Genomic DNA, 41,318 nt, shown 5'->3' with positions numbered 1-41,318 from the left:
CCTGGGCATCGCCGATGTACAGCGTCAGCAGCACGCGGCCCTGCTCGAAGGCGAGGCGGTGCACGCCGGGCAGCAGGCCCTGGAACTGGGCGGCCAGCTCTTCCGCCAGAAGGCGCAATCCTGGCTCGCGCGGCATGGCCTGGCGCATGGCGTCGGCACTGACGGGAAAGGCTTCGGCCGAGACGAAATGCAGCAGCCTCGGGCGCCGGGGATCGGCCTTCCAGGCTTCCCAGGCCACGAGGAAATTCAGCCCGAACCCGAAACCGGTCTCCAGGATGCGCCATTGCGGCGCATCGGCCCAGGCCGCCGGCAGACCGCAGCCGCCCAGAAAGACGTGGCGGGCCTGGTCCAGGCCGCCGAGTTCGCTGTGGTAGCGGTCGCCGAAGCGCGGGCTGTAGGGCGTGCCATCGGGCAGCCAGTCAATGGGTTCGGACATGGGCAAGGGGCAGAACTACTCCTCCCAGCGCTGCTGGTAGGAGAACACGGGCAGCCGCCACTTGAAGCGGATGGCCGCCAGGCGCAGCGTGAGTCCGCCGGCAAAGCAGACGACGGTGCTGAGGTTGGAGCCCACTTCCAGCGTGCGCAGCCCCAGGAACAGCAGGCACACGGCCAGCGACACGCTGGCGTACAGCTCGCGCCGGAACACGACCGGCACCTGGTTGCACAGCACGTCGCGCAGAATGCCGCCGCTGATGCCGGTCAGCATGCCCGACATCACCACCACCACGGGCGGGTAGCCCAGCTCCAGCGCCACGTTGCAGCCGATCAGCGAGAAGGCGATCAGCCCCATGGCGTCCAGCAGCAGAAAGACCTGCTTGAGATGGTGCATGTGGCGCGCCACGACGATGGTCAGCAGCCCGGCCGAGATGACCAGGTAGACATATTCAGGGTGCTGCGTCCAGCCGATGGGGTAGTGGCCCAGCACCATGTCGCGGATGGTGCCGCCGCCCAGCGCGGTGACGAAGGCGATCACGGCCACGCCGAAGATGTCCATGTTGCGCCGGCCCGCCGCCAGCGCGCCCGACATGGCTTCGGCCGTGATGGCCACGAGGTAGATCACCAGCATGACGGTGAACTGCGATGCCTGGAACGATTCCAGCAGGGAGACGGATGGAAGCACGGAAAACCTCGGGTGAAGACCGGCCCGCGCCGCAGGGTGTGCGGCCACTGCGCCGTCCAGCGCAAGAAGGCGGGCATTGTAGGCGGTCTCTGGGCGGCGGCCGTTTGCGGCACCGCAAATGAAACCGCCCCCGGCGCGGTGCGACGGGGGCGGTGAAAGGGCGCGAAGCGGCTCAGGCCGTAGGAGGCACGTAGCCGGCCGCCGCATCGGCGCCGCCGCCGAAGAAGTGGTTTTCCATCTGGCGGGCCAGGTACTGGCGGGCGCGTGCGTCGGCCAGGTTCAGGCGGTTTTCGTTGACCAGCATCGTCTGGTGCTTGAGCCAGTCGGCCCAGGCCTGCTTGCTCACGCCTTCAAAAATGCGCTTGCCCAGCTCGCCGGGGTAGGGCGGGAAGTCCAGGCCTTCAGCGTCAACGCCAAGCTTGATGCAGTGAACGGTACGTGCCATGGGGAATTGAGTCCTTGTCTTGTGGAGATTCAGATGTTTTGGGAATAACAAACTGAAATCTTATTGGTTTGAGTTTTAAGAGTTGGCTTTGAGAATGCTTTCCACGGCACCAGACCGTCGTCTCCACTCTCTACCGACACTCCAATGAAAATTCGCCGCCACTTTATCAAGTTTCCTGTCGCCGCCGGCCTGATCGCGGGCTTGACCCTGTCGGCTCTGCCGGCGTTGGCCCAGTCGGTGCAACTGCTCAATGTCTCCTACGATCCGACGCGCGAGCTGTACGTGGAATACAACCAGGCCTTCGCCAAGCACTGGAAGGCCAAGAGCGGCCAGGACGTGAGCGTCAAGCAGTCGCATGGCGGCTCGGGCAAGCAGGCGCGTTCCATCATCGACGGCATCGACGCCGACGTGGCCACGCTGGCGCTGGCCGGCGACATCGACGCCCTGGTCAAGAACGGCAACCTGCTCAAGGCCGACTGGCAAAAGCGCCTGCCGCACAACTCGGCGCCCTACAGCTCCACCATCGTCTTCCTGGTGAAGAAGGGCAATCCCAAGAACCTCAAGGACTGGGACGACCTGGTCAAGCCCGGCGTGCAGGTGATCACGCCCAACCCCAAGACCAGCGGCGGTGCGCGCTGGAACTACCTGGCCGCCTGGGAATTCGCCAAGCGCAAGTACGGCGGCGACGCACAGGCCAAGGACTTCATCGGCAAGCTGTTCAAGAACGTGCCCGTGTTGGACACCGGCGCGCGCGGCGCCACCATCACCTTCGTGCAGCGCGGCGTGGGCGATGTGCTGCTGGCCTGGGAGAACGAGGCCTTCCTGGCACTCAAGGAGTTCGGTCCCGACAAATTCCAGATCGTCGTGCCTTCGCTGTCCATCCTGGCCGAGCCTTCGGTGGCCGTGGTCGACAAGGTCGTGGACAAGAAGGGCACGCGCGCCGTGGCCGAGGAGTACCTGAAGTACCTGTACTCCGAGGAAGGCCAGCGCATCGCCGGCCGCAACTACTACCGTCCCACGGATGCCAAGGTCAAGGCCGAGTTCGCGGACAAGTTCCCCAAGCTGGAGCTGGTCACCATCGACCAGGCCTTCGGCGGCTGGGCCAAGGCCGACAAGGACCACTTTGCCGACGGCGGCAGCTTCGACCAGATCTACACCAAGAAGTGAGTGCGGCGCGCCGGCCCGGCCGGCGCCCACCCACTGAATTCACCCGCTTTCCCAGACACCTGCCAACCTCCCACGATCCGCCATGTCCATCTTCCTGACCTCCCGCCACTCTTTGCCGGCCGCGCGCCGCACGGCGCAGGCAGGCGTGCGGATGCACAAGGCAGGAGTGGCAGGCAAGGCAGGCGTGGTGGCATCCAGCTCTTTTCTTCGCTTCGAGACCGTGGCCTTCGCCAGCCGGCGATGTAGCACCTGACGACTCCGTGCGGTGCGCCTGCAGGCCTGGCCCTGCAGGCGGCCGCCCCTTGCTCCGCCTTCCCTTTTTTGTTTTCTGGCTGCATGCCGCGCGCATGCATGGGCAGCGCTTTGTCTGCGCCACGCACCACGCACCACGCACCACGCACCACTCTTCCAAGGATGTCCGTCATGGTCTCGTTCGATTCTTTCCCCCGACACACAGCCAACTGGCGCCGACGCCAACTGCTGGGCGCGGGCCTTGCCGCAGCGGTCGCCACGGTGGGCGGCCCGGCCCTGGCCCAGGACAAGGCGGGTGACCGCGTGCTGCGCGTGGGCCACCAAAAGGGCTGGCTGTCCATCCTGAAGAGCCGGGGCACGCTGGAAAAGCGGCTGGCGCCGCTGGGCGTGTCGGTGCGCTGGATCGAGTTCAACGCCGGCCCCGTGCAGTTGGAGGCGCTGAACGTGGGCTCCATCGACTTCGGCGATGTGGGCGAGGCCCCGCCCATCTTTGCGCAGGCCGCAGGCGCACCCCTGGTCTATGCGGGCGCCACCGTGCCGCGCCCCGGGCTGGAGGCGGTGATCGTGCCCAAGGACTCGCCCATCCGCAGCGTGCAGGACCTCAAGGGCAAGCGCGTGGCCTACAACAAGGGCTCGAACGTGCAGTACTTCCTGGTCAAGCTGCTGGAAAAGCACGGCCTGAAGTACGGCGATGTGCAGTCCGTCTTCCTGGCGCCGGCCGATGCGCGCGCCGCCTTCGAGCGCGGCTCCGTCGATGCCTGGCTGATCTGGGACCCCTTCCTGGCTGCCGCGCAAAAGACGCTGGACGCCCGTCTGCTGGCCGATGCCACGGGCGTGGTCAACAACCGCGCCTACTACTTCACCTCGCGCGATTTCGCCACGCGCAATGCCGATGTGCTGCGCATTGCCATCGAAGAGGTCGATGGGATTGACCGCTGGGCCTCGAAGAACCAGACGGCCGCTGCCGCCGAGCTGTCCAGCATCCTGGGCCTGGACAAGTCCATCACCGAGCTGTACCTGAGCCGCGCCCGCTTCGGCACCTCGTCCGTGACGCGCGAGATCCTGGCCGAGCAGCAGCAGATCGCCGACACCTTCTTCGAGCTCAAGCTCATCCCCCGCAAGCTCAACCTGCTGCATGCCGCGCCGGTGGACCTGATCGCGTCGCGCCCCTGAGCCCACTGCAAGGAGTCCGCACCATGAATGCCAATTCCAAGAAGCCCCGCCTGGACCGCGTGCGCCGCCAGGCCCTGCAACTGCTGGGCACCACCGCCTTCAGCTGGAGCCTGGCCGGCCAGTACGCACGCGCCGAGACGCCGGCCGCCGTGGCCGGGCCGGAGCAGTTGCGCATCGGCTACCAGAAGTCGGCCGTCAACCTGGTCATCCTCAAGCAGCAGGGCGTGCTGGAAAAGCGCTTTGCGGGCACCAAGGTCAGCTGGCTGGAGTTTCCGGCCGGCCCCCAGCTGCTGGAGGCCCTGGCCGCAGGCAGCCTGGATTTCGGCCTGACCGGCGATTCACCCCCGGTCTTTGCCCAGGCCGCGGGCCGCGACCTGCTGTACGTGGGCGCCGAGCCGCCCAAGCCCGAGAGCTCGGCCATCCTCGTGCCGTCGGACTCGCCGCTGCGCGCCCTGGCCGACCTCAAGGGCCGGCGCGTGGCGCTGCAAAAAGGCTCCAGCGCCCATTACCTGCTGGTGCGCGCGCTGGACAAGGCGGGCCTGGCCTGGAACGAGATCCAGCCCGTGTACCTGGCTCCGGCCGATGCGCGCGCCGCCTTCGAGCGCAAGAGCGTGGACGCCTGGGCCATCTGGGACCCGTTCTACGCGGCCACCGAGCTGGCGATTCGCCCGCGCGTGCTGGCCAATGGCGAAGGCCTGTCGGGCAACGCCTCGTTCTACCTGGCCGCGCGCGGCCTGGTGGAGCGCCATCCGCAGGTGCTGCGCGCGCTGTTCGACGAGCTCACGCGGGCCGATCGCCTGGCCCAGAGCGCGCGCCAGGAGGCCGTGGCCCTGGTGGCCGGCTTCAGCGGCCTGGATACGGCGGTGGTCAGCCGCTTCATTGCGCGCCGGCCCAGCTCCCCCGTGGGCCTGCTGGCTGCGCAGACCGTGGTGGACCAGCAGCGCGTGGCCGATGCATTTTTTCGGCTGGGCCTGATTCCGCGCCAGGTGCAGGTGGCCGACATCGTCTGGCGGCCCTCGGCGGCCGAGTACGCGCGGCTGGCCGAGCCTGCGGCGGCACGGCCTTCTTCCGCCCTTTGATTTCCTTCCTCGATTCCGTCCCCTGACTGGAGCAGCGCATGCAGGTTTTCTGGTTCATTCCCACCCACGGCGACAGCCGCTACCTCGGCACGGCCGAGGGCGCCCGCCCGCTCAGCCACGACTATGTCAAGCAGGTCGCCATCGCGGCCGACAGCCTGGGCTACGAGGGCGTGCTGATTCCCACGGGCCGCTCCTGCGAGGACCCCTGGGTCGTCGCCTCCAGCCTGATTCCGGTCACCAGGCGCCTGAAGTTCCTGGTCGCCGTGCGTCCCGGCCTGCATCAGCCCAGCCTGGCGGCGCGCATGGCGGCCTCGTTCGACCGCCTGTCGGGCGGGCGGCTGCTGATCAACCTGGTCACGGGCGGCGACCGCGCCGAGCTGGAGGGCGACGGCGTCTTCCTCGACCATGCGCAGCGCTACGAGCAATCGGCCGAGTTCATCCGCATCTGGCGCGAGATCCTTGAGCGCAGCCATGAGGGCGGCACGCTCGACTACGAAGGTGAACACCTCTCGGTCAAGGGCGCCAAGCTGCTGTTCCCGCCGCTGCAAAAGCCGTATCCGCCCGTGTACTTCGGCGGTTCATCCGAGGCCGCGCACGACCTGGCCGCCGAGCAGGTCGATGCCTACCTGACCTGGGGCGAGCCCCCGGCCGAGGTGGCCAAAAAGATTGCCGATGTGCGCGAGAAGGCGGCGCGCCATGGCCGCAGCGTGAAGTTCGGCATCCGCCTGCACGTCATCGTGCGCGAGACCGAGGACGAGGCCTGGGCCGATGCCGATCGCCTGATCAGCCGCCTCAAGGACGAGACCGTGGTCCAGGCCCAGGCCGCCTTCGCGCGCATGGACTCGGAAGGCCAGCGCCGCATGGCCGCCCTGCATGCCGGCGGCAGCCGCCGCACGCGGGCCGAGCTGGAGATCAGCCCCAACCTCTGGGCCGGCGTGGGCCTGGTGCGCGGCGGCGCGGGCACGGCCCTGGTGGGCGATGCGCAGACCGTGGCCGACCGCATCAAGGAGTACGCGGACCTGGGCATAGACACCTTCGTGCTGTCCGGCTATCCGCACCTGGAGGAGGCCTACCGCTTTGCCGAACTGGTCTTCCCGCTGCTGCCGCTGTCCGTGCGCGACAGGCTGGCTGGCGGCGTGGGCGGGCCGCTGGGCGAGACCGTTGCCAACCTGTACTCGCCGCGCGCGTCGCAAAGCTGAGGGAGTCACGCATGTCCGATGCACGTACCGTTACTGCGCTGCCGGCCTCCTCGGCCCCCCCGGCCGGCGATTCCTGGTCGCCGCTGCTGCGCTTTGCGGCCGGCGTGGGCCGCCGCCTGGTGCCCTGGCTGGTGCCGCTGGCGCTGATTGCCGTCTGGCAGGCCGCCTCGGCCTTCGGCTGGCTGTCCACGCGGGTGCTGCCCGCTCCGCTGGATGTGCTGCGCGCCGCGCAGGCGCTGGCCGAGTCGGGAGAGCTGCTCAAGCATGTACAGGTGAGCGCGGGCCGCGCGCTGGGCGGCCTGGCCATCGGCGGCGGGCTGGGCCTGGCGCTGGGCCTGCTCACGGGCTCGCTGCGCTGGGCGGAGACGCTGCTGGACTCCACCATCCAGATGGTGCGCAACATCCCCGCGCTGGCGCTGATTCCGCTGGTCATCCTGTGGTTCGGCATCGACGAGAGCGCCAAGCTGTTCCTGATCAGCGTCTCGGTGTTCTTTCCCATCTACCTGAACACCTTCCACGGCATACGCAATGTGGACCCCGCGCTGATCGAGATGGGGCGCAGCTACGGCCTCACGCGCTGGCAGCTGTACCGCGAGGTCATCCTGCCGGGCGCGCTGTCCTCCATCCTCGTCGGCCTGCGTTTTTCGCTGGGCCTGATGTGGGTGATCCTCATCGTGGCCGAGACCATCTCGGCGCAGTCGGGCATCGGCTACCTGACCATGAACGCCCGCGAGTTCCTGCAGACCGACGTGGTGCTGGTCGGCATCCTGCTGTACGCCCTGCTGGGCAAGCTGGCCGACTGGTTTGCGCGTGCGCTGGAGCACTGGTGGCTGCGCTGGCATCCGGGCTACCAGCCCAAGTGACACAAGGAGCACGACATGAGCCGATGGAACCGCATGAAGACCACGCTGGCACAGGCCGTGGAGCTGAACACCACCGCGCCGGCGATGGCCTGGGAGGCCTCGTTCGATGCCGATGGCCTGGACGTCAGCGACCGCCTGGCCCAGAACGACGATGCGCCGCAGTCCGCATCCCCCCAATCCGCACCACGCCGTGGCGTGCGCCTGCAGGCCGGCGGGCTGACCAAGCGCTACGGCCAGCGCGAGGTGCTGCACGAAGTGCAGCTGCAGGTGGAGCCTGGCGAATTCGTCGCCATCGTGGGCCGCAGCGGCTGCGGCAAGAGCACCTTGCTGCGCCTGGTCGCAGGCCTGGAGCAGGCCACGGCCGGCACCTTGCTGCTGGACGGCGAGCCCGCCCGCGCCGTGCAGGGCGCGCAGGGCGGCACGCGCATCATGTTCCAGGACGCGCGCCTGCTGCCCTGGCGGCGCGTGCTGGCCAATGTGACGCTGGGCCTGCCCGCCTCGGCCCAGGAGCGTGGCCGCGAAGTGCTGGCCCAGGTCGGCCTGGCCGACCGCGAGGGCGAATGGCCGGCGCGCCTGTCCGGGGGCCAGCGCCAGCGCGTGGCCCTGGCACGCGCCCTGGTGCATCGCCCGCAACTGCTGCTGCTGGACGAGCCGCTGGGCGCGCTCGATGCGCTCACCCGCATAGAGATGCACCGCCTGATCGAAGGCCTGTGGCAACGCCACGGCTTCACGGCCCTGCTGGTCACGCATGACGTGCAGGAGGCCGTGGCCCTGGCCGACCGCGTGGTGCTGATCGAGGACGGCCGCATTGCGCTGGATGAACGCATCGCCCTGCCACGGCCGCGCGTGCATGGCAGCGTGGCGCTGGCGGCCATCGAGCAACGCATTCTCGACCGCGTGCTGCAAAAGCCCGCCGCCGAGCCCGAATCCAACCCGCTGACCGACACCACGGCCTGGCCCGGCGTGCCGGCCCATGGCCTGCGCTGGGCGGTCTGACTTTTCGTTTTCCCCAACCTTCCTTTGATTCCTTTTGATCCCCAGGAGAAAAACATGTCCATTCAAGCCATCAACGTGCGCAACCAGTTCAAGGGCCAGGTGCGCGAAATCATCCGAGGCGACGTTGTCTCCGAAGTCGATGTGCAAACGCCCTGGGGCGTGGTCACTTCGGTGATCACCACGCGCTCGGTGGACGAGCTGGGCCTGGTCGTGGGCTCCGATGTGGTGGCCCTGGTCAAGTCCACCGAAGTGTCCATTGCCAAGCTCTGAGGCCAGGCACTGAAGGCACTGCCGATGCTCAACCGCCCCAGAGCATCGGCTTGTTGACCATGAGGTAGTAGGTCACGGCCATGGCGATGAAGGCCGGGTAGCCCAGCGCCTCCCAGCGCCGGGCATAGATGGCATACAGCGCGGGCAGGGCGGCCTGCGCTGCGTGCGCGCCGCGCGCCATGGCGGCCATGCGCACCTGCAGCCAGACCACGGGCAGCCAGCAGACGCCGGCCAGCAGGTACAGGCCCAGCGACAGTGCCAGCCACGGCGTGGTCAACGGCCAGCCCGCCATGTGGGCCAGGGCAATGCCGCTCACAGGCTGTATGACCACGCAGGGCGTGGTGAACCACCAGTCCGCACGCACCACCAGGCGGCTGACCACGGCCTGGGCAGCGACGCTGCCGCTGCGGTTGGCGAAGAACATGTAGAAGGCCGAGCCCAGGCCGGTGCCGACCAGCAGCACGCTGGACGCGATATGCAGCGTCTTGAGCAACAGATAGAGATTCATGCGGACTCCTTCGGCGTGACAGGTGCCGACATCAGGTGCAGCAGCATGGCTGCGATCGGCAGGTTCTTGAGCAGCGGCCCCAGCGGATGCAGCCACAGCGTGGGCTGCAGCACCGTGGCCAGCACGGTCATGGCGGCCATCAGCAAAAAAGCCGCCAGATAGCTCTCCCGGCCCGGCCGCAGCCACAGCGCCATGCCCACGGCCAGGTCGGCGAGCAGGCCGCTCCAGACCAGGAATGTCTGCCAGCGCGCATCGTGGATGCCGGCATCGGCCAGCACCTGCACGCTCAGGCCCCGGTGCTCGATGGCGCTGACCAGGGCCGTGCCCAGCCAGACGGCGATCAGGCTGAGGTGCATGGCGCGCTGTGAAGGGGGCACCTGGCGCAGGCGGTGTTCACCCATGGCGCAGCGTGGCCAGCAACTGGGCGGGAGCAATGCCGGGCCGGCCGAGCAGGGCTTGCAATCCGGCCGGATCGGTGACGTTGTCGCTGGCCAGCATGGCCAGTGTCTCGCTGCACCACGGTGAGGCGCTGACCCAGTCGCCAGCGCGTGCGCTGGCGCGGGTGAGCCAGCCGGGCAGCGTGCCCACGCGGGCGGGGGCGCGGCCCATCTGCGCGCGCAGGCTGGCAATCAGTGCGGCCAGCGGCAAGGGCAGGGGGCCACCGATCTCGATCATGCCCACGGGCTCGGGGCTCGTCACCAGGCCGGCCACGGCCTCGGCCAGGTCGCGCACGGCCACCGGCTGCACGCGGGCCTGCAGCACGGGGCGCGGCAGCAGCAGCGCTGGCAGGCGCGCCATGGACAGGAACATCTCGCTGCTGGCGCCGCCAGCGCCGAACACCACGCTGGGGCGGACCACGCAGCCCTGCAGATGGCCGGCTGCCGTGAGTGCCAGCAGATGCTCGTCAGCGGTGCGCTTGGTGGTGGCGTAGCGCGTGGCACTGCCTTCTATGCCCAGGGCAGAGATCTGCACCACGCGCCGCACGCCGGCCGCCGCGCAGGCATCGAACAGGGCGATGGGGGCCTGGGCGTGCATGGCATCGATGGGCCGGGAGGCGCTGTCGCGCAGCACGCCCACGGCATTGACCACGGCATCCACGCCCGCCAGGTGCGGCAGCCAGGCCTCGGGCGTGGTGGCCTTGGCGTAGTCGAGCGCAGGCAGGGAATGGCGGCTGCGCGCCACGGGATCATGGCCGGCCAGGGCCAGCAGGTTGACGATATGGCGGCCGATGAAGCCGTTGCCGCCGCAGACCAGAATGCGCATGGTGACCTCCAGTTTCTCTTGTGACGGAAATTTCAGGCTCGGCGCCCGCGCTTGACGCGGGTGTCAGCGGCCTCGGAGCGCACGAAGCGCTGCACGCTGGCGCCCAGGCGCAGCAGCTTGTCCAGCGTGGAGGGCGACAGGCGCAGCATCTCGTCGGTCCAGATGCCCAGTGACTCCATGAGGCGCAGCGTCTCGTGCACGCGGTCCTGGGTGTCGGGGGATTCGTCGTCGAAGCCAGGCTCGGCGATCAGTTCGCGCAGCATCTCCGAGGTCGGGTCGAACTCGCGCTGCTTGCGCTCTCGCACGATGGTGCGCAGCAACTCCCAGACATCGGAGGAGGTCTCGAAGTAGTCGCGGCGGTCGCCGGGCTTGCGGCTGGTGCGGATCAACTCCCAGCCTTGCAGTTCCTTGAGGCTGTTGCTCACATTGGAGCGAGCGGCGCCCAGCGTGTCGGCAATCTCTTCCGCGTTGAGCGGGCGGCCATGGAAAAACAGCAGGGCGTGGATCTGGGCGACCGTGCGGTTCACTCCCCAGGAGCTGCCCATGTCACCCCAATGGTGGATGAAACGGTGTGCGATGGGACTCAGTTGCATGGCCTCAGTGTCTGCAGGCCTGAAATTTCTGTCAAGAGAGAAATTTGAGAAAGCTGAAAAATCAAAACCGGCTGCAGCGCGGAGGCGGCACCTGGCGGGGCGCGGCATGTGCTGCTCCATAATGCTGGGCAGCCTGGCCTGCCACCCAGTACATACACAGGCGGGCCGCCGTTTTGAGGGGAACACCATGACTGCTGTGCAAAACCTGCGTGCCATCACCGTGCTGGCCGGCTGCGCGCTGGCGCAGGCCGCGTCTGCCGCCTGCTATTCCGTCTACACGCCCGAGCAGGAGCTGATCTACCGCTCCAACCGCCCGCCGGTGGACCTGACCTTGCCGCTGCACCAGACCGTGGACAAGATCGAGCGCGGTGCCACCATGGTGTTCACGCTGGACGAATTCAACTGCATCACCGAAATCAACCTGCTGGCCGAACGCGAGCAACTGGCCCGGGCGCGCCAGGAGCGGCAGCGGGACCTGGGCCGCAGCAGCACTCCGCGGTCCTGAGAGGCAAAAGCGAGTTGGGGGCTTTTTTGGGGAGCCGCCAACAGGGCAAGGGGAGAGCCTGAGACAATCGTGCCCCATGAGTGAACCCCGCGACAACAAGATCCCCGACAACCTGCCCGAAGCCGACATCGACGCCCCTGCACTGCCCGAAGGCTGGCTGCAGGTGCTGTCCATGGATATGGACGCCCAGGGCGTGGCCCGCAAGAGCGATGGCAAGGTGGTATTCATCGACGGCGCCCTGCCTACCGAACTGGTCAGCGCCAACACCCATCGCAAGAAAAACAACTGGGAAGCCGCCAGCCTGACGGCCATCCACCGCGAATCTTCCCAGCGCGTGCGCCCCGGCTGCCCGAATTTCGGTCTGCACGCCGGTGCCTGCGGCGGCTGCAAGATGCAGCATCTGCACGTGGGCGCCCAGGTGGCCATCAAGCAGCGCGTGCTGGAAGACAATCTCTGGCATCTGGCCAAGGTCAAGCCCGAGACGCTGCTGCGTCCCATCGAAGGTCCGTCCTGGGCCTACCGTTTCCGCTCGCGCCTGTCGGTGCGCTATGTGGCCAAGAAGGGCAAGGTGCTGGTGGGCTTTCACGAGCGCAAGAGCCGCTACATCGCCGACATGGAGACCTGCAAGATCCTGCCGCCCCATGTGGACGCCATGCTGCTGCCCATGCGTGCGCTGATCGCCTCCATGGATGCGCGCGAAACCTGCCCGCAGATCGAGGTCGCCTGCGGCGACTCCGTCACGGCCCTGGTGCTGCGCCATCTGGAGCCGCTGTCCGAGGACGACCAGGCCCGTCTGCGGGCCTTCGCAGCCGAGCACAACGTGCAGTGGTGGCTGCAGCCCAAGGGCCCGGACACCGTGCACCTCATGGAGCAGGGTGGAGCCCAGCTCGACTATGGCCTGCCCGATTTCGGCATCACCATGCCGTTCAAGCCCACGGACTTCACCCAGGTCAATCCGCACATCAACCGCGTGCTGGTCACGCGCGCGCTGCGCCTGCTGGATGTCAAGAAGGATGAGCGCGTGATCGACTGGTTCTGCGGTCTGGGCAACTTCACCCTTCCCCTGGCCACGCAGGCGCGCGAAGTGCTGGGCATCGAGGGCAGCGATACCCTGGTCAAGCGCTCTCATGAAAACTATGCGGCCAACAACGCACAGCGCGCAGAGGGCGACAAGCTCGCGCCCACGCGCTTTGTGGCGCGCAACCTGTTCGAGATGACGCCCGAGATGCTGTTCGCCGACGGCGTGGCCGGCAAGTGGCTGGTGGATCCGCCGCGTGAAGGTGCGTTTGCGCTGTCCAAGGCCCTGGCCGACATCCACCAGGCGCGAATCGGTGCCGAAGGCGCCGAGCCACTGCCGGCAGGGCATGAGGCCTGGCGCTTTCCCGAGCGCATCGTCTATGTCAGCTGCAATCCCGCAACGCTGGCGCGCGATGCCGGCCTTCTGGTGCATCTGGCCGGCTATCGCTGTGTGTCGGCAGGCGTGGTCAACATGTTCCCGCACACGGCCCACGTGGAGAGCATGGCGGTGTTCGAGCGCTGCGCAGACTGACGACCTTGCTGCCCGTGCCATGAAAAAAGCCGTGGAGCCCTCGGGCGGCCACGGCTTTTTAATGTGCGAATCCAGATCTCAAATCCGGATCTCAGAAGGGGTCAGCTGCGATTGCTGCCTGAGGTCGGCTCGGCAGGCGCCTCGTCCTTGTCGCTGCGGCGGCGGTCGCTCTGGCCCAGGACCGAAGGCGTGCCCTCCATCTTGTTGGCGCGCATGTATTCGTCCATATCCTTCCAGCCTGCAAACACCAGGGCCTTGGACGATTTGGGGTTGAGCGTGTAGCAATCCTCCAGCCCGCGCAGGGCATGGCGGCACGCCCCGCCGATGGCCTTGGCCTCGGCCTCCTTGGCGACGGTGCGGGGGTCCGGTCCCAGGCCCGGAATATCATCCAGCTTGCAGCCGGCGAGCAGCGTGGGCAGCAGCAGGATGGCGAAGGTGCGGGGAAGATTAGGCATGGTCATCTTGAGGAGATTATCGGCAGGCCTCGGAAGAAGTTGAGTCCGCTTTGCACAAATGATGATCCCGGACATGCAAAAGGCCTCCCGAAGGAGGCCTTTGGTGTGCGGCAGGGAAGGCCAAGCCTTCCGCGTGCGGCATCAGTCGCGTTCGCCGCCCATGATGCCCAGCAGGGCCAGCAGGCTCTGGAACACGTTGAACAGGTCCAGGTACAGAGCCAGCGTGGCGCTGATGTAGTTGGTCTCGCCGCCGTCCATGATCTGCTTGAGGTCATAGAGCATGTAGGCGCTGAAGATGCCGATGGCCGCCACCGAGATCGCCATCATGCCGGCCGTGGAGCCGATGAAGACGTTGATGATGGAGCCCACGAACAGTACCAGCACGCCGACGAACAGGAACTTGCCCATGCCCGACAGGTCGCGCTTGATCACCGTGGCCAGCGAGGCCATGACCAGGAACACGCCGGCCGTGCCTGCAAAGGCGGTCATGATCAGCTCGGAGCCGTTCTTGAAGCCCAGGACCATGCCGATCATGCGCGACAGCATCAGGCCCATGAAGAACGTGAAGCCCAGGAGCACGGGAATGCCGGCTGCCGAGTGCTTTGTCTTCTCGATGGCGAACATGAAGCCGAAGGCGCCGCCCAGGAAGACGATGAGCCCCAACCCGCCGCTCAGCGAGCGCGTGATGCCCGTGGCCACGCCCAGCCAAGCGCCCAGCACGGTGGGGAGAAGACTCAGGGCCAGCAGCCAGTAGGTGTTGCGCAATACGCGATTGCGCTCTTGCTGCGAGACACCGTAGCCCGCAGAGCCCAGTGTGGTGACTTGATCATTCATGTGGCCAGTCCTCCGAAGGAGTGTTGTTGCGACTTGCCCATTCTAGGTGGCGGCTTGCGCGCGACTTGCAATACCCCGAGCCGCCGCCATGGTTTGGTTTCGAATGTTTTGTTCTGCGCATGCATTGTCAGTCCTCATACGATTGCTATGCTTATAGGACATTTGTGATGGAATGGATAATTGGAATCTTATGAAGACCAAGCATGAACTCGAACTGGCCGACGTGAAGGCCATTGCCGCCGCCGCAGAAGCCGAGGCGCTGAAGAACAAGTGGGCCGTGACCATTGCCATCGTCGATGACGGCGGCCACCTGCTGTGGCTGCAGCGCCTGGATGGCGCCGCCGCCGTGTCGGCCCACATCGCTCCGTCCAAGGCCCGCTCGGCGGCCCTGGGCCGCCGCGATACCAAGGGCTATGAAGACATGATCAACAACGGCCGCACGGCCTTCCTGAGCGCGCCCACGCTGGACGGCCTGCTCGAAGGTGGCGTGGCCATCATGAAGGACGGCCAATGCCTGGGCGCCGTGGGCGTCAGCGGCGTCAAGGCCATCGAGGATGCGCAGGTTGCCAGCGCCGGCATTGCTGCTCTGGGCCTGTAATAGCCCCTGGTGCACCCATGCTGCATGAATCGGTCCCTGGGGACTGATCCATGCAATCAAGAAAAAGCCCCTGTACCGATGGACAGGGGCTTTTTCTTTGGTCAATCTGCGCTGCAGTGCGGGAAAAAATGCTTGGCTACGCAAAATCCGGAGATTTTGTTGGCTGGCTAATCGACCTCTGAGACTGGAAGTCCCAAGGTCGCCCCACGATGAAACGAAGAAGCCGCCGGTCGGGCATCCGACGACGGCCGGAATCTTGCTTATTTGGTCAGGATGAGCTTGCCCAACTTGGTGGCCTGCAGGCGGTAGGGCGTGCCGTTGTGCACGATGGTCACAGCCTTTTGTCCATTGAGCAGCAAGGTGCTGTCGAGTCCGCTGGCGGCCCCGGTCAGGGCTGCAGATGCTGCGGCCTGCAGCGCTGCAAAGGCCTGGGCGTTGGAGTTGCCGGACAGATGCGAGGTGGCGGCGGAAGTGGCAGACATGCAGGGAATTCCTCAAAAATTGGAAAGTTTTGTGAATGATAACAATTCTCAATTGAAAATCAAGTGAGACTTACTCGCATTGTGGTTTCTGGGACCAGTCCTATCCCTGCGACCCGATGCACTGCCAACGCAAAGAGAATGAAAAACGGCCCCGAAGGGCCGTTGTCGTTGATCGCCAAGCAAGGAATGCCTGCCACGGCCTACTTGGCCGGGTCCGTCACGAAGCCGATCTTGCGCACGCCTGCACGCTGTGCGGCAGCCATGGCCTGGGCCACGCGCTCGTAGCGGACTTCCTTGTCGCCCTGGATATGCAGGTCAGGTTGCGGCTCCTTGGCCGCCTCGGCCTTGAGGTTCTCCTCGAACTGCGTATCGCTGACGGCAACGCCATTCCAGTGGTACTGGCCATCGGCGGAGACGGTCAGGCGCACGGTGGCGGGCTTGACGTCCTCGGGCTGGTTGGTGGCGCGGGGCAGGTCCACGTTCACCGAATGCTTCATCACCGGCACGGTGATGATGAAGATGATCAGGAGCACCAGCATGACGTCGACCAGCGGCGTCATGTTGATCTCGTTCATCACCTCTTCGCCGTCATCGTCCATTGTTCCGAATGCCATGGCTTACGCGCCTTTCTTCAGCGGCAGCACGTTGCCGGCTTCCTTGCCGTCGATGGACACGCGGGCGCCGGTCACGAAGTAGGCGTGCATGTCGTGGGCAAAGCTGTTGAGGGCGTTGAGGATGGACTTGTTGCCACGCACCACGGCGTTGTAGCCGAGCACGGCGGGAATCGCCACGGCCAGGCCCAGGGCGGTCATGATCAGCGCTTCACCGATGGGGCCCGCGACCTTGTCGATCGAGGACTGGCCGGACAGGCCGATGGCGACCAGCGCGTGGTAGATGCCCCAGACGGTGCCGAACAGGCCGATGAAGGGAGCGGTCGAGCCCACGGAAGCCAGAATGGCCAGGCCCGATTGCAGGCGGGCGGTGAATTCGCTGATGCCGTTGCGCATGCAGCGGGTCACCCAGTCGCTGATGTCCAGCGTGTCATGCAGGTGGGCGCTGGTCTTGCGGTGGTGGGCGGTGGCTTCGCGGCCTTCGAGCACCAGGTAGCGGAAGGGGTTGGAGCGGTCATCGCCCAGCTTTTCCAGGCCGCTGGCCAGGTCGGGGCTGTGCCAGAAGTCCTGGGCGTTGCGCGCCAGCTTCTTGAACTTCACGATGTCCAGGGCCTTGATGATCATCACGAGCCAAGAGGCCACCGACATGGCCAGCAGGATGATGGCGACGGCACGGGTGACGAAGTCTCCCTGCGTCCAGACGTGGGCAATGCCGAATTGGGAATCCATGGATACTCCTGAGAATCAATTGAGGGTGAATTTGACCGGGACGGTGACCCACATGGGGGTTGGCGTGCCGTTGCTCTTGCCGGGGACGAATTTCCAGTTCTTGACGCCGTCCACGGCCTGCTGGTCCAGACGGTCGTAGCCGCTGGATTTGCTGACCTCGATCTTTTGAGGCAGGCCTTGCGCGTCCACGAAGATGCGCAGCGTGACCGTTCCCTGTTCCCCCATGCGCCTGCTGATGGCGGGGTAGTTGGGGGCCGGGTTGTTGAGGTAGGCCGCGTTGTTGGACGGCAATTCGATCTTGGGCGGAGCCGGTGGCGCCGGGGGAGCGGGAGGTGCTGGCGGCGCAGGAGGGGCGGGCGGTGCTGGCGGTGCTTCCACCACGGGCTTGGGCTCATCGTCCAGCGTGCCGCGCGGCGCCGCAGGTGCGGGCTTGGGGTCGGCAATGGCCTTGGGCAGCGGCGGCGCCTTCTTCACGACCGGCTGCGGTTTGGGAGGTGGTGGCGGAGGAGGGGGCTTGGGTGCCTCGGGCTCGGGAGCGGGTGGCGAAATGAATTCCGCAATCACCTGGACTGGCACGATGACCTCTTCGGGTGCGCGCTGGAGCAGTCCATGCTGCATCGCCCAGAGGGTTGCTGCATGCAAGACCACGACCGAACCCGCGATGGCCACGTTACGGCCAAGGCCCCCGGGGGGACCAAAACGATCAGACTGGGACATAGAGACAGAAGGAGCGGTCAGCGTATGGGATCCGGGTGCTGTCGCTCGGAAGACGGAGTATCAGCTGCGCAGAATCCACCAGGTGCATGTAACGACGAGGATCAGGCTGCCGACAAGTGCTGAGAGGAGGACCATGCTTTGCTCTCCAGAATGTTGTTGGCAAGCTGGACGGTCTGGGCCGCGACCTCGTTGTGGATGGCGGCCACGGGCTGGCTGGCGCAGCATTGCGCCACCACATCCCGGGCGCAGCTCTCGCAGCGGCCGCACTGCATGGCGATACCCAATTCGAATTGGATCTCGTCAAAGCTCATGCCCGCATGAGCGTGGCGTGCGATCTCACGGTCGGAAACCCGGCGGCATACACAGACGATCATGGCTACAGGCAGTAGTGGCTGGCTATTGATAGGATGAAAAATTATAAATGAGAATTCATCGCATTTGCAATTCTTGGTTGTCTGTAGGGATGTATGGCGCTCGGCTTTACTCGGTATCCAGTAGTTCCACAGTGGCCTGTGCGAGGGTGGCACACCCTGTCAGCGCCATGGCGATCTCCAGTTCATCGCGCAGCAACCTGAGCACATGGGCCACGCCGGCGGCGCCCGCATTGGCCAGCCCCCAGAGTACGGGGCGGCCTATCAGAACAGCCGTCGCACCGAGGGCGATCGCCTTGAGCACGTCTGTGCCGCGCCGTATGCCCCCGTCGGCCAGCAAGGGGAGCTCGTGGCCCGCGCCGCGCACGGCCCTGGCCACGCGGGCTAGGGCTGTTGCCGTGGCCGGTGCGGTGTCCAGCGTGCGCCCTCCATGGTTGGAGACGATGATGCCCGCTACTCCCAATCTCGCGGCCTGCAGCGCATCGGCCGGGTGGAGCACGCCCTTGAGCAGCAGCGGCAGTCGTGTCTGCTGCTGCAGCCAAGCGACGTCATCCCAGGTGGGGGCATGGTTCAGCAGGCCGTCGAACAGGGGGCTCTGGCCTTGTGCGAGTTGCATGGCTGCAAGTGGTGCCATCCCCTGCAGGTTGACGGCAGACACTCCCGGCGGAAGACAAAAGCGCGCGCGGCGTTCACGGTCCCGCACACCGCTGGTGGGTGCGTCCACCGTCAGCACCAGTGCTTCGTAGCCTGCGGCCTCTGCGCGCTTGATCAGTTGCGTGGTGAAGCCTCGGTCATGCTGCAGATAGAGTTGGAACCACAAAGGGCCATGGCCCGGCGTGAGTCGTGCTGCCTGTGCCACGGTCTCCAGCGGCAGGCTGGCCTGTGTGCTGAGCACCATGCCCGCGCCCAGCGCCGCAGCGGCATAGGCGGTTGCAAGCTCTGCGTCCTCATGGGCCATGCGCTGAAAGGCCATGGGGGCCACCAGCAGCGGGCAGGCCAGATCCCTGCCCAGCAACTGCAGCCGGGTATGGCCGCCTGCAAGGGGGCGGAGCACGCGCGGCCACAGTGTGAGCGCGTCCCAGGCGCTGCGGTTGGCCGCAAGACTGCGCTCATCGGCCGCGCCGCCCGAGAAATAGGCCCAGGCGTTGTCGTCCATCCGTTGCCGCGCATGCGCCTCGTGGTCGGCCAGATTGATGATGCCGTCGGGAACGGCTTGCAGCGCGGGCACTTGGCTCATGGCATTGGAATGTTGTCGGTGTGCAGCATCTTCGGCAAGAAGAGGAGGTGGCATCCCGGAAAAAAGAAAAGCCGGCCCAGGGGCCGGCTTTCATCCGTCGTGGCGCAGGCCCGAGGATTACTTGACGTGCTTGCCGATCAGGCCAGCCATCTCGAACATCGAGACTTGGGGCTTGCCGAACACTTCCTTGAGCTTCGCGTCGGCGTTGATCATGCGCTTGTTGGCAGCGTCTTGCAGCTTGTTGGCCTTGATGTAGACCCATAGCTTGCTGATGATCTCGGTGCGGGGCAGGGGAGTGGAACCCACCACGGCAGCCAGAGCGGGGCTGGGGGTGAGGGGTTTCATGAAGGCGGCGTTGGGAGTGCGCTTCTTTGCGGGAGCTGCCGGAGCAGCCGTTGCCTTCTTTGCAGTTGCCATGTTGCTTGTTCCTAGTATGGAGTGGATTCTTTACCAGCGAAAAACCGTCGCTATCCACTGGCAGGCTGATGCTAATGGGAAAAAAACGCTCTTCCAAGCTTACCCGTCAAATTTTTGCCTCGATTTGTTGCTGTGGCGCTGTTTTTTGAGGAGTTTTTGCATTCTGGCTCGCTTTCGAGGGCCGCCCTGGCAGGTTGGCCGTCGGCGGCAGCGTTTTCAGAAGGGGCTGGCACCGCTCGCGGAAGGGTGTTGTGCAAGGCGTTTTCTGCCCGGCCAGGTGGCCACGAGAATGCCCAGCAGGGCGATCGCAAAGGCCAGCGCCTGCATGGATGTAACCCGTTCGCCCAGTACGCACATGCCGACCACGGCAGCGCTGATCGGCAGCAGTACCGTAAAGGTGCCGGCCTGGGAGGCTGGCACGTTGCACAAGCCTGTCATCCACAACCACACGGTCCACACGCAGGCGGCAAGGGCGTAGAACAGCAACAGACCCCAGATGCTCCATGCCACGCTGCCGAAATCGAAGCGCCACGCCAGATACAGCCCGAAGGGCGTAGACAGCGCAAATCCCCATAGATTGACGATGGATGTGATGCGCTTGGGCCCCAGGGACGTGGTCAGGCGCTTGCCGATGACGGCGTAGAACGCCTCGCAAAGCACAGCGCCGACCAGCAGCATCTGCCCCAGCCACGCCTGCGGTGAGGCTGATGCTGCCGAGTCGGCGCCAGCGTCCGGGCGGGACAGTGCATACAGGCCGATGCCCGCCACGGCCAGCGCAATGGCCAGCCAGGTGCGCGCAGCCACGCGCTCGCGCAGAAACAGCCAGCTCATCAAGGCCACGGCAGCAGGGATGGCAGCCATGGTCACGCCGGCCGTGACGGCGCTTGTCAGGCTCACCCCAGTCACCATGCAGATGGTGAAGAGAAAGTTGCCGAACAGCGACTCAAGAAACAGCAGGCCCTGCGTGCGCCGAGACAGGGGGGGCTCGTCAGCCGGCTTGCGCAGCCAGCGCAGCATGGCGATGGCCCCGATGCCAAAGCGCAGCCAAGCCAGCAGCAGCACCGGAAAAATGGCCGCCAGAGGCTTGGACAGGGCGACATAGCTGCCGACCAGGGACATGCTCAGCGCCAGGCAGGCATAGGCAGATCTGCGATGGGAGGTGTTCACGGCAAGTGCAGGTTTGAGAGGCGGGAGCGCCGCCTGAACGCGCGATGGTACCTGTGAGCGCGTCCGGTGTGCGTGACATGTGCCTGTAGCGGACGCTTGCCATGCTGTGGTGACTTTTCATGCCATGGAATCCATGTTTTGCATTGTGAAATATTGAAATGTTGCATTGCGCCAATTTTTCTCAATACGAGAAATGTGATTTCATATTGAAAAATATGAAAATAACTCGTTGATTTATATGATAAAAATTTTAGTCTTGTATAAGACACAAGATGTTGATGAGGTCTTCTATAAGACTTAAATTTGATCCCAAGGCCGACGCAAGAAAGCCGCTTGTTTCAACCACCTCCCAGGAGAGCAACATGCCCCAATCCCTGACCCGGCAACTGAGCCGTGAACAGCAGATTTCCGCCCTTGAGAAAGACTGGGCGCAGAACCCCCGTTGGAAGGGTGTCAAGCGCGGCTACAGCGCCGCCGACGTGGTGCGTCTGCGCGGCAGCCTGCAGCCCGAGTACACGCTGGCCCAGCGTGGCGCGGAACTGCTCTGGGACAGGATCAACGGCGGTGCAAAGAAGGGCTACGTGAATGCCTTTGGCGCCATCTCCGCAGGCCAGGCCATGCAACAGGCCAAGGCTGGCCTGGAAGCGGTGTATCTGTCGGGCTGGCAGGTGGCTGCCGATGGCAACACCAGCGAAACCATGTACCCCGACCAGTCGCTGTACGCCTATGACTCGGTGCCCACCATGGTGCGCCGCATCAACAACACCTTCAAGCGTGCCGACGAAATCCAGTGGGGCCGTGGCATCAACCCCGGCGACAAGGAATTCATCGACTACTTCCTGCCTATCGTCGCCGATGCGGAAGCTGGTTTTGGCGGCGTGCTCAACGCTTTCGAACTGATGAAGAACATGATTGCCGCTGGCGCAGCCGGCGTGCACTTCGAGGACCAACTGGCTGCCGTGAAGAAGTGCGGCCACATGGGCGGCAAGGTTCTGGTGCCCACCCAGGAAGCCGTCGAGAAGCTGATCTCCGCCCGCTTTGCCGCTGACGTGATGGGTGTGCCTACCATCGTGCTGGCCCGCACCGATGCTGAAGCCGCCAACCTGATCACCTCCGATCACGACGCCAACGACAAGCCGTTCCTGACCGGCGAGCGCACACAGGAAGGCTTCTACCGTGTCCGCAATGGCATGGAGCAGTCCATCAGCCGCGGTGTGGCCTATGCGCCCTATGCCGACCTGGTGTGGTGCGAAACCGGCGTGCCCGACATCGGCTTTGCCCGCGAGTTCGCCCAGGCCGTGCATGCCGCCTGCCCAGGCAAGCTGCTGAGCTACAACTGCTCGCCTTCGTTCAACTGGAAGAAGAACCTCAACGACAGCCAGATCGCCTCCTTCCAGGAAGACCTGTCTGCTCTGGGCTACAAGTTCCAGTTCATCACGCTGGCCGGCATTCACATCAACTGGTTCAACACCTTCAAGTTTGCCCACGCCTACGCCAACGGCGAAGGCATGAAGCACTACGTGAACATGGTGCAGGAGCCCGAATTCGCAGCCCGCGAACAAGGCTACACCTTCGTGTCCCACCAGCAGGAAGTGGGTGCAGGCTACTTCGACGACGTGACCACGGTGATCCAGGGTGGCTCGTCCAGCGTCAAGGCACTGACCGGCTCCACGGAAGAGGAGCAATTCCACTGAAGCGCGGCTTCGGTGAGTGCAACTTCAGGTAGATAGGGGTGAGAAAGCGTCCGAGGCCTTGTGCTTCGGGCGCTTTTTCTTTGCTGGGGTTAAAATGGCGGAAGTTTTCAATTGACAACAACTGACAAGGGCGAGAAAGGCATCATGGTTATGACACCGCGAACTACATCGGAGATGTACACCGGCCGCTAGCGGCTGGCGGTTCGCGCCTGCACGAGATTCACTCGACCCCAAGAAAGCGCGGACCTGGCTCCGCGCTTTTTGCTTTTGGGGGATGCGCGCCCCCTGAGAAATATTTTAGGAATCCCATGATCCACATTACGCTTCCCGATGGTTCGCAACGTGAGTACCCCGGCCCGGTCACCGTGGCTGAAGTGGCTGCATCGATAGGCACGGGCCTTGCCAAGGCTGCGCTGGCTGGCAAGGTTGGCACGGGCGACGACGCCAAGGTGGTGGACACCAGCTTTGTGATCAACAAGGACATGCCCCTGTCCATCGTGACGGCCAAGGATGCAGATGGCCTGGACGTGATCCGCCATTCGACGGCCCACTTGCTGGCCTATGCCGTCAAGGATCTGTTTCCTGACGCACAGGTCACCATCGGTCCCGTGATCGAGAACGGCTTCTACTACGACTTCTCGTACAAGCGCCCCTTCACGCCCGAGGACCTGGTCGCCATCGAAAAGCGCATGGCCGAACTGGCCGCCAAGGACGAGCCCGTGGTGCGCCGCGTGCTGCCGCGCGACGAGGCCGTTGCGTACTTCAAGGGCATCGGCGAGAACTACAAGGCCGAGATCATCGCCAGCATCCCCTCCAATGAGGATGTGAGCCTGTACCGCGAAGGCAGCTTCGAGGATCTGTGCCGCGGCCCGCACGTGCCCAGCACCGGCAAGCTCAAGTTCTTCAAGCTGATGAAGGTGGCTGGCGCCTACTGGCGTGGCGACCATCGCAACGAGATGCTGCAGCGCGTGTACGGCACGGCCTGGGCATCGAAGGACGACCTGCAGCAGTACCTGCACATGCTGGAGGAGGCTGAGAAGCGCGACCACCGCAAGCTGGGCCGCGAACTGGACCTGTTCCACATCGACGAGCATTCGCCGGGTACCGTGTTCTGGCACCCGAAGGGCTGGTCCCTGTGGCAAGAGGTCGAGCAGTACATGCGCCGCGTGTACCGCGACAACGGCTACCAGGAGGTCAAGGGTCCGCAGATCCTGGACAAGACCCTGTGGGAGAAGACCGGCCACTGGGACAAGTACCGCGAGAACATGTTCACGACCGAGTCGGAAAAGCGCGATTACGCGCTCAAGCCGATGAACTGCCCCGGCCACATCCTGATCTTCAAGCAGGGCATCAAGAGCTACCGCGACCTGCCGCTGCGCTACGGCGAATTCGGCCAGTGCCACCGCAACGAGCCCACGGGCGGCCTGCACGGCATCATGCGCGTGCGCGGCTTCACGCAGGATGACGGCCACGTCTTCTGTACCGAAGACCAGATCCAGCCCGAAGTGCTGGCCTTCACCACGCTGCTGCAAAAGGTCTACGCGGACTTCGGCTTCAGCGACATCATCTACAAGGTCGCCACGCGCCCCGAGGCGCGCATCGGCTCCGATGAAAGCTGGGACAAGGCAGAAGCTGCGCTGATCAACAGCCTGGAGGCTTCGGGCTGCGAGTACGTGATCTCGCCCGGCGATGGCGCGTTCTACGGCCCCAAGATCGAGTACACGCTCAAGGACGCCATCGGCCGCCAGTGGCAGTGCGGAACCATCCAGGTGGATTTCTCCATGCCCGAGCGCCTGGATGCGGAGTATGTGGGCGAGGATGGCGACCGCCATCGCCCCGTGATGCTGCACCGTGCCATCGTTGGCAGCCTGGAGCGTTTCATCGGCATTCTCATCGAGCAGCACGCTGGCGCCATGCCGACCTGGCTGGCTCCCGTGCAGGCCGCCGTGCTCAATATCACCGACGCGCAGGCGGACTATGTGCGGGAAGTCGCACAAAAGCTGCAAAAAGCATTTCCGAATCAAGGCCTTAGGGTGGCGACAGATCTGCGCAACGAAAAGATTACGTATAAAATACGGGAGCATTCGTTGCAAAAGCTGCCTTACATCCTTGTTGCTGGCGACAAGGAGAAGGCCGCTGGTGCAGTGGCAGTGCGCGCACGGGGCAACAAGGACCTCGGTGTGATGTCGGTCGATGCGTTCATTGAACTCGTGGCCAAGGACATCGCGGCGAAGGCCTGATGGAGCATCTCCAAAGGCGGTAGCCGCTTGCGTGTACTGCACACAAGCGGCTACGCTGTTGTAGCAACTTAAATCCAAGGGTGAGAACCATAGCTACTGAATTTCGTGATCGGCGCCACCGTGAAGAGCGCAAGCATCGTCTCAACCGTGAAATCATGGCGCCTGAAGTGCGTCTGTCCGGCCCGGAGAACGAGCCGCTGGGCATCGTGCCTCTGCAGGAAGCGCTGCGCATGGCGGGCGAGCTGGACGTGGACCTGGTGGAAATTGCCGCCACTGCCACTCCACCTGTCTGCCGGTTGATGGACTATGGCAAGTTCAAGTACCTTGAACAGAAGAAGGCTGCCGAAGCCAAGGCCAAGCAGACCGTCATCGAAATCAAGGAAGTGAAATTCCGCCCTGGTACCGACGACGGCGACTACAACATCAAGCTGCGCAACATCCGCCGTTTCCTGGCCGATGGTGACAAGTGCAAGATCACGCTGCGGTTCCGCGGCCGTGAAATCACGCACCAGCAGATTGGTCTGGACCTGCTGAACCGTCTGCGTGACGATCTGGCGGATTCCATCCAGGTGGAGCAGTTCCCCAAGCTGGAAGGCCGCCAGATGGTGATGATGATCGCCCCTGCGCGCAAGAAGCCCACAGCTGGCGGCAAGCCGGCAGAAGTTTCTGCTGCACCTGCGGTGGCTGATAAGGCATAATCGCGGTTTCGCCCTTCGTTGAGGGGCGACAGAATTTGCAGGCCGTGCGCGAGTTGATTGCGCGGGGCGTGCGATGCAAGGGACATGGTTTCCATGTCCCTTGTTCTTGCCGGCCTCCGGGTTGGCACAGAAGTGTCTCGGGGCCAGCAAGTGCGCGCAGTGTTGCGAGCCGCCTCACGAGCACAAACAACAGGAGCATTCAAATGCCCAAAATGAAGACCAAGAGCAGCGCGAAGAAGCGTTTTCGCGTTCGTCCCGGTGGCACCGTCAAGCGCGGTCAAGCCTTCAAGCGTCACATCTTGACCAAGAAGACCACCAAGAACAAGCGTCACCTGCGTGGTGCAGTGTCTGTGCATGAGACCAACATGGGCTCTATCGCACAAATGCTGCCGATGGCTGGCCTGTAATTCACTGACGAACAAGGAGAAAACACATGCCTCGCGTCAAACGTGGTGTAACGGCCCGCGCCCGTCACAAAAAAGTTCTGGCCCTTTCCAAGGGTTTCCGCGGCCGCCGCGGCAATGTCTTCCGCATCGCCAAGCAGGCGGTGATGAAGGCTGGGCAATATGCCTACCGTGACCGCCGTGCCAAGAAGCGCGTGTTCCGCCGTCTGTGGATCGCCCGTATCAACGCCGCTGCACGTGAACTGGGCCTGACCTACAGCCAGTTCGCCAACGGCCTGAAGAAGGCAGCCATCGAGATCGACCGCAAGATGCTGGCCGATATCGCGGTGCACGACAAGGCTGCGTTTAGCAGCATCGTTGATCAAGTCAAGGCCAAGCTGGCTGCTTGAGATAACGGTCTGCGGCCATCCTCGTGATGGTCTGCAGCGCAAACAGCAAGGGCTAGGGCTTGAAAAGGCTGCTAGCCCTTGTTTCTTTTCACAGTCGATAAAGAGTCGATATGAACGAGTTGGATTCTCTGGTCGAGAGCGCGCAGCAGCTGTTCGCGCAGGCACAAACCCCCGCTGATCTGGAAAACGCCAAGGCGCAGTTTCTGGGCAAGTCGGGCAAGGTGACCGAGCTCATGAAGGGCATGGCGCAGCTTTCCGTCGAAGAGAAGAAGTCGCGCGGAGCCGCCATCAACGTGGCCAAGCAAGGCATCGAGGCCGCGCTGACCGCGCGCCGCAAGGCCCTGGCCGATGCCGAACTGCAGGCCCACCTGAAGGCCGAGGTGCTGGATGTGACCTTGCCGGGCCGCCGCCGTGGCCAGGGCGGCCTGCACCCCGTGTCGCTGACGCTGGAGCGCATCGAGGGCATCTTCGGCTCCATGGGTTTCGATGTGGCCGAGGGCCCCGAGATCGAGTCCGACTGGTTCAACTTCACGGCGCTGAACACGCCGGAAGACCATCCCGCCCGTTCCATGCACGACACCTTCTACGTGGAAGGCGGCACGGAGCAGGCTCCCAATCTGCTGCGCACGCACACCAGCCCCATGCAGGTGCGCCACGCTGTGCAGCACGTCAAGAAATACCGTGAGCGGCTGGACGCCGGCCAGGGCATGCCCGAGATCCGCGTGATCGCGCCGGGCCGCACCTACCGCGTGGACAGCGATGCCACGCACTCGCCCATGTTCCACCAGTGCGAAGGCCTGTGGATTGGCGAGAACGTCAGCTTCAAGGACCTGAAGGTGGTCTTCACCGACTTCTGCAAGACCTTCTTCGAGAGCGACGACCTGGTGCTGCGCTTCCGTCCCAGCTTCTTCCCCTTCACCGAGCCCAGCGCCGAGATCGACATCCAGTTCCAGAGCGGCCCGCTGGCCGGCCGCTGGCTGGAAGTGGCCGGCTCCGGCCAGGTGCACCCCAACGTGGTGCGCAACATGGGGCTGGACCCCGAAAAGTACATCGGCTTTGCCTTTGGCATGGGGCCTGACCGCCTGACCATGCTGCGCTATGGCGTCAACGATCTGCGACTGTTTTTTGACGGCGATATCCGCTTCCTGTCGCAATTCCGTTGATCCGGCTGCAAGCCTTCGCCAAAGAGTCCGCCAGCGCCACGGCGCGCGGACTGAACCAACGCCAAAGAGTCTGATATGCAATTTCCCGAATCCTGGCTGCGCGAGTTCTGCAATCCGCCGCTGACCACCCAAGAACTGGCCGACACCCTGACCATGGCCGGCCTGGAGGTGGAGGAGCTGGAGCCCGTGGCGCCGCCGTTCACCAAGATCGTCGTCGGTGAGATCAAGGCTGCCGAGCAGCATCCCAATGCCGATCGCCTGCGCGTGTGCCAGGTCGATGTGGGCGGCCCCGAGCTGCTGACCATCGTCTGCGGCGCGCCCAACGCGCGCGTGGGCATCCGAGTGCCCTGCGCCACGGTGGGCGCCGAGCTGCCGCCCGGTGAAGATGGCAAGCCTTTCCTGATCAAGATCGGCAAGCTGCGCGGTGTGGAGAGCTTCGGCATGCTGTGCTCGGCACGCGAGCTCAAGCTGTCCGAGGACCATGGCGGCCTGATGGAGCTGCCGCTGGACGCGCCCCTGGGCCAGAACATCCGCGAATACCTGAACCTGGATGACACGCTGCTCACGCTCAAGCTCACGCCCAATCTGGCACATTGCCTGAGCGTCTACGGCGTGGCGCGCGAAGTGGCTGCGCTGACCGGCGCGCCGCTCAAGCCCCAGTCGTTCACGCCTGCCGCCGTGGGCGTGCAGGACAGGCTGGCCGTGAAGATCGAGGCGCCCGACCTGTGCGGCCGCTTCTCGGGCCGCGTGGTGCGCAATGTCAACACCCAGGCGAAGACGCCGCAGTGGATGGTCGATCGCCTGGCGCGCTGCGGCCAGCGCAGCGTGGCGCCGCTGGTGGACATCTCCAACTATGTGATGTTCGAGCTGGGCCGTCCTTCGCACATCTTCGACCTGGACAAGATCCACGGCGGCCTGCAGGTGCGCTGGGGCAAGGAAGGCGAGCAGCTCAAGCTGCTCAACGGCAACACCGTCACCGTGGATGGACAGGTGGGCGTGATCGCCGATGACCGCGAAGTCGAGTCGCTGGCCGGCATCATGGGCGGCGACGCCACGGCCGTGTCCGACGACACGCGTCACATCTACATCGAGGCCGCATTCTGGTGGCCCAAGTCGATTGCCGGCCGTTCGCGCCGCTACAACTTCTCCACCGATGCGGGCCACCGCTTCGAGCGGGGTGTCGATCCCGAACTGACGGTCGAGCACATCGAGCGCATCACTGAGCTGGTGCTGCAGATCTGCGGCACGCCCGAGACCGTCTGCGGCCCCATCGACGATCAGCAGGCCAACATGCCCCAGCCCAAGCCCGTCACGCTGCGCGTGGCGCGTGCGGCCAAGGTCATCGGCATGCCGCTCACGCAGCAGCAGTGCCACGATGCGCTGGCCGGCCTGGGCCTGCCGGTGGAGCAGGGCGATGGCGTGCTCACCGTCACGCCGCCCAGCTTCCGCTTCGACATCAACATCGAGGAAGACCTGATCGAGGAAGTGGCGCGCATGGTGGGTTACGAGAACCTGCCCACGACCAAGCCGCTGGCGCCCATTGCGCCCAAGCTGCGCGCCGAAAACCGCCGCAGCCAGTTCGCCGTGCGCCGCGCGCTGGCCGATCTGGGTTACCAGGAAACCATCAACTTCAGCTTTGTGGAAGCCGCGTGGGAGAAGGATCTGGCTGGCAACGCCAATCCCATCCAGCTGCTCAACCCCATCGCAAGCCAGCTCAGCGTGATGCGCTCCAGCCTCATCGGCTCGCTCATGCAGGTGCTCAAGTTCAATGCCGACCGCAAGGCCGAGCGCGTGCGCGTGTTCGAGCTGGGCCGTGTCTTCCTCAAGGATGACAGCGTTGTTGACAGCGACACCACGGTCAAGGGCTTCTACCAGCCCATGCGCGTGGCGGGCCTGGCCTGGGGTGCTGGAGAGCAGCTGCAATGGGGCCGCGCCGAAGCCAAGGTGGACTTCTACGACGTCAAGGGCGATGTCGAGGCGCTGCTGGCGCCGCGCAAGCCCGTGTTCGAGCCGGCCGAGCATCCGGCCATGCACCCGGGCCGCTGCGCGCGCGTGCTGCTCGATGGCCAGTCCATCGGCTTCATCGGCGAGCTGCATCCCCAGTGGCGCCAGCAATGGGATCTGGCCCAGGCGCCCGTGCTGTTCGAGCTGGAGCTCGATGCCGTGCTGGCGCGCGAGGTGCCGGTGTTCAAGCCCGTGGCCAAGCACCAGGCCGTGGAGCGCGACATTGCCGTGGTCGTGAACGAAAAGGCCACGCATGCCCAGCTGATGCAGGCGGTGGAAGCTGCCCAGACAGGCGGCCTGCTGCGCTCCGTCGTGCTGTTCGATGTGTTCCGTCCCAAGGCGCTCAAGGCCGGCGAGACAGCGGCACCGGGCGCGCTGGCGCAGGACGAAAAGAGCCTGGCCGTGCGCCTGACGCTGGGCCATGACGACAGCTCGCTGACCGATGTGCAGATCGAACAGGCCGTGCAGGCCGTGCTCGAGCAGCTGCAGCAACGCCTGGACGCGCGCCTGCGCGCCTGATGGAAGGCCCATGCCGTGAAAGGAGATCCCGTGATGGAACTGACGGTGGAAAGTCTTGATTCGCCCGCGCTGACCAAGGCGCAGCTGGCGGACCTGCTGTTCGACGAGATCGGCCTGAACAAGCGCGAATCCAAGGAAATGGTGGATGCGTTCTTCGAGCTGATCTCGCAAAGCCTGGTGACGGGCGAGGATGTGAAGCTGTCGGGTTTCGGCAACTTCCAGATCCGCACCAAGGCGCCGCGTCCGGGGCGCAACCCGCGCACGGGCGAGGCCATTCCGATCGAGGCGCGCCGCGTCGTGACCTTCCATGCGAGCAGCAAGCTCAAGGAGCAGATCCAGGAAGGCACGACGGGTTCCGCGTCCTGAAAGGTCGTCCCCGGGGCCCGGCTCGCCGTGGCCCAGCTGTCGTCAGCCTGTCTGCCTTGCGGTGGATGGGCTGTTTTTACGACAGGGTGCTGGCCTGCAGGCGAGCTGTGCAGTAGGCTCGGCCTTCTTCCCGGATCGGCGTCCGCGCACCAGCGGCATTGCACATCCTGACCTCATCCACATTTGCCATGGCTTCACTTCTGCCCCAGATTCCCGCCAAGCGCTACTTCACCATCGGTGAGGTCGCGGATCTGTGCGACGTCAAGCCGCATGTGCTGCGCTATTGGGAGCAGGAGTTCACGCAACTGCGTCCCATGAAGCGGCGCGGCAACCGCCGCTACTACCAGCACCACGAAGTGCTGATGATCCGGCGCATCCGTGAGCTGCTGTACGAACAGGGCTTCACCATCAACGGCGCGCGCAATCGCCTGCGCGAAGCCTCGGGGTCTGCCGTGGTTCCCGCGCTGCAGGCCGGTGTCGTGGTGTCGGCGCCGGCTGCCGCGCCGCTGCTCGGTGGCGATGCCGCGGCAAGCGTTCCGCTGGAGCCGGAGGCCGTGCGCGAGGAGCTTTTGCAGATTCGTGCGCTGCTTTCTATTTGAGAGCAAAAAGCTGTATATAATTGAATTCTTCGGCGTGTAGCGCAGCCTGGTAGCGCACTTGCATGGGGTGCAAGGGGTCGCGAGTTCGAATCCCGCCACGCCGACCATAAATGAATACGGACCACAGCTTCTGGCTGTGGTCCGTTTTTCTTTGTGCCATTGCCAGCCGCTACCAACCGCTGAAGGGGAGCGGCCGTTGCGCAGAGCTCAACTCTGAGCGCAGGTCTCAAGCAGCCATTGCCGGAAGGCTGCCAGCGCCGGCAGTGTCGCGTTCCTCTCGGGATAGACCAGGTAGTAGCTGCGCTGGCTGGGGATGGCGTCTCCCACCACGTGCAGCTCACCGCGCGCCATCTCCTCTTCCACCAGCACCCGTGGCACCAGGCCCACGCCCATGCCTGCCAGCACGGCCTGTATCAGGTGCGAGGTCAGCTCGAAGCTCGGCCCTATCCGCATCTGCCGGTGATCGAGCCGATAGTGCGTGAACCACTCGCTCCAGGCCTGCCGGTTGCTGGCCACCGTGAGCAGCACCTGCTGGCCAGCCCAATCCGGCGAGGCTGCTGCCTGCCCGGCCTGCTGCAGCGCCTGCGGGCTGGCCACCGCCACCAGAAACTCGTGGTACAGGCGATGCGCGGTCAGCCCGGGCCAGTCTCCCGTGCCCACGGTGATGGCGGCGTCTATCTCTGCGCTGTCGAAATCGATATCGCCGATGCGCGAGTGGATGTGCATCGTCACCCCGGGCTGCGCCTGGTAGAAGCCATGCAGGTGCGGCAGCAGCCATTTGGAGCCGAAGGTGGGCAGGGTGGCCAGGTTGAGCGTGCCACCGCCGGACTGGCGTGACATGGCCTGCAGGGTGGCACTGCGTATGCGGCCCAGCGCGGCGCCCAGATCGATGAAGTAGCGGCGTCCCACGTCGGTCAGGCGCACCGTGCGGCCCTCGCGGCGGAACAGGCTGATGCCCAGCTGCGCCTCCAGTGTCTGCACCTGCCGGCTGATGGCGCTCTGGCTGAGCGACAGCTCCTCGGCCGCACGCGCATAGCTTTCGTGGCGCGCGGCCGCCTCGAAGACCAGCAGCAGGGACATGGAGGGCGTCAGGCGTCGGTAATTCATGAGTTTTATGCAGTGTTTGCGGTCGCAATTTTCGTTTGTTCCAGAGGAAGAGTGTAGAGATACTTGCGGCCATGGTCGGCCTGAAATCGTGTATTGCATGCATGGGTTTCCTGGGCTGATCTCCTGCAACAAATCTCCCCACCTTGCCTTCCATGTCGATTGCCCCATTGCCCCACGCCAGCGCCCCCGTGCCTGCCCAATACCTTGAGTTTCTTGACGCGTTGAAGGCCGCCGGCTTCGAGGGCGACGTGGACACGGACCATGCCAGCCGCACCGTGCTGGCCACGGACAACTCCATCTACCAGCGCATGCCGCAGGCGGCCATCTACCCGCGTCACGCCGAGGATGTGGCCAGCGCGGCGCAGGTGCTGGCGCGGCCTGAATTCCGCGATGTGGTGCTGACACCGCGCGGCGGCGGCACAGGCACGAACGGGCAGTCGCTCACGCATGGCGTGACCATGGACTTGTCACGGCACATGAACGGCATCCTCGAAATCAATGCCGAGCAGCGCTGGGTGCGCGTGCAGGCAGGCGTGGTCAAGGACCAGCTCAACGCCGCGCTCAAGCCATACGGACTGTTCTTTGCCCCCGAGCTGTCCACCTCCAACCGCGCCACCATCGGCGGCATGATCAACACCGATGCCAGCGGGCAGGGCAGCTGCACCTATGGCAAGACGCGCGACCACGTGCTGGCGCTGGACTTCGTGCTGCTGGGCGGCGAGCGCCTGCACAGCGCGCCGCTGGATGCCGAGGCGCTGGAGCGCATGTGCGCCGATTCGGGCCGCATCGGCAAGGTGCACCGCACGGCGCGGCGCATCAGCGAGGATCAGGCGGAGTTGATCGAGGCCAGATTCCCCAAGCTCAACCGCTGCCTCACCGGCTATGACCTGGCCCATCTGCGCGAAGGCGACGGGCGCTTCAACCTCAACAGCGTGCTGTGCGGCGCCGAGGGCTCGCTGGGCTTCGTGGTGGAGGCGCGGCTCAACGTGCTGCCCATTCCCCGCTACTCGGTTCTGGTCAACGTGCGCTATGCGGGCTTCATGGATGCGCTGCGCGATGCGCGCGCGCTGATGGCGCACCGGCCGCTGTCCATTGAGACGGTGGATTCCAAGGTGCTGCTGCTGGCCATGAAGGACTTCGTCTGGAGCAGCGTGGCCGCGTACTTTCCGCAGGACGGCCAGCGCCCCACGCTGGGCATCAACCTGGTGGAGTTCAGTGGCGACGATCCGCAGGAGGTCGATGGCCGCGTGCAGGCCTTCCTCGCGCACCTGGGCGCCGACGCCTCGGTGGAGCGGCTGGGCCACACGCTGGCGGCCGGCAATGCGGCGGTGCACCGCGTCTATGCCATGCGCAAGCGCGCCGTGGGCCTGCTGGGCAACGTGGCGGGCGAGGCGAGGCCCCAGCCCTTTGTCGAAGACACGGCCGTGCCGCCCGAGAACCTGCCCGAGTTCATTGCCGAGTTCCGCGCGCTGCTGGACAGCCACGGCCTGCAGTACGGCATGTTCGGCCACGTCGATGCCGGCGTGCTGCATGTGCGCCCCATCCTGGACATGAAGAACCCCGTGGACGCCGCCCTGGTGCGCCCCATCTCCGACGCGGTGGCCGAACTCACGCAGCGCCATGGCGGCCTGCTGTGGGGCGAGCACGGCAAGGGCCTGCGCTCCGAATATGTGCCGGCATTCTTCGGCGAGCTGTATCCCTCGCTGCAGCAGCTCAAGGCCGCCTTCGACCCGCACAACCAGCTCAACCCCGGCAAGATCGCCACGCCTCCGGCCAGCAAGACCTTGCTGCTCAAGGTGGACGGCGTCACCACGCGCGGCGAGCTGGACCGGCAGATCGACGAGCGCGTATGGCAAAGCTATGGCGCGGCCATGCACTGCAACGGCAATGGCGCCTGCTACAACTTCGATCCGGACGATGCCATGTGCCCGTCCTGGAAGGCCACGCGCCAGCGCGTGCATTCGCCCAAGGGCCGGGCCTCGCTGATGCGCGAATGGCTGCGCCTGCAGGGGCAGGCCGGCGTGAACGTGCTGGAGGTCGCGCAGCGGCCCCAGCCCTTCCTGTCCAGCCTGGCCGCGCGCTGGCGCAACAGCCGCGCGGCGCGCCGCGGCGAGGCCGATTTCTCGCACGAGGTCTATGACGCCATGGCCGGCTGCCTGGCCTGCAAGTCCTGCGCCGGGCAGTGTCCCGTCAAGGTCAACGTGCCCGAATTCCGCTCGCGCTTTCTGGAGCTCTACCACCGCCGCTACCTGCGGCCCGTTCGCGACTACCTGATCGGCTCGCTGGAGTTCACCATGCCCTGGCTGGCGCGCATGCCCGCGCTCTACAACGGGGTGATGGGCTCGCCATGGATGCGCGATGTGCTCAGCCGTCGCATCGGCATGGTCGATGGCCCGCTGCTGAGCCGGCTGGACCTGGCAGCCACCTTGCGGCAATGGAAGGTGCGTGCGGCCGATGCGCAGGCGCTGGCCGCGCTCACGCCCGAGCAGCGCGCACGCAGCGTGGTCATCGTGCAGGACAGCTTTACCCGCTACTTCGAGACCGGCCAGCTGCAGGTGCTGATCGAGCTGGCCGCACGCCTGGGATTCCAGGTCTGGCTGGCGCCGCTGCTGCCCAATGGCAAGCCGCTGCATGTGCAGGGATTCATGGGCGCCTTTGCCAAGGCGGCCATCCGCAATGCCGCGCAGCTGGCGCAACTGGCGCAGTCCGGCGTTGCGCTGGTGGGGCTGGACCCGGCCATGACGCTGGCCTATCGGCAGGAATATCTCAAAGTGCCGGGCATGGGCGAGGTGCCGAAGGTCGCGCTGCCCCAGGAGTGGCTGCTGCAGGTGCTGCCCGAGGCAGTGACCAGCGTGGCCAGCGTGGCCTACCGGCTGCTGCCGCACTGCACTGAAAAGACCAATGCGCCCGACAGCGGCAAGCAGTGGACGCAGCTTTTCGAGCGACGGGGGCTGCGCCTGAGCGTGGAGGCCACGGGCTGCTGCGGCATGTCGGGCACCTACGGGCATGAGGCGCGCAACCTCGAAACCTCCAAGACCATCTATGCCCAGTCATGGGAGAAACAGATCGAGAGCAAGCAGAACCTGGGCGAGCCGCTGGCCACCGGCTATTCCTGCCGCAGCCAGGTCAAGCGACTGTCTGCACGCCAGTTGCGCCATCCGTTGGAGGCCTTGCTGGACCACGTGCGCGCCACGCATCAGGGGTGAGAAGGTGCGGGGGCTGATCGTCGCCATTTCAGGAATTTGCAGACATTTTTGAAAAATCTCTGCGTTTTCCCTGAAGGCCTGTTTTTAGTCCCTATAATTCAATGCTTCGGCGTGTAGCGCAGCCTGGTAGCGCACTTGCATGGGGTGCAAGGGGTCGCGAGTTCGAATCCCGCCACGCCGACCAAAACGCAAAGCTCCTGACGGAAACGTCAGGAGCTTTTTGCTTTGTGCGTTCGTTTTTTTGCGCGTTCGATTTTGCGCGCGATGGCGCCTTGCCGCGAAGAGCAAGAGCAAGAGCAAGTGCAAGTGCAAGTGCAAGTGCAAGTGCAAGTACAGCTTCGCCAGGCAGGTCCATCACGGAGGGCGAGGGCAGCCAGCGCATGAAAAGTCCATGCACCGCGAAGATGCGCGTCCCGGTCTGGGCACGTAAAACCTGCACCTACAATGGCGTCTTTTGTAACTGACGATTTCTTCCTGGTCTCGCACATGATGGATGGACTGATTACCGGCAGACTCACCGGTACGCCCGAACACCGCAGCGACCGCAATCGGCGCCCCTTCATGGTGGCCCGCGTGCGCTCCGAGGCATCCGATGGCACCTCCATCCCGGTCAACGTGGTTGCATTCGATGCCCAGGCCTGCGAGGTGCTGCGCAATCTGATCGAAGGCGATGCCGTGGCGCTGCGTGGCAGCTTCACGCCCAAGGTCTGGATAGACCGCCAGGAGCAACCCCATCCCGTACTGGATGTCGTGGCCCACCAGGTGATGGCAACGCCCGAGTTCCAGGACCGCTGACGCCCGCGCTGCGGCGCCGGTTGTGAGCTACTGAAAAAACTGTCTAGCCGCAGTGTGCCGGTACGGCCGCCGCGCGCTGTGTTGGCGCTACAGTGTGCGCCTGTGTTTTTGACAGGTTACAAGGAACCGCATCCATGCCCACCAAGCGCCATTTCCTCCGCCGCACGCTCACGGCCGCCGCGATTGCCAGCACCGCCGCCATGACCCTGCTGGCCATGCCCGCGCAGGCGCAGGACAAGCCCATCAAGGTCGGCGTCACGGCCGGCCCGCACGCCCAGATCATGGAACAGGTCAAGAAGGTCGCCGAGAAGAACGGCCTGAAGATCCAGATCGTGGAATTCGGCGACTACGTGCAGCCCAATGCCGCGCTGTCTGCCGGTGACCTGGACGCCAACAGCTACCAGCACCGCCCATACCTCGACGCCCAGGTGCGCGACCGCGGCTACAAGATCGGCTGGGTGGCCGACACGGTGAATTTCCCCATCGGCATCTATTCCAAGAAGATCAAGCAGCTGGCCGACCTGCCCCAGGGCGCCAAGTTCGGCATCCCCAACGACCCCACCAACGGTGGCCGCGTGCTGCTGCTGCTGCAGGCCCAGGGCCTGATCAAGCTCAAGGAAAGCGCGGGCCTGAAGGCCACGCCGCTGGACGTGGTCTCCAACCCCAAGAAGCTGCGCTTCGTGGAGCTGGACGCAGCCCAACTGCCACGCTCGCTGGATGACCTGGACGCCTCGGCCATCAACACCAACTTCGCGATCTCGGCGGGCCTGAACCCCAAGACCGATGCCATTGCGCAGGAAAACGCCAAGAACCCCTATGTGAACATCCTGGTCGCGCGCGATGCCGACAAGGGCAAGCCCTGGGTGGCGCAGCTGATCAAGGCCTACCACTCCGATGAAGTGCGCCAGTTCATCGATGTGCAGTTCAAGGGATCGGTGATTCCTGCGTTCTGAAGAACGCACCCCCTGAGGCGCTGACGCGCCTTCCCCCTCTCTACCCGCTTCGCGGGGGAGGGGGACGACACCCTCGGTGCGGGGCTGCCCTTCCTCGGTGTCCCCGAGTTGGGCCTTGGTGGTGCCATCGCCATGACCCGTACTAGTGGGCGCGAGCTCGCAAAGCTGCCGATTTCGGCAGCTTTTTTTATTCCCCCAGCACTCTGAAGTATTCGGTCAGCGGTGCGCGGGTGGTCTGGGTGCGGTTGACGGGGGCGGCCTCGTCGGGCCAGCCCAGGGCCAGGCCGCAGACGATGTGCTCGCCGGGCGGCAGGTCGAGCACGCGGCGCACGGTGTCGGGGTAGGAGGCCAGGGCGCCGATGGCGCAGCTGCCCAGGCCCTGGGCGGCTGCGGCCATTTGCAGGCCGTACAGGGTCATGCCCAGGTCCATGTAGCCGCCTGCGCCGAAGCGGGCGTCGATGCTCACGACCAGCGCCACGGGCGCATCGAAGAAGCGGTAGTTGCGGCCGAATTGGGCGTCGCGCCCTGCGCGGTCCTCGCGGGCCACGCCCAGGGCGCTGTACAGGGCCTGGGCCGATGCCACCTGGCGCTTGCGCAGCGCCATGGGCATGGGGCGGGGGAAGTAGCCGTAGTCCTCGCGCTCAGGTGCTCCGCCTTGCCAGTCGGCCAGCAGCGCCTGTGTGAGTGCGACGCGCAGGCTGCCGCGCACCTGGATGAACTGGCCGGGCTGCAGGTTGCCGCCGCTGGGCGCCCGGCGGGCCGATTGCAGCAACTGGTGCAGCAGCGCGTCCGGCACGGGATCGGGCCGGTAGGCGCGCACGGAGCGGCGCGCGTGCACCAGGGCCTCATGCGCATCGCCAAAGGGAAGGGTGTCGGACGGTGGATTGGCGGACATGGGAAATGCGGAGTCCATGGATTCAAAGCGCCTGCACCAGGCAGGCCGCGCCTATGCCGCCCGCACCTGCAATGGCGGCCAGGCCCAGGGCCGGTCTGTGGGCTGCTGGCGTGCGGTGCAGGTCTGAGAGCATGCGCACCAGCGCAACCGCGCCCGATGCGCCTATGGGATGGCCGCGCGCCAGGCCACCGCCGCCGGTGTTGAGCTGCTGCAGCGGCAGGCCCAGGGTTTCGGCAAAGGCCAGGGCCTGCACGGCGAAGGCATCGTGCAGCTCCACAGCCTGGAGCTCTGCCGCCGTCAGGCAAGGCAGCTGGAGCGCTGCGGCTGCACGCTCCAGCACCTGCTGGGCCGCCAGTGCGGCGGCGACCAGCGGTGTTTCCGGCGCATGGCCCAGCGAGGCACTGGCAATCCATCGGGCGCGTGGCTGCAGGCCCAGGCGTGCGCAAGCCTGCGGCGTGGCCAGCAGCACCAGGGCGGCACCATCGGCCTTGGGCGAGATGGTGGGCGTGCTCAGCGCATGGCGCTGGCGTGCATGGGCGTCAACGGCGCCAGCCGCTTCGGCCACCACGGGCATGCGGGCAACGCGGGCCGGGTTCAAGGCGCGCGGATAGGCGTCATGGTCCAGCCCGGCCATGGGCACGATCTCTTGGGCCAGCCGGTCGCGGTGCGCGAGCGCCAGCGCGTGGCTGTGGATGGCATGGGCCTCCTGAACGGCGCGGGTGATGCCGTGGGCCAGTGCATGGTCTGCGGCCGATTGCAGCAGGTCCGGGTCGCGTGCGGGGTCGGGAGCGAACGCGGGGCGGTCATAGGTGACGGGCAACTCGTCTGCATGGCGCGGGCGTGTCTGGCGGATGGGGGCACGGCTCCAGGCCTCGGCACCACCGGCCACCACGATATCGGCCTGGCCCGACAGCAGCAGGCCCGCAGCCAGGGCCACGCTGTCCAGGCCAGAGCAGCATTGAGTGTCCACGCTGTGGGCCGCGCAGCGCTCCGGCAGGCCCGCAGCCAGGGCCAGCATGCGGGCCGGGTTGCCGCCTGCGCCCAGGGCGTTGCCTAAGACCACGGCATCCACGGCCCGGGCAGGCAGGCCGGCCCGGGCCAGCAAGGCCTGGAGCACGGGAGCGCCCAGTTCGTGCGCCGCAAGCTCGCGCAGCGCACCGCCCACGGGGGCGACGGGGCTGCGCGCCCAGGCCAGGATGACGGGGGCGTCTTGCGGGTTCATGGCAGGGGCAGCAGCGCGGGTTCGCCGGGCAGTGTCTGGCCAGCGTCCGTGGCGGTAGCAGTGGCCGCCAGCATGCGCGCCAGCCGGCCATGGTCGGTCTTTCCGCTGGCGGTCTGTGGCCAGTCGGTGCAGCTCCACCATTGGCGCGGCAGTTTGTAGCTTTCCAGGCGCTCGCGCAGCCAGGCCGCCAGCGCCTGTGCGGAGCCTGCGGGCGCGGCGCCGTGCCATTGCACGACGGCGTGCACCTGCATGCCGCGCAGGGCGTCGGGCAGGCCTTGGATGGAGACCTGGGCCACGCCCGGGTGCGCGGCCAGCAGGGTCTCGACTTCCTCGGGGAACAGGTTCTTGCCCTGGGTGACGAGCATGCGGCTCTGGCGCCCGGCCAGGCACAGCTGGCCGCCGGCATCGATATGGCCCATGTCGCGCACGGACAGCCATTCGCCATCGCGCAGAGCGGCCGTGCCATCGCGCGCCTCGCCCACATAGTCCATGAACAGCATGGGGCTGCGCATGTAGATCAGGCCGTCCTCTCCCGGCTGCAGAGGCTGGTCGCCGGACTGCTGCGTGGCGAGGCGGATCTGCAACTGCACATTGCTGAAGGGCCGGCCCACGGCCTGGGGCGGGGCCTGTTCGTCGGCCTCCATCCAGGCGATGAAGCTGGCCTCCGAGGCGCCGTAGAACTCGATGATGCGTGCGCGCGGAAACAGCGCGCGCAGGGCCGGGGTCTGGGCGCGCATCCAGCGCGCGCCGCTGATCATGATCAGCTCCACCTCGGGGATGGGCGCCAGCGCGCGGTGTGCGGCCCATTGCAGCATCAGCAGCAACTGGCTGGGCACGGCGACTAGGCAGGGGGCTTCGCCGCGCGCCAGCGAGGCCAGGCAGCGCGCCGCCGAGAACCGCTCCTGCACCACGGCGCCTTCGCCGCACCACAGGCCCTGCATCACGCCGAACAGGAACAGCGAATGCGAGATGCGCCCGGGCGCCATGGTGCGCTGCGCGGCCACGGCGCCGAAGTCCTGCAGGCAGACGCGAAAGCTCTCTGTCCACGATCGGTGGTGGCGCATGAAGCCCTTGGGCAGCCCGGTGCTGCCCGAGGTGAAGCCGGTGTAGAAGGCGCCGGTGGCGGTGGCCTCGGCCAGAGCGCTGGGCGCCGTGGGAAGCCAGCCCTCGATGCGGCTGCGCACGGTATCGGGCCAATCAGGGTCGGCAACGGCGGCGCAGCGGCCGCTGTGCAGGATGGCGAGGAATTCGACGATGGCATCCACGGTGCTGGCGCTGCCGCCCGTGTCCAGCAGCAGCATCTCTGGCGCCTGGCCGGCCACCAGCGCGGCCGAGCGCTGCAGCACGGCGGCATGCAGCGCGGCAAAGCTCCATTGGCCCGCCTCGCTTTGCAGCGCCATCGCATCGGGGCGCTGCCGGGCCCAATGCTCCAGCGGGCCATGGACCAGGGTCCACGGGTGCTGCAGCGGCGCGGCCAGCGGGTGGGGCGCGAGCGGCTCAACCATGCTGGCGGCCTCCGAACGGCCAGTCCGGCATGCCGCGCGCCACCGTGTGCACCACCAGGGCGCACAGCACGCACTTGATCAGATCGCCGGGCACGAACAGCAAGGTAGCCATGAAGGCCTGCGACAGGCTGAGCTTGGCCATCAGCATGAGGCCCAGCACGCCAAAGGCATGCAGGGCCACCAGCCCGCCCAGCGCCGAGGCTGCAAAGGCGCTGAACGCCGCGCGCCGGGGCGAGCCCTGGGGCAGCGCACGCATGACCAGGCCGGCAATGCAGGCCGCCAGCGGGTAGCCCAGCAGGTAGCCGGCCGAGGGCGCCATGAAGACGGCAATGCCGCCGCGCCCGCCCGACAGCAGGGGCAGGCCCACGGCCACGGCTGCGAGGAACAGCAGCATGGACTGCATGCCGCGCCAGGGGCCGAGCATCACGCCGGCCAGCATCACGCCCAGCGACTGGATGGTGATGGGCACGCCCAGCGGCAGGTCGATCTTGGGAATCAGGCCCATGACCGCCATCAGCGCCGCAAACAGCGAGACCTGGGCCATGGAGCGCGCAGAGGCGCGTGAGACGGTGGAGGGGGCGGTCATGACGTTTCTCGGAAGGTTCTCGCAAGGCTCTTGCGTATGGATCGGTCGGGAAATGGGGCAGGGCAGGCCTCAGCGGCCCAGGCGCGCCCACAGCGCATCGGACACGCGGCGCGTGGCCTGCAGCATGTGGATGGTCAGCGGCGCAATCAGGCGCAGGCCGCCGGCGCGGCCCGTGCGCAGCCGGTGGGCATCGTCCATGCGCTTCCACTGCACGAAGAAATGCTCGGTGAAACGCAGCATCAATGCCAGCTGCAGGGCCACCTGTTCGGGGGAGATGCCGATGCGCTCCAGCGGCGCCAGCAGCCGCTCCAGCACATCGACCAGATCGCTGGGGCGTGTGCTCACGGTCAGCGCCATGCCCAGCGTGGAGGCG

46 protein-coding genes and 2 tRNA genes are annotated in these 41,318 nt (G+C 65.7%); 25 read left to right on the top strand and 23 right to left on the bottom strand.

The annotated features are described in order from the left end of the window. The 3 genes from JHD82_RS19125 to JHD82_RS19115 form a co-directional block, all read right to left on the bottom strand. Window positions 1–436, bottom strand: a 436-nt coding sequence (locus JHD82_RS19125; protein ID WP_374191652.1) for a tRNA (5-methylaminomethyl-2-thiouridine)(34)-methyltransferase MnmD, incomplete at its 3' end; no start/stop codon positions are given. 15 nt (window positions 437–451) lie between these two features. Beyond that, window positions 452–1,120: a trimeric intracellular cation channel family protein gene (locus JHD82_RS19120; protein WP_012206442.1), complete on the bottom strand. Its 669-nt coding sequence runs from the start codon at window positions 1,118–1,120 to the stop codon at window positions 452–454. Between the two features lie 172 nt (window positions 1,121–1,292). Then, window positions 1,293–1,565, bottom strand: a complete 273-nt coding sequence (locus tag JHD82_RS19115; RefSeq protein ID WP_012206441.1) for an oxidative damage protection protein — start codon at window positions 1,563–1,565, stop codon at window positions 1,293–1,295. Between the two features lie 144 nt (window positions 1,566–1,709). On the opposite strand from JHD82_RS19115, the gene JHD82_RS19110 reads away from it, so the two are divergent. From JHD82_RS19110 to JHD82_RS19075, 8 genes are all read left to right on the top strand, one after another. Next, window positions 1,710–2,732, top strand: coding sequence for a sulfate ABC transporter substrate-binding protein (locus JHD82_RS19110; protein ID WP_012206440.1), 1,023 nt, complete (start codon window positions 1,710–1,712; stop codon window positions 2,730–2,732). Between the two features lie 82 nt (window positions 2,733–2,814). Beyond that, window positions 2,815–2,985, top strand: a complete 171-nt coding sequence (locus tag JHD82_RS19105) for a hypothetical protein (RefSeq protein ID WP_199138148.1) — start codon at window positions 2,815–2,817, stop codon at window positions 2,983–2,985. 170 nt (window positions 2,986–3,155) lie between these two features. Further along, a complete protein-coding gene (locus tag JHD82_RS19100) occupies window positions 3,156–4,157 on the top strand; it encodes a sulfonate ABC transporter substrate-binding protein (protein WP_016448337.1) in 1,002 nt (333 codons plus the stop codon). Window positions 4,158–4,180: 23 nt separating this feature from the next. Next, on the top strand, window positions 4,181–5,236 hold the full coding sequence (locus tag JHD82_RS19095; RefSeq protein WP_133072953.1) for an aliphatic sulfonate ABC transporter substrate-binding protein: 1,056 nt from the start codon (window positions 4,181–4,183) through the stop codon (window positions 5,234–5,236). Window positions 5,237–5,274: 38 nt separating this feature from the next. Beyond that, window positions 5,275–6,435 (top strand): FMNH2-dependent alkanesulfonate monooxygenase, encoded by a 1,161-nt coding sequence (gene ssuD, locus JHD82_RS19090; protein ID WP_012206437.1) that lies wholly within the window; start codon window positions 5,275–5,277, stop codon window positions 6,433–6,435. Between the two features lie 11 nt (window positions 6,436–6,446). Next, on the top strand, window positions 6,447–7,298 hold the full coding sequence (gene ssuC / locus JHD82_RS19085; RefSeq protein WP_047218080.1) for an aliphatic sulfonate ABC transporter permease SsuC: 852 nt from the start codon (window positions 6,447–6,449) through the stop codon (window positions 7,296–7,298). A gap of 15 nt (window positions 7,299–7,313) precedes the next feature. Beyond that, complete coding sequence (locus tag JHD82_RS19080; protein WP_199138146.1) at window positions 7,314–8,294, top strand: ATP-binding cassette domain-containing protein; 981 nt, start codon at window positions 7,314–7,316, stop codon at window positions 8,292–8,294. Between the two features lie 54 nt (window positions 8,295–8,348). Further along, complete coding sequence (locus tag JHD82_RS19075; protein WP_012206434.1) at window positions 8,349–8,564, top strand: molybdopterin-binding protein; 216 nt, start codon at window positions 8,349–8,351, stop codon at window positions 8,562–8,564. A gap of 28 nt (window positions 8,565–8,592) precedes the next feature. On the opposite strand, the gene JHD82_RS19070 is transcribed toward JHD82_RS19075, so the two are convergent. Genes JHD82_RS19070 through JHD82_RS19055 form a run of 4 tightly spaced genes read right to left on the bottom strand, consistent with a single transcriptional unit; the run spans window position 8,593 to window position 10,928 of the window. Next, window positions 8,593–9,072, bottom strand: coding sequence for a DUF2269 domain-containing protein (locus JHD82_RS19070; RefSeq protein ID WP_199138137.1), 480 nt, complete (start codon window positions 9,070–9,072; stop codon window positions 8,593–8,595). Continuing rightward, complete coding sequence (locus JHD82_RS19065) at window positions 9,069–9,473, bottom strand: DoxX-like family protein (RefSeq protein WP_199138135.1); 405 nt, start codon at window positions 9,471–9,473, stop codon at window positions 9,069–9,071. Before JHD82_RS19065 ends, JHD82_RS19070 begins: the two co-directional genes overlap by 4 nt. Next, window positions 9,466–10,335, bottom strand: coding sequence for an NAD-dependent epimerase/dehydratase family protein (locus tag JHD82_RS19060; RefSeq protein WP_199138133.1), 870 nt, complete (start codon window positions 10,333–10,335; stop codon window positions 9,466–9,468). The genes JHD82_RS19065 and JHD82_RS19060 overlap by 8 nt, the downstream gene beginning before the upstream one ends. A gap of 32 nt (window positions 10,336–10,367) precedes the next feature. Beyond that, window positions 10,368–10,928 carry a GbsR/MarR family transcriptional regulator gene (locus tag JHD82_RS19055; protein ID WP_199138131.1) on the bottom strand — a complete coding sequence of 187 codons (561 nt, stop codon included), beginning with the start codon at window positions 10,926–10,928 and terminating at the stop codon, window positions 10,368–10,370. Between the two features lie 187 nt (window positions 10,929–11,115). On the opposite strand from JHD82_RS19055, the gene JHD82_RS19050 reads away from it, so the two are divergent. Beyond that, window positions 11,116–11,433 (top strand): hypothetical protein, encoded by a 318-nt coding sequence (locus JHD82_RS19050; RefSeq protein ID WP_012206429.1) that lies wholly within the window; start codon window positions 11,116–11,118, stop codon window positions 11,431–11,433. A gap of 76 nt (window positions 11,434–11,509) precedes the next feature. Then, entirely contained in the window at window positions 11,510–12,982 is a 1,473-nt protein-coding gene (gene rlmD / locus JHD82_RS19045; RefSeq protein WP_088164226.1) for a 23S rRNA (uracil(1939)-C(5))-methyltransferase RlmD, read from the top strand. 101 nt (window positions 12,983–13,083) lie between these two features. Here the strand turns inward: rlmD and JHD82_RS19040 are convergent, their stop codons facing one another. Continuing rightward, window positions 13,084–13,512 carry a hypothetical protein gene (locus JHD82_RS19040; RefSeq protein ID WP_199138129.1) on the bottom strand — a complete coding sequence of 143 codons (429 nt, stop codon included), beginning with the start codon at window positions 13,510–13,512 and terminating at the stop codon, window positions 13,084–13,086. Between the two features lie 66 nt (window positions 13,513–13,578). Next, a complete protein-coding gene (locus JHD82_RS19035) occupies window positions 13,579–14,271 on the bottom strand; it encodes a Bax inhibitor-1/YccA family protein (RefSeq protein WP_199138127.1) in 693 nt (230 codons plus the stop codon). A 190-nt stretch (window positions 14,272–14,461) separates the two neighbouring features. Between JHD82_RS19035 and JHD82_RS19030 the strand changes: the two genes are divergently transcribed. After that, window positions 14,462–14,869: a heme-binding protein gene (locus JHD82_RS19030; protein ID WP_199138125.1), complete on the top strand. Its 408-nt coding sequence runs from the start codon at window positions 14,462–14,464 to the stop codon at window positions 14,867–14,869. 260 nt (window positions 14,870–15,129) lie between these two features. On the opposite strand, the gene hemP is transcribed toward JHD82_RS19030, so the two are convergent. The 8 genes from hemP to JHD82_RS18990 all read right to left on the bottom strand — a co-directional run bounded on the left by hemP (window position 15,130) and on the right by JHD82_RS18990 (window position 20,600). Beyond that, window positions 15,130–15,351 carry a hemin uptake protein HemP gene (gene hemP / locus JHD82_RS19025; RefSeq protein ID WP_012206424.1) on the bottom strand — a complete coding sequence of 74 codons (222 nt, stop codon included), beginning with the start codon at window positions 15,349–15,351 and terminating at the stop codon, window positions 15,130–15,132. A 200-nt stretch (window positions 15,352–15,551) separates the two neighbouring features. Further along, the gene (locus JHD82_RS19020) at window positions 15,552–15,965 is read right to left on the bottom strand and encodes a biopolymer transporter ExbD (RefSeq protein ID WP_012206423.1); all 414 of its coding nucleotides are present in this window, start codon (window positions 15,963–15,965) and stop codon (window positions 15,552–15,554) included. Between the two features lie 3 nt (window positions 15,966–15,968). After that, window positions 15,969–16,691 carry a MotA/TolQ/ExbB proton channel family protein gene (locus tag JHD82_RS19015; RefSeq protein WP_012206422.1) on the bottom strand — a complete coding sequence of 241 codons (723 nt, stop codon included), beginning with the start codon at window positions 16,689–16,691 and terminating at the stop codon, window positions 15,969–15,971. 15 nt (window positions 16,692–16,706) lie between these two features. After that, a complete protein-coding gene (locus JHD82_RS19010; RefSeq protein WP_199138123.1) occupies window positions 16,707–17,408 on the bottom strand; it encodes an energy transducer TonB in 702 nt (233 codons plus the stop codon). Between the two features lie 101 nt (window positions 17,409–17,509). Continuing rightward, window positions 17,510–17,782, bottom strand: coding sequence for a bacterioferritin-associated ferredoxin (locus tag JHD82_RS19005; protein WP_012206420.1), 273 nt, complete (start codon window positions 17,780–17,782; stop codon window positions 17,510–17,512). Between the two features lie 106 nt (window positions 17,783–17,888). After that, a complete protein-coding gene (locus JHD82_RS19000; protein ID WP_199138121.1) occupies window positions 17,889–19,016 on the bottom strand; it encodes an alpha-hydroxy acid oxidase in 1,128 nt (375 codons plus the stop codon). A gap of 117 nt (window positions 19,017–19,133) precedes the next feature. Further along, window positions 19,134–19,433 carry an SWIB/MDM2 domain-containing protein gene (locus tag JHD82_RS18995; RefSeq protein WP_012206418.1) on the bottom strand — a complete coding sequence of 100 codons (300 nt, stop codon included), beginning with the start codon at window positions 19,431–19,433 and terminating at the stop codon, window positions 19,134–19,136. A gap of 216 nt (window positions 19,434–19,649) precedes the next feature. Further along, the gene (locus tag JHD82_RS18990; RefSeq protein ID WP_199138119.1) at window positions 19,650–20,600 is read right to left on the bottom strand and encodes a DMT family transporter; all 951 of its coding nucleotides are present in this window, start codon (window positions 20,598–20,600) and stop codon (window positions 19,650–19,652) included. A gap of 362 nt (window positions 20,601–20,962) precedes the next feature. On the opposite strand from JHD82_RS18990, the gene aceA reads away from it, so the two are divergent. The 10 genes from aceA (at window position 20,963) to JHD82_RS18940 (ending at window position 30,783) form a co-directional block, all read left to right on the top strand. Continuing rightward, window positions 20,963–22,294 carry an isocitrate lyase gene (gene aceA, locus JHD82_RS18985; protein WP_199138117.1) on the top strand — a complete coding sequence of 444 codons (1,332 nt, stop codon included), beginning with the start codon at window positions 20,963–20,965 and terminating at the stop codon, window positions 22,292–22,294. Window positions 22,295–22,602: 308 nt separating this feature from the next. After that, window positions 22,603–24,534, top strand: a complete 1,932-nt coding sequence (thrS, locus tag JHD82_RS18980; protein WP_012206415.1) for a threonine--tRNA ligase — start codon at window positions 22,603–22,605, stop codon at window positions 24,532–24,534. Window positions 24,535–24,614: 80 nt separating this feature from the next. Next, a complete protein-coding gene (gene infC, locus JHD82_RS18975) occupies window positions 24,615–25,232 on the top strand; it encodes a translation initiation factor IF-3 (protein ID WP_012206414.1) in 618 nt (205 codons plus the stop codon). A 203-nt stretch (window positions 25,233–25,435) separates the two neighbouring features. Continuing rightward, entirely contained in the window at window positions 25,436–25,639 is a 204-nt protein-coding gene (gene rpmI, locus JHD82_RS18970; protein WP_012206413.1) for a 50S ribosomal protein L35, read from the top strand. Between the two features lie 26 nt (window positions 25,640–25,665). Further along, the gene (gene rplT / locus JHD82_RS18965; RefSeq protein WP_012206412.1) at window positions 25,666–26,025 is read left to right on the top strand and encodes a 50S ribosomal protein L20; all 360 of its coding nucleotides are present in this window, start codon (window positions 25,666–25,668) and stop codon (window positions 26,023–26,025) included. A 110-nt stretch (window positions 26,026–26,135) separates the two neighbouring features. Continuing rightward, the gene (pheS, locus tag JHD82_RS18960) at window positions 26,136–27,188 is read left to right on the top strand and encodes a phenylalanine--tRNA ligase subunit alpha (protein WP_012206411.1); all 1,053 of its coding nucleotides are present in this window, start codon (window positions 26,136–26,138) and stop codon (window positions 27,186–27,188) included. A gap of 75 nt (window positions 27,189–27,263) precedes the next feature. Next, window positions 27,264–29,711, top strand: coding sequence for a phenylalanine--tRNA ligase subunit beta (gene pheT / locus JHD82_RS18955; protein WP_199138115.1), 2,448 nt, complete (start codon window positions 27,264–27,266; stop codon window positions 29,709–29,711). A gap of 33 nt (window positions 29,712–29,744) precedes the next feature. Then, a complete protein-coding gene (locus JHD82_RS18950; protein WP_012206409.1) occupies window positions 29,745–30,077 on the top strand; it encodes an integration host factor subunit alpha in 333 nt (110 codons plus the stop codon). A 188-nt stretch (window positions 30,078–30,265) separates the two neighbouring features. Then, window positions 30,266–30,676 (top strand): MerR family transcriptional regulator, encoded by a 411-nt coding sequence (locus JHD82_RS18945; protein WP_013801679.1) that lies wholly within the window; start codon window positions 30,266–30,268, stop codon window positions 30,674–30,676. A 30-nt stretch (window positions 30,677–30,706) separates the two neighbouring features. Beyond that, window positions 30,707–30,783 (top strand) — tRNA-Pro (locus tag JHD82_RS18940). A 100-nt stretch (window positions 30,784–30,883) separates the two neighbouring features. On the opposite strand, the gene JHD82_RS18935 is transcribed toward JHD82_RS18940, so the two are convergent. Beyond that, window positions 30,884–31,882, bottom strand: coding sequence for a LysR substrate-binding domain-containing protein (locus JHD82_RS18935; protein ID WP_199138113.1), 999 nt, complete (start codon window positions 31,880–31,882; stop codon window positions 30,884–30,886). 53 nt (window positions 31,883–31,935) lie between these two features. Here JHD82_RS18935 and JHD82_RS18930 point away from each other — a divergent pair, with 53 nt between their 5' ends. The 4 genes from JHD82_RS18930 (at window position 31,936) to JHD82_RS18915 (ending at window position 36,737) form a co-directional block, all read left to right on the top strand. After that, window positions 31,936–34,989 (top strand): FAD-binding and (Fe-S)-binding domain-containing protein, encoded by a 3,054-nt coding sequence (locus tag JHD82_RS18930; protein WP_199138111.1) that lies wholly within the window; start codon window positions 31,936–31,938, stop codon window positions 34,987–34,989. Window positions 34,990–35,096: 107 nt separating this feature from the next. Further along, a tRNA-Pro gene (locus tag JHD82_RS18925) sits at window positions 35,097–35,173 on the top strand. A 260-nt stretch (window positions 35,174–35,433) separates the two neighbouring features. Further along, window positions 35,434–35,784 carry a single-stranded DNA-binding protein gene (locus JHD82_RS18920; RefSeq protein WP_012206405.1) on the top strand — a complete coding sequence of 117 codons (351 nt, stop codon included), beginning with the start codon at window positions 35,434–35,436 and terminating at the stop codon, window positions 35,782–35,784. A 134-nt stretch (window positions 35,785–35,918) separates the two neighbouring features. Further along, window positions 35,919–36,737 (top strand): MetQ/NlpA family ABC transporter substrate-binding protein, encoded by an 819-nt coding sequence (locus tag JHD82_RS18915; protein WP_012206404.1) that lies wholly within the window; start codon window positions 35,919–35,921, stop codon window positions 36,735–36,737. 187 nt (window positions 36,738–36,924) lie between these two features. On the opposite strand, the gene JHD82_RS18910 is transcribed toward JHD82_RS18915, so the two are convergent. From JHD82_RS18910 to JHD82_RS18890, 5 genes are all read right to left on the bottom strand, one after another. Beyond that, entirely contained in the window at window positions 36,925–37,650 is a 726-nt protein-coding gene (locus JHD82_RS18910; protein WP_199138109.1) for a nitroreductase, read from the bottom strand. Between the two features lie 4 nt (window positions 37,651–37,654). Continuing rightward, window positions 37,655–38,854 carry a thiolase family protein gene (locus JHD82_RS18905; protein ID WP_199138107.1) on the bottom strand — a complete coding sequence of 400 codons (1,200 nt, stop codon included), beginning with the start codon at window positions 38,852–38,854 and terminating at the stop codon, window positions 37,655–37,657. Continuing rightward, window positions 38,851–40,359 carry an AMP-binding protein gene (locus JHD82_RS18900; protein ID WP_199138105.1) on the bottom strand — a complete coding sequence of 503 codons (1,509 nt, stop codon included), beginning with the start codon at window positions 40,357–40,359 and terminating at the stop codon, window positions 38,851–38,853. The genes JHD82_RS18905 and JHD82_RS18900 overlap by 4 nt, the downstream gene beginning before the upstream one ends. Next, window positions 40,352–40,945, bottom strand: coding sequence for a biotin transporter BioY (locus JHD82_RS18895; protein WP_013801685.1), 594 nt, complete (start codon window positions 40,943–40,945; stop codon window positions 40,352–40,354). The genes JHD82_RS18900 and JHD82_RS18895 overlap by 8 nt, the downstream gene beginning before the upstream one ends. A gap of 69 nt (window positions 40,946–41,014) precedes the next feature. Next, window positions 41,015–41,318: CbiQ family ECF transporter T component (locus JHD82_RS18890; protein ID WP_307838105.1), on the bottom strand; the 304-nt coding region annotated here is incomplete at its 5' end.

It is taken from the genome of Delftia sp. ASV31 (assembly GCF_016428765.1).
GTDB lineage: Bacteria > Pseudomonadota > Gammaproteobacteria > Burkholderiales > Burkholderiaceae_C > Comamonas > Comamonas acidovorans.
The sequence above is the reverse complement of the archived record's forward strand: the minus strand, read 5'-3'. Positions and strand labels throughout refer to the sequence as shown.

What these genes read in the sequence shown, in the direction of transcription:
- JHD82_RS19115 (WP_012206441.1), bottom strand. Translation starts at nt 1,565, where the DNA reads ATGGCACGTACCGTTCACTGCATCAAGCTTGGCGTTGACGCTGAAGGC.
- JHD82_RS19110 (WP_012206440.1), top strand. Translation starts at nt 1,710, where the DNA reads ATGAAAATTCGCCGCCACTTTATCAAGTTTCCTGTCGCCGCCGGCCTG.
- JHD82_RS19105 (WP_199138148.1), top strand. Translation starts at nt 2,815, where the DNA reads ATGTCCATCTTCCTGACCTCCCGCCACTCTTTGCCGGCCGCGCGCCGC.
- JHD82_RS19100 (WP_016448337.1), top strand. Translation starts at nt 3,156, where the DNA reads ATGGTCTCGTTCGATTCTTTCCCCCGACACACAGCCAACTGGCGCCGA.
- JHD82_RS19095 (WP_133072953.1), top strand. Translation starts at nt 4,181, where the DNA reads ATGAATGCCAATTCCAAGAAGCCCCGCCTGGACCGCGTGCGCCGCCAG.
- ssuD (WP_012206437.1), top strand. Translation starts at nt 5,275, where the DNA reads ATGCAGGTTTTCTGGTTCATTCCCACCCACGGCGACAGCCGCTACCTC.
- ssuC (WP_047218080.1), top strand. Translation starts at nt 6,447, where the DNA reads ATGTCCGATGCACGTACCGTTACTGCGCTGCCGGCCTCCTCGGCCCCC.
- JHD82_RS19080 (WP_199138146.1), top strand. Translation starts at nt 7,314, where the DNA reads ATGAGCCGATGGAACCGCATGAAGACCACGCTGGCACAGGCCGTGGAG.
- JHD82_RS19075 (WP_012206434.1), top strand. Translation starts at nt 8,349, where the DNA reads ATGTCCATTCAAGCCATCAACGTGCGCAACCAGTTCAAGGGCCAGGTG.
- JHD82_RS19070 (WP_199138137.1), bottom strand. Translation starts at nt 9,072, where the DNA reads ATGAATCTCTATCTGTTGCTCAAGACGCTGCATATCGCGTCCAGCGTG.
- JHD82_RS19065 (WP_199138135.1), bottom strand. Translation starts at nt 9,473, where the DNA reads ATGGGTGAACACCGCCTGCGCCAGGTGCCCCCTTCACAGCGCGCCATG.
- JHD82_RS19060 (WP_199138133.1), bottom strand. Translation starts at nt 10,335, where the DNA reads ATGCGCATTCTGGTCTGCGGCGGCAACGGCTTCATCGGCCGCCATATC.
- JHD82_RS19055 (WP_199138131.1), bottom strand. Translation starts at nt 10,928, where the DNA reads ATGCAACTGAGTCCCATCGCACACCGTTTCATCCACCATTGGGGTGAC.
- JHD82_RS19050 (WP_012206429.1), top strand. Translation starts at nt 11,116, where the DNA reads ATGACTGCTGTGCAAAACCTGCGTGCCATCACCGTGCTGGCCGGCTGC.
- rlmD (WP_088164226.1), top strand. Translation starts at nt 11,510, where the DNA reads ATGAGTGAACCCCGCGACAACAAGATCCCCGACAACCTGCCCGAAGCC.
- JHD82_RS19040 (WP_199138129.1), bottom strand. Translation starts at nt 13,512, where the DNA reads ATGTCCGGGATCATCATTTGTGCAAAGCGGACTCAACTTCTTCCGAGG.
- JHD82_RS19035 (WP_199138127.1), bottom strand. Translation starts at nt 14,271, where the DNA reads ATGAATGATCAAGTCACCACACTGGGCTCTGCGGGCTACGGTGTCTCG.
- JHD82_RS19030 (WP_199138125.1), top strand. Translation starts at nt 14,462, where the DNA reads ATGAAGACCAAGCATGAACTCGAACTGGCCGACGTGAAGGCCATTGCC.
- hemP (WP_012206424.1), bottom strand. Translation starts at nt 15,351, where the DNA reads ATGTCTGCCACTTCCGCCGCCACCTCGCATCTGTCCGGCAACTCCAAC.
- JHD82_RS19020 (WP_012206423.1), bottom strand. Translation starts at nt 15,965, where the DNA reads ATGGCATTCGGAACAATGGACGATGACGGCGAAGAGGTGATGAACGAG.
- JHD82_RS19015 (WP_012206422.1), bottom strand. Translation starts at nt 16,691, where the DNA reads ATGGATTCCCAATTCGGCATTGCCCACGTCTGGACGCAGGGAGACTTC.
- JHD82_RS19010 (WP_199138123.1), bottom strand. Translation starts at nt 17,408, where the DNA reads ATGTCCCAGTCTGATCGTTTTGGTCCCCCCGGGGGCCTTGGCCGTAAC.
- JHD82_RS19005 (WP_012206420.1), bottom strand. Translation starts at nt 17,782, where the DNA reads ATGATCGTCTGTGTATGCCGCCGGGTTTCCGACCGTGAGATCGCACGC.
- JHD82_RS19000 (WP_199138121.1), bottom strand. Translation starts at nt 19,016, where the DNA reads ATGAGCCAAGTGCCCGCGCTGCAAGCCGTTCCCGACGGCATCATCAAT.
- JHD82_RS18995 (WP_012206418.1), bottom strand. Translation starts at nt 19,433, where the DNA reads ATGGCAACTGCAAAGAAGGCAACGGCTGCTCCGGCAGCTCCCGCAAAG.
- aceA (WP_199138117.1), top strand. Translation starts at nt 20,963, where the DNA reads ATGCCCCAATCCCTGACCCGGCAACTGAGCCGTGAACAGCAGATTTCC.
- thrS (WP_012206415.1), top strand. Translation starts at nt 22,603, where the DNA reads ATGATCCACATTACGCTTCCCGATGGTTCGCAACGTGAGTACCCCGGC.
- rpmI (WP_012206413.1), top strand. Translation starts at nt 25,436, where the DNA reads ATGCCCAAAATGAAGACCAAGAGCAGCGCGAAGAAGCGTTTTCGCGTT.
- rplT (WP_012206412.1), top strand. Translation starts at nt 25,666, where the DNA reads ATGCCTCGCGTCAAACGTGGTGTAACGGCCCGCGCCCGTCACAAAAAA.
- pheS (WP_012206411.1), top strand. Translation starts at nt 26,136, where the DNA reads ATGAACGAGTTGGATTCTCTGGTCGAGAGCGCGCAGCAGCTGTTCGCG.
- pheT (WP_199138115.1), top strand. Translation starts at nt 27,264, where the DNA reads ATGCAATTTCCCGAATCCTGGCTGCGCGAGTTCTGCAATCCGCCGCTG.
- JHD82_RS18950 (WP_012206409.1), top strand. Translation starts at nt 29,745, where the DNA reads ATGGAACTGACGGTGGAAAGTCTTGATTCGCCCGCGCTGACCAAGGCG.
- JHD82_RS18945 (WP_013801679.1), top strand. Translation starts at nt 30,266, where the DNA reads ATGGCTTCACTTCTGCCCCAGATTCCCGCCAAGCGCTACTTCACCATC.
- JHD82_RS18935 (WP_199138113.1), bottom strand. Translation starts at nt 31,882, where the DNA reads ATGCAATACACGATTTCAGGCCGACCATGGCCGCAAGTATCTCTACAC.
- JHD82_RS18930 (WP_199138111.1), top strand. Translation starts at nt 31,936, where the DNA reads ATGTCGATTGCCCCATTGCCCCACGCCAGCGCCCCCGTGCCTGCCCAA.
- JHD82_RS18920 (WP_012206405.1), top strand. Translation starts at nt 35,434, where the DNA reads ATGGCGTCTTTTGTAACTGACGATTTCTTCCTGGTCTCGCACATGATG.
- JHD82_RS18915 (WP_012206404.1), top strand. Translation starts at nt 35,919, where the DNA reads ATGCCCACCAAGCGCCATTTCCTCCGCCGCACGCTCACGGCCGCCGCG.
- JHD82_RS18910 (WP_199138109.1), bottom strand. Translation starts at nt 37,650, where the DNA reads ATGGACTCCGCATTTCCCATGTCCGCCAATCCACCGTCCGACACCCTT.
- JHD82_RS18905 (WP_199138107.1), bottom strand. Translation starts at nt 38,854, where the DNA reads ATGAACCCGCAAGACGCCCCCGTCATCCTGGCCTGGGCGCGCAGCCCC.
- JHD82_RS18900 (WP_199138105.1), bottom strand. Translation starts at nt 40,359, where the DNA reads ATGGTTGAGCCGCTCGCGCCCCACCCGCTGGCCGCGCCGCTGCAGCAC.
- JHD82_RS18895 (WP_013801685.1), bottom strand. Translation starts at nt 40,945, where the DNA reads ATGACCGCCCCCTCCACCGTCTCACGCGCCTCTGCGCGCTCCATGGCC.